A 57,130-nucleotide genomic window follows, 5' to 3' on the forward strand; every position below is an offset into this window, starting at 1 on the left:
TGACACCGTCAACATATCGGGCCGCGTGCTCGTCTCGGGCTCCGCTGAGGGCGAGGTGCTGTTCACCGATACGGCGCTCAGCTTCTGGGGTGGCGCCGATGCCTTGACCGGCGAGATCATCGACCGGCATCACCCGTTGAGCGGCGAGCGGCTGACGGGACGCGTGCTGGCCTTGCCGACCAGCCGTGGCTCCTGCACCGGCAGCGGTGTGATCCTCGAACTGATCCTCAACGGAAAGGGTCCCGCCGCAATCGTGCTCGAACATCCCGAGGCGATCATCACGCTCGGTGTTATCGTCGCCGAGGAGGTGTTCGGGCGGTCCATTCCGGTGATTGCGGTCGGCAGGCAAGCGTTTGCCGGGCTGAAGACAGCCAAGCGCGTCCGGATCAGCGATGCCATTGCAGGGATTGGCTCTGACATCGCGCTCACGGAGGCGGACAAGGCCATTCTCGCAGGCGAGCGGGGCGAAGCAGCCGCGGTCGCCATGCGGATCGTGCTCCGGATGGCAGCGCTCGAAGGCGCGACAGAGCTGATTGACATCACGCGCGCGCATATCGATGGCTGCATCTATACCGGTCCTGGCGGCCTCGCCTTTGCCGAAAAGCTGCGCGATCTCGGCGGCCGCGTCGTGGTGCCGACGACGCTGAATGCGATTTCGGTCGATCACCGCCGCTGGCAGGCGCAGGGTGTGTCTGAAGCGCTCGGGCGTCCGGCAGCGGCTGTGGCCGATGCCTATGTGGCGATGGGGGCACAACCGACCTTCACCTGCGCGCCCTATCTGCTCGATGACCGGCCCGCGCGCGACGAGCAGATCGTCTGGGCGGAATCGAATGCCGTCGTCTATGCCAATAGCGTGCTCGGCGCGCGGACGATGAAGTATCCGGATTATCTCGACATCGCGATCGCGCTGACGGGACGGGCTCCCAAGGCCGGCTGTCATCTGCCGGAGGAGCGTGCCCCGCAGGTCCGTGTTACCGTGCCGCCGCTTGAGGACGTCGATGACAGCCTCTGGCCACTGCTCGGTTATCTGATCGGGACCGTTTCGCCGGATGCCATTCCGCTGGTCGAAGGGGTGTCCGAGCATCGGCCCGACACAGACTCGCTGAAGGCCTTCGGGGCAGCGTTCGCCACCACCTCGGCGGCTCCGATGTTCCACATCGCTGATGTCACACCGGAGGCGCAGAGCCCCGATGCTTTCGCGGCGCTGGGCCTGCCGACGATTGCACTCACCTACGACGACCTGCTGCGGGCCTGGCGCGAGCTGAACGGCGCAGATGCCGGTCCTGTGCAGGTGGTCTCGCTCGGCAATCCGCATTTTTCGGCCACCGAACTGGCAGCGCTTGCCGCGCTCTGTCGCGGGAAGACGCGGCACGCGAACGTGCCCCTTGTCATCACATGCGGACGCGCCGAGATGGCAAAGGCGGAAGCGGCAGGCGATGTGGCTTTGCTCACCGACTTCGGCGTGACCCTCGTCAACGACACCTGCTGGTGCATGGTGACCGAACCGATCATTCCGGTCGATGCCCTGACCATCATGACCAATTCCGGCAAATATGCCCATTACGGCCCGGGCCTGACCGGGCGTACCATGCGTTTCGGCAGTCTGGCGGCCTGTGTGGAGGCAGCCGTCACGGGTGAAGATCGCGGCGATCTGCCCGCTTGGCTCGGCTAGCCTGTGGGTAACGGGTGGCGTCACTGAAACTTCACCCAACGGCAATCGGTGCGACATGAAGGCTCCTTAAGGACAGCGGCGTTTCCTCCCTTCCAACAAGGTGACGCCATGACCAAATCCCTTTTGACTTCTGCCGCGCTCTTCATCCTTTTCGTCTCTCAGGCCTCGGCCGAGGAGAAGACCTTCCCGGCGAAGCTCGTCAACCATGCCATCCTGCCGGCGAACACAATCATCGCAGCACCGGCCGATGCGCCCGATTATCTGAAGACCTCCGGCAAGTTCTCGACCGCAGACCGGAAGCGTGCGGACGCGCTCGGCAGCGTACCCGGCAAGGACGGTGTGCGCCTGACGGGCCTGTCGCTTCCTTTCGACGGCCAGCCGCTGCAGGGCTTCTCCGGCATCAAGGCCATGGCAGACGGCACCTTTTGGAGCCTGTCCGACAACGGCTTCGGCTCGAAGAGCAACTCGACAGATGCGATGCTGATGCTGCACCACCTGACCTTCGACTGGGATGCCGGCGCGGTTAAGGTCGAAAAGACCCTCTTCCTCACCGATCCCGACAAGAAGGCCCCCTTCCCGATCACCATGGAAGGCTCGGAGAAGCGTTACCTGACCGGTGCCGACTTCGACGTCGAATCCATCCAGCCGGTGGCGGATGGTTTCTGGGTCGGCGAGGAGCTTGGCCCTTACATCCTGAAGTTCTCGACCGAGGGCGTGCTGACCGACGTCATCGCGACGAAGGCCGGCGAGATCGACGTGAAGTCACCCGACAATCCGACCCTCGTCGTGCCGGCCAATCCAGCCGCCAAGATGCCGGTCTTCAACCTCAAGCGCTCCGGCGGATATGAAGGCCTTGCCATGTCGAAGGACGGCACGAAGCTCTATGGCATGCTCGAAGGCCCGCTTTATCTCGAAGACGGCTCCGTCGAGAAGGCCGATGGCCTCACGGCACTGCGCATCATCGAGCTCGATGCCGCCTCCAAGGCCTGGACCGGCAAGACCTGGCTCTATCCGCTGTCGGAAGGTGGCGAGGCGATCGGCGATTTCAACATGATCGACGAAACGACGGCCCTCGTCATCGAGCGTGACAATGGTGCGGGTGTGGTTGAAAAGGCCTGCGCCGATCCGAAGGCGCCGGCTGCCGACTGCTTCGCCGTTCCGGCCAAGCACAAGCGCATCTACAAGATCGAGATGACGGACGAGAATGCCGGCAAGGCCGTGCGCAAGATCGGCTATATCGATCTGATGAAGATCGAAGACCCCGACAACAAGAAGCGTCAGGGCGGCGGCGAAGGCTTCTACGACATGCCGTTCGTCACCATCGAGAATGTCGACGTGGTCGATCCGACCCATATCATCGTCGGCAATGACAACAACCTGCCATTCTCGGCCGGCCGTGCGCTCGACAAGGCCGACGACAACGAGTTCGTCCTGCTCGAAGTCGGCGCTTTCCTCGCGGCGAAATAAGCGACTTCAAGATCTCCCGGTCGGGCACCGAAAGGTGTTTGGCCGGGACCATCAAAGAGAAAGGCGCAGGGTCTCATGATCCTGCGCTTTCTTTTAACGAGGCTGGGTGCGCGTGATCGTCAGGTCGGCTTGGCGCAGGCCGCCTCGATCGGTCCCATGGCTTCAGCCGCCCCGGTCAGCGGATAGGCAAAGGTCTTCTCGCCAATTGTGAACTTCAGCTCTGATCCCTGCTTGAGCATCCGGGCGATGGCTGAATCGAAGGCCGGGCGCGCTTCGAGGAATGTCAGCTCCATCTCTTCCAGAAACTGGATCTCTGCATCGACGACCAATTGGTCGGTGGCAGGCGGCGCTGTCACCGTCAGCTTTAACGTGCCGCTCTTCGGTTCGAAATCCGGATCCAGCGAGAGCGTCATGATAAATGCGCGTGCCGGCAGTTCACAGCGGAAGCTCACCGGCACATCATCGGTCTGTGGCATGCCGTAGAGGAGCACGGCGCCACCCTCCTGCGTCTCCCCCATCCATACACGCGCCTCTTCGGCGTGGACGTTAGGCACAAGGAAGATCAACGGCGAGGTGGCCAGCGCCAAGGCCAGCATCGTTTTGCGGATCGCTGCGGGGAGCGGTCCTTGCTTGGGATTGCTGCTGACCGCCATGACGCCCTCTCCAATCAAGGCTGCAAATCTTGGAGATTTGTAGCCCGTCCCTCAGACGCGGGCAATCGCCATCGCGATCACAGCACTCAAGCGAGAGATGGGTGGATAGGAGTGCGCTTGCGCCCCTATTCGAAGACGAAGGCCAGCCTCTTGCCCGTCAGCTTCGACAGTTGCATCAGGCGCCCGTCGAGCCGCTCACCGGCAAAGTCCTGATAGGACTTCGGCACGACGAATTCGAGATCGAGTTCGGGATTATCCGAGCGGCGGAAACTCAGATTGTGTACCACGCCCGGCATTGAGGCCGAGAAGAGATAGACCACCCTGAGCATGCCACCGACGAGCTTGGCGCGGTCGAGCAGACGCTCGGTCGCGATGGCCGCAAGGGGCCCGGTCTGGCCGTCGTCATGCAGGCCTTCGAAGCGGTAGTAATTGGTGAGCGCAATGAAGGCGCGGCCCGGATGGGTGATGCCGACAAAGGAGGAGTGAGCGATGACGTTGAGCGCCTGCAGCCCGCGATAGTCGGGGTGAGCGCGCCAACTGATATCGGCGAGCAGGCAGGCGGCCTGGCGGTAGCGGCTTTCCTCTTCCGTTTCCTCGATGTCGAAGAAGGGCATCATCTGGCCCGTCCAGTCTGCGAGTTCGCGGGCATGTTCGGGCGAGCGGGCGCGGAGGATCGCCAGTTCGTCGGCTGCCTCGATCAGCGGATCGAGCGCCTGCTCTTCTTCCAGCAACAGCGAATAGAGATAGCCTTCGCGCACGCCTTGTGCCGAGAAGCAGACGCTCTTCGGCTGCATGGTCTCGATCACCTCGCGCATGGCGATCGCGCCGAAGGGGATCAGGTTGCGCCGGCTCTTGGAGATCGTCGACCAGGCCGGATCGCGGCTGTTGGCGCCCGAGATGATCTCCTCGAGGAAGAAGGCGATCTCATCATAGGGAAGCTCATAGCCCTGCATCATGTGCAGCGGATATTTGCGGATTTCCATGTGCAGCTTGGCGATGTTGCGCCAGGTGCCGCCGACTGCATAGAAGGTGCGGCCCTGCCCCTTCTTCAAAAGGCTTGCGTCGCCGATCAGCTTCTTGGCAAAGGTCCGCGCCTTGGGCAGAGAGCCCTCGACGGTTTCCGACAGGCGCAGGCCGCCGAGCGGCAAGGTAATGCCCTTGCCGAAACCCTTGCCCTTGATGTCGATGAGTTCAAGCGATCCGCCGCCGAGGTCACCGGCGATGCCGTCTGCATCGTGGAAGCCGCTGACAACGCCAAGCGCTGAGTATTTCGCCTCTTCCTCGCCTGTCAGGACCAGGATCTCCTGGCCGAGGATTTCCTCGGCGCGGGTAATGAAATCGGGGCCGTTCGACGCTTCGCGGGCGGCAGCGGTTGCCAGCACATACATGCGGGTCGCCTGGGCCTGGTTGGACAGCGCGCGGAAGCGGCAGAGTGCTGCGAGCGCCCGCTCGACACCATCCTCGTCCATGCGGCCGGTCGTCGCCACGCCCTTGCCGAGGCCACACAGGACCTTCTCGTTGAAGAGAACCGTCGGCGCGCGGGCAAGGCCCTCATAGATCACCAGACGGATCGAGTTTGAGCCAATGTCGACAACGGAGACAGGGGCGATACCGGGAAGACGCCCCTGCGCTTCAGATCTTACCATGAGGTACCAGTGTTATCTTTTCCTGCCGGAAATCAGGCCGGCAATCAGTTTCGGTGCGCTCGATTTCAGTGCTTCCCCGCGGCCTGACAGGCTCGGATTGGTCATGAAATACTGCTGCGCGTTGAAAGGTTCCTCACCCTGCCGCACTTCAATGCGGCGAGACGTGCCGTCGGCCAATATCTCGTAGCTCTGCTGGTTGTCAATCAGGTTGCCCAGCATGATCTGGGACAGCACCTGCTCATGCACCGTGGGGTTAATGAGTGGCACCAGAGTCTCGACGCGGCGGTCGAGATTGCGCGGCATCATGTCGGCCGATCCGATATAGACGAGCGCCTTTTCTGACGGCAGACGATGGCCGTTGCCGAAGCAGAAGATGCGGCTGTGCTCGAGGAAGCGCCCGACGATCGACTTGACGCGGATATTCTCGGAAAGGCCTGCCACGCGCGGGCGAAGGCAGCAGATGCCGCGGATGACAAGATCGATCTCGACACCTGCCTGGCTTGCGGCGTAGAGCGCATCGATGATCTCTGGGTCGACGAGCGAGTTCATCTTCATCCAGATCTGCGCCGGGCGACCGGCCTTGGCATGCGCGATCTCCTCGTGGATATGCTTGAGGATGCGCGGGCGCAGCGTGTAGGGCGAGACGGCGAGCTTCATGCCCTCTTCCGGTTCGCCATAACCGGTGATGAAGTTAAAGACATTCGCCATGTCATGGGCGATCTTCGGGTTGCAGGTGAAGAAGGACAGGTCCGTGTAGATCTTCGCAGTCACCGGATGGTAGTTGCCGGTGCCCAGATGGCAGTAGGTCCGGAGCTTGCCGTCTTCGCGGCGCACGACCATGGACATCTTGGCATGGGTCTTGAGCTCGATGAAGCCGAAGACCACCTGAACGCCTGCGCGCTCCAGATCGCGCGCCCAGCGGATGTTTGCCTCTTCGTCGAAGCGGGCCTTGAGTTCGACGAGCGCCGTCACCGATTTGCCGGCTTCGGCGGCATCGATCAGGGCGCGCACGATCGGGCTGTCGTTCGAGGTGCGGTAGAGGGTCTGCTTGATGGCCAGCACGTCCGGATCGCGGGCAGCCTGCAACAGGAACTGCACCACCACATCGAAGCTCTCATAGGGGTGGTGGACGATCATGTCCTTTTCGCGGATCGCGGCCAGGCAGTCGCCGGCATGTTCTCTAACACGCTCAGGAAAACGGGCGTTGTAGGGCTCGAAACGCAGGTCGTCGCGCGGTGCCTTGGTGATTTCGGAAATGGTGTTGAGCGCAAGCAGACCGGGAAGTACCGCAACACGATTGTCGGCGACGCCCAGTTCATGAACCACGAACTGACGTAGCGCGAGCGGCATCTCGCTGTCGACCTCGATGCGGATGACGGAGCCGCGGCGGCGACGCTTGAGTGCGGTCTCGAAGAAGCGAACGAGATCCTCGGCCTCTTCCTCGACCTCGATATCGCTATCGCGGATAATGCGGAAGGTGCCGAAGCCCTTCACCTCATAGCCGGGGTAGAGCCGGTTGATGAACAGGCCGACCATGTCCTCGAGCGTAATGTAGCGGATTGTCACGCCCTCGTCCGGCAGGCGCACGAAACGGTCGAGCGTCGGCGGCAGGCGCAGGAGCGCGGTCATCGGCTCGCCGGTGCGGCTGGAGCAGAGCTGCAGGCCCATGGAGAAGCCGAGGTTCGGAATGAAGGGGAACGGGTGGGCCGGATCAATCGAGAGCGGCGTCAGAACCGGGAAGATCGAATCCTCGAAGGTCGTTGCCAGCCAGTTCTTGTCCTCTTCGGAGAGCGCCGCGGGCCGTACGATCAGGATGTTTTCCTGCGAGAGATATTGCTGCAGGACTGCAAGCGAGGCCTGCTGTTCCATCTGCAGGTTGTCGATTTCCTTCAGGATGTCGTCGAGCTGTTCTGCAGGCGTCTTGCCATCGGGGCTCTTGATGGCGATGCCCTGGCGGACCTGCCCTTCCAGACCCGCGACGCGGACCATGAAGAATTCGTCGAGATTGGCGGCCGAGATCGACAGGAAGCGCACGCGCTCAAGAAGCGGATGGGCGGTGTTCAGCGTTTCCTCAAGGACGCGGCGGTTGAACTGCAGCCACGAAAATTCGCGGTTGATGAAGCGCAGAGGGCTGGTCAGCAGGTCTTCGGCGGGTGCCACCTCTGCACCGGTTTCGCCGTCCGTGCCGTGTACTGCGCTGTCCATGATTCGCCCCCTCGTTGTCGTTGCTGCCGATTATAACAGTTTAGCGACAGTTCTGTGACGACTACTCGCGCCCGCCTGCCGCCTCCAGCGTTTCAAGCACCTCTGCAGCCAGACTGCGGCTGATCTTGGAGCGGCGCGCCAGCGCCAGCTTGTCCATACGATCGACCACCACCTGGGCAGCCAGGAAGGAACGCTCCATGCGGCTCACGATATAGCCGACAATCTTGTCATCGATATAAAGCTGGCGATCGGCGAAAAGCTTGGTGATCAGTTGGCCGAGCAGTTCTTCATCGGGCGCACCGATCTCGACCACGGTCGCGGCCTTCAGGCGCGAATTGAGGTCGGCCAGTTTGACATTCCAGGACGGCGGAAAGCTGCGCGAGGTGATCAGCAGCGTCGTGCCGTGCTGGCGCACCGAATTGATGACATGGAAAAGCTCCACCTCGTCGAAACCGGCGCGATCGGCATCCTCATACAGGACGGGACCGGCAGCAGCGGCCTCGGAGGCACCCTTGCCCGCTTCAAGGACGATGTCCGATGCGCCGCTGATATCGCGGAAGATCTGCGCGAGATGCGATTTCCCCGAGCCTTCCGGGCCGGTCAGTATGACCACCGGTGACGGCCAGTTCGGCCAGGCGTCGACGATCGACACGGCGGCGGCCATGCGTTCGGAAACCAGCAGGTCATCGCGGCCTGTCGCCGAGCCGTGCTCGAAGGCGAGCGGCAGTTGTTCGGCGGCTCCGCGCTTTTCGGGAGCCATCTTGGCGTCAGTCATTCACTTCTCTGGGGCTTGGGATGTGATCTCACCGACGGAGGCTGAAGGCGGCTGCACAAGCACCACCGAGGTTCCGTAATAGAGATCGCTGTCAAGATAACGCGAGATGGCGAAGCGAACAAGGACGCCGACGGCGGCGGCTGCCGGCACCGCCACCAAAACGCCGACGAAGCCGAAGAGCGCGCCGAAGGCGAAGAGGGCGAACATCAGCCAGACCGGATGCAGACCGACACTTTTGCCGACCAGCTTGGGCTGCAGGATATTGCCCTCGATGAACTGGCCAAGGAAGAAGATGCCAGCGATCACGCCGACCCAGATGAAGTCCGGCCAGAACTGCACAAGTGCCACGCCAAGCGCCAGCAACAATCCGACGGTCGAGCCGACATAGGGAATGAAGCTGATCATGCCGGTGAAGAAGCCGATGAGCAGCCCGAAGTTAAGACCGGCAGCCGAGAGCGCAATCGCGTAGAAGATGCCGAGGATCAGGCACAGCGAACCCTGGCCGCGCACAAAGCCTGCAATCGTGTTGTCGAGTTCGGTCGCGAGCTGGCGCACCGTGCCGAGCTGGTTGCGCGGGACCCAGCTGTCGACCTTCTCGATCATGCGATCCCAGTCGAGCAGAAGATAGAAGGCGACAACAGGCGTGACGACGAGGAGCGAGGCGATGTCGAGAAGCGCCTTGCCGGAATTCCAGATCTGCTCGACCAGGGTGCCGAGAAAGCCGACCCCCTCGCTCAGATAACGGGAAAAGTTCTCCCGGATCGTGCCCATCTGGCCATCGACCCAATCCGGCAGCCACGAGGCATTCGAGGTCGAGACGAAGGTCTGCAGCTGCGTAATATAGCCCGGCACGCGCTGGATGAATTCATTGAGCTGGCTGGCGAGCACCGGGATGATGATCATGAGCGACAGCACGAAGATGACGACGAAGGAGACGAGGATCACAACCGTCGCCATCAGGCGGCTGAGGCCAATGCGCTCCAGCCGGTCGGCGACCGGGTCGAGAAAGTAGGCGAGCGCCATGCCGGCGATGAACGGCAGCAGGATCGACGAGAACAGCATGAGGAAGGCGATGAAGATCGCAAGCGCCACCAGCCAGAAGAAGACCTGGCGGCGAAGGCCGATTGCACTGATATTGCGAGCCATATCCGTCTCCGTTTTTGAACTTTACCGCCAAGTTCGGGCCTGCGCGGGCACTCTTCACCTGCTGCTGCGCTGCACTAGGAGATAGGTTACCGGCAAAGCCTTGGTCAAGAACTCGCACCCTCAAGACCACGACAAGTGATGATCGAGGCCGAGATTGGCCGGGAAATCGTGCACTTCCCCGGCTCGCTGCTTGCATCTGAGGGCTCTTCATGCCATGGCCAGCCCAAATTCTCGCAGGATCGGAGGCAGGCATGAGCCAGGCTGGCAAGAACGGGTTGACCTATAGCGATGCGGGCGTCGACATCGACGCGGGCAACCTGATGGTCGAGAAGATCAAGCCGGCTGTGAAGTCGACGCGTCGTCCCGGTGCGGATGGCGAAATCGGAGGCTTCGGCGGCTTGTTCGACCTCAAGGCCGCAGGCTTCAAGGATCCGATCCTGGTCGCCGCCAATGACGGCGTTGGCACCAAGCTGAAGATCGCCATCGACGCCAATATCCATGACACCGTCGGCATCGACCTCGTCGCCATGTGCGTCAACGACCTCGTGGTCCAGGGTGCCGAGCCCCTGCTCTTCCTCGACTATTTCGCCACTGGCAAGCTCGACCCAGACCAGGGTGCGGCGATCGTCCAGGGCATTGCGGCCGGCTGCCGCGAGGCGGGCTGTGCGCTGATCGGTGGCGAGACCGCCGAAATGCCGGGCATGTATTCCAAGGGCGATTATGACCTCGCGGGCTTTGCCGTGGGCGCCGCCGAGCGCGGCGAACTGCTGCCGGCTGGCGACATCGCCGAAGGTGACGTGATCCTCGGCCTCTCGTCCTCGGGCGTGCACTCCAACGGCTTCTCGCTGGTGCGCAAGATCGTCGAACTCTCGGGCCTTGCCTGGGATGCGCCCGCTCCCTTCGCGGAGGGCCAGTCGCTGGGTGCAGCGCTTCTGACGCCGACCCGCATCTATGTGAAGCCACTCCTGAAGGCGATCAAGGAAACCAAGGCGCTGAAGGCGCTCGCCCATATCACCGGCGGCGGCTTTCCTGAGAATATCCCGCGCGTGCTGCCGAAGCATCTCGCTGCCGAGATCGACCTTTCGTCCTTTAAGGTTCCGGCCGTCTTCTCCTGGCTCGCCAAGACCGGTGGCGTTGCCCAGAACGAAATGCTGCGCACCTTCAACTGCGGCATTGGCATGATCGTCGTCGTTTCCGCCGACAAGGTGGACGACGTGACCAAGGCACTGGAAGCCGAGGGTGAAACCGTCGCTCGCCTGGGTCGCATGATTGCCCGCGAAGAGGGTGCGCATGGCGTGACCTACAAGGGTACGCTCGCCCTATGAGCGCCCGGCGCCAACGCGTCGTCGCCTTCATTTCCGGCGGCGGATCGAACATGCTGGCGCTGGCCAGGGCTTGCGAGGCGGCGGACTATCCGGCCGAAATTGTCGCGGTTTTTTCCGACAAGCCTCAGGCCGGCGGTCTCGCCAAGGCGGAAGCGCTCGGCATTCCGACACACGTGTTCGAGCGCAAGGCCTATGGCTCCAAGGCCGAGCATGAGGCCGCAATCCTCGCCGCACTCGCCGAGATCGGCCCGGACCTGATTTGTCTCGCCGGTTACATGCGCCTCCTCTCCGGCGATTTCATCCGTCCGCATACCGGCCGGATCCTCAACATCCACCCGTCCCTGCTGCCGCTCTTCCCCGGCCTGCACACCCATCAGCGGGCAATCGAGGCAGGCATGAAGGTCGCGGGCTGCACGGTGCATTTCGTCACCGAAGGCATGGATGAAGGCCCTGTTATTGCGCAGTCGGTCGTGCCCGTACTGATCGAAGACACGGCAGAGACGCTGGCGGCACGCGTGTTGACCGTCGAGCACCAGACCTATGCGGCGGCACTGAAGCTGGTTGCCTCCGGCAGCGTCTCCATGCGTGCCGATGGCAGCGTCGAACGGCTGACATCAGGAACGGATGCGGAAGCCAGGTTGATCAGCGCCTGAGGCCTGGCGTGCGATCTGTTCAACCCCCCGTTTAAATCTAAGGGTTCCTCTCTCCGCCGGACTCAGCTCTATTCGTGTTCTCATTTTGATCACGCAATGCTGTTGCCAGGGACCTTTCATGACCTTGTCCGATCGGATTTTCACTCCCTTTGAAAGGCTGCTCCGACCGCTCGAAGTGCCGTATCGAAGGATTCCGAGTGATGGTCCCCTGCGGCTGGTCCTGCATTTCGTCGCATATGCACCGAAGTCGTTTTTGGTCGTGCTTGCCCTGTCGGCCAGCGTCGAGATCGTCAATCTGACTGTTCTCTGGGGTGTCTCGCATCTGATCGACGGCATCTCCAGCCAAGGTCTGCTTCCCTATCTCGATGCCCATCGCTGGCCGCTCGCTGGTTTCGTCGCGCTCTTTTTCCCGGTGCTGCCGCTGCTGATCTTTCTCTGCAATGCGTTGGGCGCCCATGTCCTCAGCGTCAGCCTTCCCACACTCATCCAGTGGCATGGCCACAAGGCGGTCGAAAGCCAGGATCTCGGCTTCTTCCATGACCAGTTTTCGGGCCAGGTGGCCAGCCGCATCGCGCAGGTGGCAGGGGCCGTCAAGCAACAGATGGCGGCGGCGGTCTGGACGCTGCCAATCTTCTTTGTGCAGATGGTCGGTTCGGTTGTGCTTTTAACCGCGCTTTCCTGGCCGTTGACGCTCCCGGTCCTCGTGTGGATCGCCATCAATGGCGTGATCGCAAAACAGGCCGTGCCGCAGTTTAGCGCAACGGCCAAGACGGCGGCGCGGGCGCGCAGCCGCGTGGTCGGGGAGATGACCGACCTCTACAGCAACATCCAGACGGTCAAGCTCTTTGCCGCCGAGGACAGCGAGGCCGGTGCGCTGCGGCGGGTGATGGAGCGATCGATGACCGCACAGTTTCGCGAGCGCCGCATCGGCCTTACCGCAGATCTCCTGGTCATCTCCTCCAACACGTTGCTGTTCATCGCCATCTTTGCAGTCAGCCTCTGGGGGATTGCCGATGGCTTCGTCACGCTCGGCGAATTCGTCGCCGCGATAACGATCACCCAGCGGCTAGCCTCCAATTCCCGCGGTTTCCTCAATCTTGGCCAACAGATTTCCGAAGCGATCGGCACAATTCGCGACGCCATGCCTGTCATGACCACGCCGCCGACGGTGGTTGATGTGCCGGAAGCGAAGGCGCTCATCGTCGAGCGCGGCGAGATCCGCTTCGACTGTGTAAGTTTCAAGTACCACGAGAGCCAGAAGGTCATTCACGACCTGTCGCTATCCGTTTCAGCGGGCGAGAAGGTTGGGCTCGTGGGCTTGTCCGGCGCGGGCAAGACCACGCTGGTGAGCCTGCTTCTGCGCCTCTATGACCTAGACGGCGGGCGCATTACCATCGACGGGCAGGATATCGCCGACGTGACCCAGGCGAGCCTCCGAGCGCAGATCGGTTTCATCGCTCAGGACGTATCATTGCTGCATCGCTCGGTCGGCGACAACATCCTGTATGGCCGGCCGGGTGCTGCGCAGGCAGAGCTGGAAGCTGCGGCACGCCTTGCTCAGGCCGATGCCTTCATCGCCGACCTGAGAGACAGCGAGGGACGTACCGGTTATGCGGCCTATGTCGGGGATCGTGGCGTCAAGCTCTCAGGCGGGCAACGACAGCGCGTCGCCATCGCCCGCGTGCTACTCAAGGATGCCTCGATCCTGGTGCTGGACGAGGCAACGTCGGCGCTGGATAGTGAAGCGGAGGCGACGATCCAGGAGAAGCTCGACTTGCTGATGGAAGGCAAGACAGTGATCGCCATCGCCCATCGGCTTTCCACGATCGCCCGCATGGACCGCATCGTCATGCTCGACAAAGGACGGATCATCGAGGAAGGAAGACCAGACGATCTTCTGTCCTCGGGTGGCCTCTATAGCCGCCTGTGGGCGCGTCAGACCGGCGGTTACATCGCGACGCTGGACGATTAAGCGCCCCCGGCACTCCGCCGCAACGCCGCCCATTGCAGCAGCATGATCGTCTTGGCGTCGATGATCTCGCCGGCCTCGACCATCTCCATGGCTTCAGTGAAGGGCAGTTCAACAACCTCAAGGTCTTCCTGCTCGTCGTCGAGCCCGCCACCGTCGGCAATATGGTCGGCATCGGTGACGGCGGCGTAGAAGCCGTGAAGCTTTTCGGTGACCGAACCGGGAGACATGTAGGCGGCGTAGGCAGGGGTGGCCTCGGCGATCCGGTAGCCGGTTTCTTCCAGCGCTTCGCGGAGCGCTGCCTGCAGCGCCGTCTCGCCGTCATCAATGAAGCCGGCTGGCGCCTCCAATAGATAAGGATATTCACCGCTCAGATGGGCTGCGATGCGCAGCTGTCGCACCAGGGTGACGGTGTCGCGCTCCACATTGTGCAGGAGAATGGCCGAGGCGTTGCGGCGATCGAAGACTTCCCAGGTAAGCCTGTGCGGCGCCCTGCCCTCGCGGAAGAAATCGAAGGTGATGCCGCGCAGGTGGCTCCAGCCCTTCCACAGCGTCTTGTCTTCCAGGATCGCGATCCGGGCCTTGTTGAAAATGCTCATGCTCAAGCTTTTCTCATCCAGACCTTGTTGTCATGGAAGGCGGCGCCGCCATGAGGGGCTGCCGGATCCGCACCGGTCAGGACATTGATGCCCTCGCCATCGAGATGGGACTTGTTCGGCCAGAGGCCCTCGGCGACCAGAACGCCTGCCTTCACCGCATCAGTGATCTTGGCGTGGATGCGCAGTTCGCCCCTGACATTGCCGAGTTGGACGATATCGCCATCGGCAAGGCCGAGGCTCAGGGCATCGCCGGGGTTCACCATGACCTCCGGGCGCCCTTCCTTGTCGCGCGAGGTTTTGGTCTCGGCGAAGGTGGAATTCAGGAAGTTGCGCGCCGGCGAGGTCGCGAGGCGGAAGGGATGTTCGGCATCTGCGGTCTCGATAAGGTCCACCTGGTCGGGGTAAATTGGGAGCGCCTTGACGGGCCCCAGCGAACCGAGCTTTGCCGGCGGCTTGTTGGGGGCGGGCGTGTTTTCCCAGTCCGGCTTGAAGCGGAACTTGCCGTCCGGATGGCCAAAGCCGTTCAAATAATGAGCGTCATCGAAAGCCGGCTGGCAGTCGAGCCATTTGTCCTCGATCAGCGTGTCGAAATCCGGCTTGCCGCTGATGTAGAGCATGCGCTCTATATGCTCGCGCTCGGTCTTGCCGAAGCCGGGGCGATCAGCCACTCCGAGGCGTTTTGCCAGTTCCTCGATGACGAAGAGATTGGTGCGCACCAAGGGCGGCGCATCGACGAGCTTCGGTCCGAGCAGGATATGGCTCTGGCCGCCACCGCGATAGATGTCGTCATGCTCGACGAACATGGTGGCCGGCAGCACGATATCGGCGAGTTCAGCTGTCTCGGTCATGAACTGCTCGTGCACGGCAACGAAAAGGTCGTTGCGCAGGAAACCCTGCTTCACCAGCCGCTGTTCAGGCGCGACATTGACAGGATTGGTGTTCTGGATGATCAGCGCGTCGACCGGACCGCGATGGCGCAGAGCTTCCGCGTCCCCGGTCAGCACTCGACCGATCTGCGACTGGTCGAGCATGCGGATATCAGGGTCGACCATGGCCGTGCCCATCAGCTCGGCCTTGTTCAGCTGGAAGATGTCGCTGTTCGAGTGGAAGGCGCCACCGCCCTCGTATTGCCAGGCGCCGAGCACGGTTGCGAGCGACAGGGCCGCGTGCATGGAGACGGCACCATTGCGGCTGCGGGTGAAGCCGTAGCCGAGGCGGAAATAGGTCTTTTTCGTCTGGCCGACGTGGCGGGCGAAGGCCTCGATCTCGTCGACGGAGAGGCCAGTGATCGCGGCCGCCCATTCCGGCGTCTTGTCCTTGAGATGGACTTCAAGCCCTGCCGGATCATCGGCGAATTTCGCCATGTATTCGCGGTCCGCATAACCATCGCGGAAGGCGACATGCATGGCAGCGCAGGCGAGCGCGGCATCGGTGCCGGGCTTCAAGATCAACGCCATGTCGGCTTGCTTCATCGTCGGATTGTCGTAGATGTCGACAACGACGATCTTGGCGCCACGATCCTTCCGCGCCTTGATCGCATGGGTCATCACGTTGACCTGGGTTGCGACCGCATTGGTGCCCCAGATCACCACGCAATCGGAGACGGCCATTTCGCGCGGGTCGGGGCCGCGCAGTGTGCCGGTGCCCATGACATAACCGGTCCAGGCCATGTTGGTGCAGATCGTGCCGAAGAAGCCGGAGTATTTCTTGGCGTGGCGCAGGCGCTCGATCGAATCGCGCTGCACGAGGCCCATGGTGCCGGCGTAAAAGTAAGGCCAGACGGCTTCCGAGCCGTGGCTTTGCTGGGCCTTGACGAAAGCGTCGGCGATCTCGTCAAGGGCGGCTTCCCAGGTGACATCCTGCCACTGCCCTGCCCCCTTGGCGCCAGCGCGACGCACGGGTTTCATCAACCGGTCGGGATGGTAGAGCCGCTCGGCATAACGCGCGACCTTGGCGCAGATGACGCCCGCCGTGTAGCTGTTCTCGGTTGCCCCGCGCATACGACCAATGCGACCGTCCTCGGTCAGTTCGACGTCGAGCGCGCAGGTGGATGGACAGTCATGCGGACAGGCCGTATGACCGACCGACCGGTTTCGGATGGGGCTCTGAATGTTCATGGGCCGGTTATAGGCCATGGCCGGAACGCTCAAAAGCCCCATTCGAACAAATCATCGACGCCATCGGAACCGCACATGAATTATCGCCATATCTATCACGCGGGCAATTTTGCCGATGTCTTGAAGCATCTCGTGCTGTCGCGGCTGATCATCTACCTGCAGCAGAAGGACAAGGCCTTCCGCGTACTCGATACCCATGCCGGGATCGGCCTCTACGACCTCTCGTCGGACGAAGCGCAGAAAACAGGCGAATGGCTTGAGGGCATCGGCAAGGTGATCGATGCGGAGCTGCCGGAAAAGGTGGTCGAGATCATGGCGCCCTATCTGGATGCGGTGAAGGCGCTCAACCCGGATCGCCAGGCAGGCGGACCGCTGACACGTTATCCCGGCTCGCCGAAACTCGCACGCGATCTCTTCCGCCCGCAGGATCGCCTCTCGGCGATGGAGCTGCATCCCGAGGATTCGCGCGCCCTCTCTCGTCTGTTCGAGGGCGATTTCCAGGTGCGCGTGACCGAGCTCGACGGCTGGCTGACGCTGAATGCGCATCTGCCGCCGAAGGAAAAGCGCGGCATCGTGCTGGTCGATCCGCCCTTCGAGAAAGAGGGTGAATACGAGCGACTGGTGGACGGTCTCGCCAAGGCGCATCGACGGTTTGCCAATGGGGTCTACTGCCTCTGGTATCCGATCAAGAAGGGCGCACCGATCAAGGAATTCCATGAGGCGCTGCAGGCGCTTGATATCCCCAAGATGCTGTGTGCCGAACTGCATGTGAAGAGCGACCGCGAGCAGACGGGCTTGTCCGGCACCGGCCTCATCGTCGTCAATCCGCCCTTCACGCTGAAGGACGAGATGCATCTTGCCCTTCCCGAGCTGAAGCGGTTGATGGCACAGGACCGCTACGCATCGCATCGCTGCTTCTGGCTGCGCGGCGAAGACTGAGCGGAGGCCGCAGTGGGACGCTATACCGGCTTCATCGCCTTCGGCCTCATGCTTGCGGCGGCTGCCGTCTACAGCTTCCTGCCTGACGATCCGCCTGGTGATCGCCCCGCATCCACGGCCTCCTCGCCGGGATCCTCCACGGAACCGAAAGCAGACCCGGCACAATCACCAACCCGGCCAGCCTCGGATATCCCGCAAGGTCGCGGCTTCGATTTCTATGTGCTCGCCCTCTCCTGGTCGCCGACCTTCTGCGACAGCGAGGCTGCAGGTCGCAATCGCGAGCAGTGCGGCGGGGACAAAGACTTCAGCTGGGTAGTCCACGGCCTCTGGCCACAGAACGACAAGGGCTGGCCGGAGAATTGTCCGACATCGGAGGGCACCCGTGTGCCCGAGCGGATCGGACGCACGGTCATGGACATCATGCCGAGCATGAGCCTCATCGGGCATCAGTGGCGCAAGCACGGCTCCTGCTCCGGGCTTTCCATGATCGACTACTTCAAGCTGGTCCGCCAAGCCCATGATAGCATTCAAATTCCGGCCGAACTCTCCGACGTCGAAAGCGAAAGCCGCACATCGCCGCAGGCGGTTGAAGCAGCCTTCATCCGCAGCAATCCGGGCCTTGCCCGCTCGGCAGTGGCGGTGACCTGTGATAGGGAGAGAGTCGATGAAGTCAGGATCTGTCTCGACAAGTCGCTGGGCTTCAGGAATTGCCCGGAGGTCGACAGCCGATCCTGCCGCCGGTCCGAAATCACCATTCCGCCCGTGCGCTGACCCCGCAAACAAGAGCCACAGGAAACCATCATGAAGCTGCTCTTCGCGCCCGCCTCACCCTATTCCTCCAAAGTCCGCATGGCGGCCCGCCATCTCGGCATCGAACTGGAAGAGATCCGGGTGAACACGGCGGCCCCCCCCCCGGAACTGCTGGATGCCAATCCGCTTGGCAAGATCCCGACGCTGGTGACTGACGACGGCACCACCATTTTCGACAGCCGCGCCATCATGCACTATCTGCACCGGATCGGCGACAGGCGCCTCTATCCGAAGAAGGACGAAAAGCGGACCGAGGCTGAGGTTCTGGAGGCGCTCGCCGACGGCATCAGCGACTGCCTGCTGGCCATCGTCTATGAAAAGCGCTTCCGTCCGCCGGAACTCGTTAGCCAGGACGCCATCGACCGGCAGTGGGCGAAGATAAACCGCAGCCTCGATTATCTCGACAAGAACCTGCCGAAGGTCGGCAAGAAGCTGCATGGCGGCCATTTCGCGCTTGCCGCAACGCTCGGCTATCTGATGCTGCGTTTCCCTGGCGACTGGGAGAACGGTCGCGCGGCACTCACCGAATGGCCGGCCAAGTTTGCGAAAGCCTTCGAGCCCTACCCTGCCCTTCGGCCCAAGGCCTGAGCCGCTTTCTCTTTCTTATCTCCAAACACAGAAAAGCCGGGACGATGCCCGGCTTTTCGTTATGCGGTTGATCGCGTGGATCAGAACTTCACGCCCATGCCGACCTTGACGGAGTGGTCGTCGAAGCCCTTGGAGATCGCACCAGTGCCGAGATCGAAGTCGCGCTTCTGGTAGTCGCTGTAGCGGTATTCGACGCGAGCGGTGATGTTGTCGGTGACGAAGGTTTCGACACCGGCGCCGACCGTGTAACCGGCAGCCAGCTTCTCGTCGTTCGTGCCATTGCCTTCCAGCTCGTGGTTGGCGACAGCCACACCGGCCGTACCGTAGACGAGGAAGGGGTTCAGGTCGTAACCGACGCGACCACGGATCGAGCCGTTGACGCCCTGGGTGCCCTTGAGGCCAGCGCCAGCAGAGCCGTCTTCGCCGTTGTAGCTGATGTCGGCTTCACCACCGTATACGATGGAGCCGCTCTGCATGTTGTAACCGCCGTAGACGGTGCCGCCTAGGTTGTCGGCATCGCGGCCATCGGTCGAGCCGGTGAACTTGCCCATGTCATAGGTGATACCACCGCCGACATATGCACCCGACCAGTTGCCGGCCGGTGCAGAGAAGGATTCGGCTGCAGCCGGGGCTTCCGGTGCCTGATAGATCGCGTCAGCAGCCTGGGCGGCAAAAGCGACGACGGTGGTGGCGGATGCCAGAAGCATGATCTTGAGGGTACGCATGTTAGTCTCCTTTCGGTTCCCGGCCGCGCTTCACTAAGAACCAACGGCGGCCTGAACGTTAGTGGGTATTACCTGTCCGTTCCGAATGTACATTTGGCGGGCAATTGAGGAAATGAAAGAGCCGAAATGTGAATTCATTGTGGCACAGCAGTGACCAAATCGGGACGTTGCTTAAAAGACACAAACGATTCGTTAACCATAACAAATAGTTTACGCGAAACGACGAGTTCCGCGTCAAGATATACTAAAATTATACATAATAGACACCAAGAAGAAGTCCGATAAGGATTCACTTTTTGCCTGTTTAAATATCGCGAGGGAGCCATATATGCAGCGCAACAGCACAGGCAGAACAAGGTAAGACCGATGCAAAACAGCATCCCGAAGGTGGCATTGGTCACCGGATCCGCAAAACGACTTGGCCGCGCCATCGCCGAAGACTTGGCCGCGCATGGATTTGCCGTCGCATTGCATGCGAACGCATCTCTCGAGGCGGCTGAAGCCGTGGCGGCGGGCTTGAGGTCAGAGGGAAAGAAGGCAATCGCGCTCAAGGCCGATCTTGGTAACATTTCCGAGACCGCATCCTTGATCTCGCGGACGGAAGCCGAATTCGGCACCGTCGGGCTGCTGGTCAACAATGCCTCCGTCTTCGAAGATGACACGGCTGTCGATTTCGATGCCGAAATCTTCGCGCGGCATTTCGATGTGCATGTCCGCGCACCCGCGATCCTGAGCGGCGCTCTCGTCAAGGCACTGCCGGAGGATCGCGCCGGCCTCATCGTCAACATCATCGACCAGCGGGTGCTGTCGCTGAAGCCCAGCTTCTTTTCCTACACGCTGTCGAAATCGACCATGTGGACGGCGACGAGAACACTCGCGCAGGCCTTTGCACCGCGTGTTCGGGTCAATGCAATCGGCCCCGGCCCCACCCTGATCTCGGAGCGGCAGCGGCCGGAGGACTTTCAGGCGCAGATCGAGAGCCTTCCGCTCAAGCGCGGCCCCTCGCTGGACGAATTCGGGCGCACGATCCGCTTTCTTTTTGACACGCCGTCGATCACCGGCCAAATGATCGCCTTGGATGGGGGGCAGCATCTGATTTGGAACGGCACGGAGATCAATGAATGAATGGAGGAAAGCTGCCCGATGGCGGCATTCTCTATGACGGCACGGAAGAGGATGACGACGAGAGCGTGGTCGAGGTGGAAGCCTCCCGTCCCGGCGTCGAGATCGACTGGCATGTCGACGGGCTCGATGAAACGGGCCTGACCGGCGCCGACCTGATTGCCGAATTCGTCAAGCGTCTGCCGAACGCGCCGGGTGTCTACCGGATGCTGAACAAGGACGGCGAGGTCATGTATGTCGGCAAGGCGCGCAGCCTGAAGAAGCGCGTCAGCAACTATGCGCAGGGCCGCGTACATTCGAACCGCCTTTCGCGCATGGTGCGCGACACCGTGCACATGGAATTCGTCACGACCCGCACCGAGGTCGAGGCGCTGCTGCTCGAAGCCAACCTGATCAAGCGCCTGCGTCCGCGCTTCAACGTGTTGTTGCGCGACGACAAGAGCTTTCCCTATATCCTGATCACCGGGGACAGCCGGTCTCCCGCGATCTACAAGCATCGTGGCGCGCGTGCCCGCAAGGGCGACTATTTCGGCCCCTTTGCCTCGGCGAGCGCCGTTGGCCGGACGATCAACTCGCTGCAGCGGGCTTTCCTGCTGCGCACCTGCACCGACAGCGTCTTCGAAAGCCGCACGCGGCCCTGTCTGCTCTATCAAATCAAGCGCTGTTCGGGTCCATGCACCCATGAGATCAGCGACGAGGGCTATTCCGGCCTTGTGCGCGAAGCCAAGGACTTCCTCTCCGGCAAGAGCCAGAACGTCAAGGAAGCCATGGCCCGCGCCATGAACGAGGCAGCCGAAGACCTCGACTTCGAGCGCGCCGCCGTGTTTCGCGATCGTCTTGCAGGGCTCAGCCACGTTCAGAGCCACCAGGGCATCAACCCGGCAGGTGTCGAGGAAGCCGACGTCTTCGCGATCCATCACGAGGGCGGACTTTCCTGCATCCAGGTCTTCTTCTTCCGCGCCAGCCAGAACTGGGGCAACCAGGCCTATTTCCCCAAGGCCGACCCGCAGCTCAGCGCAGCGGAGGTGCTCAACTCCTTCCTCGCCCAGTTTTATGACGACAAGCCCGTTCCGCGGCTGATCCTTCTGTCGGAAGAGGTCGAGGAGCAGGACCTGCTTGCCACGGCGCTTTCTGAAAAGGCCGGGCACAAGGTTGCAATCAGCGTGCCGCAGCGCGGGGAAAAGAAGGATCTCGTCGATCACGTGAATTCCAATGCGCGCGAAGCGCATGGCCGGAAGCTCGCCGAGACTGCCTCGCAATCGCGCCTGCTGGCAGGGCTCGCCGAGACCTTCCAGCTGCCTTATGTGCCGCGCCGCATCGAGATCTACGACAACTCGCACATCATGGGCACCAATGCCGTCGGCGGCATGGTGGTCGCGGGGCCGGAAGGCTTCGTGAAGGGCCAGTATCGCAAGTTCAACATCAAATCGACCGACATCACGCCGGGGGACGACTTCGGCATGATGCGCGAAGTGATGACGCGGCGGTTCTCACGCCTGCTGAAGGAAGAGGGAAAGCCGGATCGCAGTGCGCCTCCGGAGGACAACGCGGATGCCGGCTTCCCCGCCTGGCCGGACGTGATCCTCATCGACGGTGGCCAGGGCCAGATGACGGCGGTGCGCAAGATCCTCGACGAACTCGACATCACCGACAGCGTGATTGCGATCGGCGTCGCCAAGGGCGTCGACCGCGATGCAGGCCGCGAGCGCTTCTTCGTGCAGGGCAAGCCGGACTTCACGCTGCCGCCGCGCGATCCGGTGCTCTACTTCATCCAGCGAATGCGCGACGAGGCCCACCGGTTTGCGATCGGCTCCCATCGGGCGCGGCGCAAGAAGGAAATGGTCAAGAACCCGCTCGACGAGATCGCCGGTATCGGCCCGACGCGCAAGCGGGCGCTTCTCCAGCACTTCGGAACTGCGAAGGCCGTTTCACGCGCTGCGATCAGCGACCTGATGGCCGTCGAGGGCATTTCGGAGGCCGTGGCGCGGCTGATCTACAACCATTTCCACGAAAACAGTGGCGAGTGACGCGAAAAGACGAACCGATCGCCGCAAGCGTGATAAAATCCATTCAGAATTCTTGAGTTGACGGTTTCCGCCGAAAGACATCATCTACCGACGCATCCAGACACAAAGACAGGGCATCATGGCTTCGCGCGCATACAACATTCCCAATCTCCTGACCTACGCCCGCATCATCGCCGTGCCGCTCATCGTCGTGTGCTTCTTCATCGAGGGCAAACTGCAGAGTTCCGATTTCGCCCGCTGGACGGGTCTTGCGATCTTCATCGTCGCCTCGATCACCGACTATCTCGACGGCTACCTGGCCCGCATCTGGAACCAGACCTCGAATATCGGCAAGATGCTCGACCCGATTGCCGACAAGCTGCTGATTGCCTCCGTTCTTCTGCTGATGGCAGCCGATGGCACGATTGCCGGCTGGTCGATCTGGGCAGCCATCACCATTCTCTGCCGCGAAATCCTCGTTTCAGGCCTGCGCGAATATCTGGCGGCGCTGAAGGTTTCCGTGCCTGTGACCCAGATCGCCAAGTGGAAGACCACGGCGCAGATGTTCGCGCTCGCGTTCCTTCTGGCTGGTCCTGCCGGTGACAAGGTTCTGCCTTACACGACCGAGGCCGGCATCACGCTTCTCTGGATCGCCGCCATCCTGACCATTTATACCGGCTACGACTATTTCCGCGCCGGCGCGAAGCACATGGTGGACTGAGATGGCGAAGATCGTCTACTTCGCCTGGGTCCGCGAGCGGATCGGCAAGGGTGAAGAAGAACTGGACATTCCAGCCGAGGTGAAGACAGCAGGTGATCTCGTGACCTGGCTTGCCACCCTCGGCGAGGGATACGAGGAGGCGCTTCGTTTCCCGAAGGCGATCCGTGTCGCGGTCAATCAGGAGCATGTGGAGCACCACGAATCTATCGCTGGCGCTCGCGAGATCGGCATCTTTCCGCCGATGACCGGGGGCTGAGAGGCCCGCCGCCGGAGTTCAGACCATGACGGCCAAGCCCACACCCACCATCCGCGTTCAGCGGGATGATTTCGACGCGGCGGCTGAAGCGCAGGTTTTGACGCGTGGGCGGAAGGATGTCGGCGCGCTCGTCTCCTTCGTCGGCCTGTGCCGCGACGAGGCCGGCACGCTGGCGGCCCTCGAACTCGAGCACTATCCCGGCATGGCCGAGGCCGAGATGACGCGGATCTCCGACCTTGCGGTCGAGCGTTTCTCTTTGCTTGGCATCACCGCTATCCATCGCTTTGGACGGATCGAGGCGGGGGAACAGATCGTTCTCGTCATTGCCGCCGCACCCCATCGGCAGGCGGCTTTCGACGGGGCAAATTTCGTCATGGACTTCCTTAAGACCTCCGCCCCCTTCTGGAAGAAGGAGCACGGCCAGGATGGGTCGAGCGGTGGGTGGGTCGCGGCCAAGGACGCCGACGACAGTGCGCGGGATCGGTGGATCACGGAATGATGCGTTCGCGGCGGCTGAGCACCAGCAGCCAGACGAGCGCCGATATGATCACCGCATCACGCCAGACCATCGGACCGTAGGCGCCCCAGAACTGCTCGGCAAAGGCGACAGCCGCGGCACCGAGTGCCGAATGCAGCGGACGTGAATAGCCGCCAACGGCGGCGATCAGCACCACCTTGAGCCCGAACATCAGACCGGCACCAAAATCCATGGTGCCGTAGAGCGCGGTTGCGGAGAGACCGCCCAAGGAAGCGCAAACTGCCGCCGTCATCAGTAAAAGTACGAAGATCCGGTCCGCATCGACGCCGATGAGGCGCGCGGCCAGAGTGTCCTGGCAGACCGCCTGCCAGAGGCGCCCTGCCCGGCTCGCCGTGAGCAGCCAATGGCCGCCCACAACCAGCCCCGCCATCAGGGCGATATGCAGGACCTGCAGTCTGTTGAGGCCGATTGGCACTCCATCGACCATGAGCAATGTCACCATTTGCTGACCCATCGGCGGCAGCCAGAGGCTGCGGGTGTCGAGCGCCAGACGAGCGCCCTCCGACAGAAGCAGCACGACGCCGAGCGCAGCCACGATCACCGCGTTGGGCGAGCGGGTATGCAGCGGGAGCATCACATAACGCGCGTTCCAGACCCCTGTGAGCAGGGTGTAGGCGAGCCCGGAGACAAGGCCGAGGCCGAGCGCTGCCGGGAGGACGAGATAGAGGCGGTTCCAGCCATAATCGGTGAACAACAGGCAGATCTGCCCCGCAAAGGCGACTAGCGCACCGAAGGTGATGTCCGGCCGTTTCGTCACCCCGAAGGCGAGTGCGTAGCCGAATGCCAGGCAGGCGTAGAGGCTCGCCATCGGCAATGCGTTCAGGAGTTGTTGCAGCAGGTAGGCCATCGGTCCCTCTCTGCACATTTATAACTGTCAAAATTGCTTTTACCAGTTATATTGAATCCATGACCTTCTCCTGGACCCCTCACCGTTTCGCCGGTGGTGCGCTGGCGCTCGATGTCGCCAACAGCGTCATCCTTCGGCATGAACCAGATGGACGCTGCGACCGCTTCGCCGTGCCAGAGCAGTTGGCCGCTTTTCCCGAAGCAGCGTCGCGGCTCTCTGCGGAGCGGGAGAGATTTGGGGAGCTGCGACCGGTCGCTCCGGAAAACGAGGCGCTGTTCCTACATTTGCGCGAGGCAATCGACGGCTATTTCCGCCACCGTATTGTCGGGGATGACAGTCGCACACAACTTGCTGACCTCTTGGAGGCCTGTGCCACCGCCCTGCGGACCGCCATCAGCGATGACAGCCTGGAGGCCGCGACCGCCCATTCGGCGCTTGGGCTTATCTGTGAGCCACAACCCGAGCGCATGAAGATCTGCGGCAATTGCGGCTGGCTGTTCATGGACCGCAGCAAGAACCGCAGTCGAACCTGGTGCGACATGGCCGTCTGCGGCAACCGGGTGAAGGCCAATCGTCACTATCGGAAAAAGAAGGAGGTCTCGCCATGAAGGCGGTCTCGATCTGTGCTGCCCTGATCGTGGGGCTCGCGAGTTTGGCGGGCTGCCAGCGTGAAGACCTGGACGAGCCCCTCAAGCTCTCCGGCAAGGTGTTCATCTTCAACTACCGTGTGGCGCAGGCAAGCTATGTCGTGACGCTTGCCCGCAACGGGCCGCTGCCCGATCCGAGCTTTGTCGAGACCACATTCGAGAACCCTGCCGGCGGCGCGCCCCTCGTCACGCGCGCAAAGATATTCCCCTTCTGGGAGAAGGTGTCGCTGGAAAGCCCGCCCGTGCACTGCGTCGTCAAGGACCGACCCTATGCGGTCTCGATCCGCATCCTCGACGGATCGGACAAAGTGCTGCAGACCATCGAGACGACGCTGACATCAAGCCTCGACCAGACGATCATGCCCGGAAAGGCGCTGGTGGTTGGGCCGGTCTACACGCCCAATCCCGATGTCTATGGCGCCGATGGGACGGTGGATTATGCGCAGGAAGAGACATGTCCGGCCGCCTGAAGCGCCACCGCGACACGGGGCTTCACGCAACGAAAAACCGGAGCCTTTCGGCCCCGGTTCATCAATTCTTCCAATGTCTTGAGGCTTGAGCCTCAGGACTTGATTCAGCCGACGATTTCGGTGTCTGCGAACCAGTACTTGATTTCTTCGGCAGCGGTTTCCGGAGCGTCCGAACCGTGAACCGAGTTTTCGCCGATCGAGAGGGCGAACATCTTGCGGATCGTGCCTTCGTCGGCATTGGCCGGGTTGGTGGCGCCCATGATTTCGCGGTTCTTCAGGATGGCGTTTTCGCCTTCGAGAACCTGGACGACGGTCGGGCCAGAGGTCATGCCTTCAACCAGTTCGCCGAAGAAGGGGCGTTCCTTGTGAACGGCGTAGAAGCCTTCGGCTTCGCGCTGGCTCATCCATACGCGCTTGGAAGCGACGACGCGCAGGCCGTTGTCTTCGAAGACCTTGGTGATCGCACCGGTCAGGTTGCGCTTGGTGGCATCGGGCTTGATCATCGAGAAGGTGCGTTCAATCGCCATCTGTCTCATCCTTTTGTCTGTCAGGGAAAGTGGGCGGTATCTACCCGCCCCGAATCACGAAGACAAGAGGGGTCCACGAATTTCACGCCGACGTCATAATCGGGCTTTGGCGCAGCCTTACGCGACGGCCCGGGCAACGCCCTGGTGGAGCTCGAGGCAGCGATCGAACCAGCGGCTGACCGGATCCTCCTCCGGCAGGTGCAGCGCGCCCGTGGTGATCTTCAGCCACTGCAACGCACCGAACAGGATGTAATCGCCAAACAGCGGCTTTTCGCCACCGACAAAGGGCTGGAACGACAGCATGTGGCGCAGCGGCTGGAGGGCTGCCGGCAGCGCTGCGATCGCCGCCTCCCGTCCCGCCGCCATCTCTTCGAAGCTGCGTCCGAGCCGCTCTTCCCGGCTCTTGCGGAAATAGGCCTGGTCGGCGGGGGCCAGCATGTCGTGGATGTCGATCAGCGCAATACGAGTGATCGCGCCATGGACGACGTGCTGGGCATAGCCTTCCACCAGCCGCGCGGCCGCCTCGCCGCCCGGACCGCCGAAGAGGCTCGGCGCATCCGGATAGGCTTCTTCGAGATATTGCGCGATCCGGAAGCTGTCGGAGACTAGTTCCTGTCCATCCCGAAGGACCGGAACGGTCTTGGAAGCTCCATTCTCCACCGTCGGGATCGCCGTGAAAGCCAGCGGGCGTTCCTCGAAAACGAGGCCCTTGTGATGCAGCGCCATCACAACCTTCCAGCAATGCGGTGAAAAAGGGCGGGCCGCGTCGGTGCCGCAGAGGGAATAGAGGGTGATCGTCATTGGCGTCTCCTGATGTCTCGCCAGACAACCGCATCACGGAGCTTGATGCAAATCAGCAATTTTCATGGAACCCATCAGCCCCTTTGTTCTCAAATCTGTCTAGTCTGGGCGACGATCGCAATCAGGAGAACGAGATGCAGAACTACCAGATGCTCGCCGAGTACAATGCCTGGGCCAACCGGCTTCTCTACGCCGCCGTTGGAGAACTCTCTGCCGAAGAGCTGGAGCGGGACACCGGCGCCTTCTTCGGTTCGGTCTTCGCGACCCTCAGCCACATCCTCACCGCCGACCGCGTCTGGCTCAACCGTTTCACCGGTGAAGGCCCGAAACCAGTAGCGCTTAATGAGCGCCCCTATGAGCGGTTCGACGATCTGCGTGCCGCGCGGATGGAAGAGGACGACCGCCTCATCCGCTTTACCCGCAGCCTTACACCTGACGCGATCGAGCAGCCGTTCACCTATTCGCCGGTCAGCTCACCCGAGATCGTGACCCAGAAGCTCTGGCCTGCCCTCACGCATGTCTTCAATCACCAGACCCATCACCGCGGACAGGTGCATGCGGGGCTGACCGGAATGGGCAAACCAAGCCTCAGCCTCGACCTCATCTACTTCGTCCGCGGCGAAGGAAAGGCCTGGCTGTGAGTAGTGGCATTGCCCTTTCTTAAGCTGAGGGCTGATGGATCAAAAAAAGAGGCCGCGATCATCGCGGCCTCTTCTGTTTGGAGCTTGCCCTGGCGCTTGCCCGCTGTCAGGCGGCCCGTCGGGTCGCGTTGCCTGTCTTCGAACCGACCTGAAACTGGGCCATCAGCTGATCGAGTGTCGTTGCCTCCTGCACGAGTTGCTGAATGGCAGCGCTTGATTCTTCGACCATCGCCGCGTTCTGCTGGGTATCCCGATCGATCTGGCCAATGGCTGAATCGATTTCGGCAAGCCCCTGTGCCTGGCTCTTGGCACCATCGATGATCTTGCAGATCTCCCGGCTGATCGCCTGAACCTCGGTCGAAATCGTGCTCAGGGCCTCGCCTGCCTGGTCGACCAGCGAGACACCGTGGCGAACTTCTTCGCCTGAGGTGTTGATCAGGGCCTTGATCTCCTTCGCTGCATTGGCGGAGCGCTGCGCAAGTTCGCGGACTTCCTGGGCCACGACCGCGAAGCCCTTGCCGGCCTCACCGGCACGGGCAGCCTCGACGCCAGCGTTGAGCGCCAGCAGGTTTGTCTGGAAGGCAATCTCGTCGATGACCCCGATGATGTTGGAGATCGACTGTGACGACTGCTCGATGCGGCTCATGGCGGAGACGGCATCGGTGACGATGGTTCCGGAGCGCTCGGCACCGGTTCTCGCCTGATTGACCAGCTTGCCGACCGAGTCTGCGACGGAGGCCGTGTCCTTGACCGTCGACATGACACTGGACAAGGCACTGGCGGTTTCCTCGACCGAGACGGCCTGACGTTCGCTTCGGGCGGAGAGGTCGTTGTTGGCCTGACCGATCTGACCCGTGCCGTTCCGCAGGACCGAGGCAACCTGCCCCACCTGGGACACGACGACTTCGAGCTTCTGGACAGACGCGTTGAAGGAGGTCCGCAATTCATCGAGGGGGCCGGAGAAGGCAGTATCGATGCGGCAGGACAGGTCGCCATCTGCGAGCTTCTGCAAGGACTTTGCGAGTTCGGCCACGGCAAAATCAACGGCGTCGGCTTCCCGCGCCTTTTCTGCCTCCCGCTTACGACGTTCAGCATCGGCGGCAGCATCCGTGCGTCTGGCGTGATCGGCCATCTCAACGGCCTCACGCTCGGCGGCAACGGCTTCGGCCACGGACTTGTCTGAGACATCGAAAGCCTTGACGACCGCCGAGGTCAGGGCGATCAGGACGATGCTCTGCACGATCAGCACCACCGCATGCAGAACGACGCGCGAGAAGTCGGAATCCCCCGGGAAGACCGCAAGGGGCATCGCGACATAGAGCAGCAGATGGTGGACCGCGACGAGCGCGGCGTAACCGATGATGGCACGCCAGTCGATCCAGGCGGCGCAGATCGCAAGGCTTGCGAAGAAGTACATATGCAGGTCGATCTGCAGCGGCGAACCCTGGAATGCGAAGACCAGGATGGCCACGGTTGCCGCGTTGGCCATTGAGGTGACCATGCGGGTGGTCGCGCCGGTGCGATCCTGTGCCCATAGCAAGGTGGCCGGCACCAGCAGGACGAGGGTCGCCAGGATCATCATCCAGTCGGGCCCCTCCTCGCGCACGAGGTTGCGGATCAAGATCAAGGCAAAGTTGATCCAGAGCAGTCCGACGATGCCGTAGGAGACCCTGTCTCTGAGCTTCTTCAGTTCATTCATGTGTTCATTCCTTGCAGGCAACCAAGTGCCAGATCATGGTTGATGACGAGCAAAGCGCCCGCATCGAGTAGCCGCTCCGGAAAATCCGGAGCCTGCGAATAAGCGACCGACATCCAGGGGACGCTTCCAGCCCAGACGAAAGCGCCGTCTGCCCGGTCGATGACGGCCATCGAACCCGCCGCATGGGCAGCCGGTGAAGTTACGACGAGGACGAAGGGGCCGGACGGCCTTGCCGCTATGACAGCGACAACGGCGACCGCCAGCGAGAAGTAGACAGCGGGAATAAGGGACTTCATGGTGCCTACGGATGTTCGCCGGTCGAGTGCTCAAGACGCTTTTGACCGGCATGCTCTGAGAACATGATTTAAAACATATACATCTCTAAATAATAATTAACTGAAGGGCAGAAGCCCCTCATTCCTCAGGGGATTTCCGATTTGACAAAAGGCAAGGGAAAGCCCCTGAAGCGCGTCTCTGCCTTAACCGTTTCGTATGTGATGCTGTGTTACGAGACCTGAACTCCGCGGTAATAGTTCCGGCTTGCCGCAGATAAACGCAACTCATCGCATGATCAGGACGGTTTTGATGAGCGGACTTCCAGACGATCTCCAGAAGATCACAGTCTTCATGATGAAGCATCAGATCGCAGGGCTCCCCCGCAACTTCGAACTTGTCCACGAAGCCTTTACCGGCGGCAATTCCGATCTTGCGCGCGAGCTTGCAGCCCTTGGTTCCCGCCCGACGCAATCGGCGCTCGACCAGCTCGGCCTCAAGCACCGCCTTGCCGGCCATTGCGGAGTCTCGGCCGAGCGCCTGCAGGATGAAACGCTGAAGACGCTGACGCGGCTCAGCGACCAGCTGTCACTCGGATTGACACAAAAGCGGGCCTTCACGAACTCGGTGGAGGGCGTCATCCGCTCGATCCGCGAGGATGTCAGTGTCGGTATCGACCAGTTGCTCGGCGAACTGGATCTGCTCTCCTCGATTGCGAGAGACATGATCAAGGCGGAAACCGCGCTGTCCTCCGATGTGGCCGAGGGGCTGGACAGCCTGAATGCCGCAGACCGTGCAATCCGTGCGGCGCAGGCTGCTATGAAGCGCGATCATCTGACCGGGCTTGCGAACCGCATCAGCCTCTTCCAGACATTGGAGGAGGTCCATTCGGCCGCCTCGGCGGCCAAGCCGAGCGCGCTCGTACTGATCGAAATTCTCGACCTTCCCGGTCTGCAGCACCAGTATCGCGACGAGGCCGTGAGCAAACTCATCAAGGGACTGGCCGGCATCTTCCGCAAGGCGATCAAGAAGCACGACTTCATCGCCCGCATCGAGGCTGATACCTTCGCCTTCGTCTTCGATGGCATCAATGCCGACGAGGCACACATCATCGCCGAACGCCTTTTCACGACGGCGGAAAACAATCTCGTCTTCGCGTCCGAGACCTCGCCGGGTATCGGCGGACTGCCGCTCGCGATCGGTCACGCCATGGCGCACGAAGCTGCGGATCCGACGAGCTGGCTCGCCATTGCCAAGACCGCCACGATTTTGGCGCGGCAAAACCCGCGCCAGCCGATCATCGGCTACAAGCCTGGGCAGCGCCAGGTCGCCTGACAGACCCGACGGGGCACCCTCGCCCGCTTGCCTTTGGCCGTGACATCGGCCAAAAGCCAGAACCATGATCACGATCAACGATATCTCCGCCCGCATCGCAGGCCGCCTGCTCATCGACCACGCCAGCGTCGCGCTGCCGGCCGGCACCAAGGCTGGCCTTGTCGGCAAGAATGGCGCGGGCAAATCCACGCTGTTTCGCATCATCACCGGCGATCTGGCCTCCGAAAGCGGCAATATCTCGATCCCGAAGAATGCGCGCATCGGCCAGGTGGCGCAGGAAGCGCCGGGAACGGAAGACTCGCTGATCTCCATCGTGCTGGCCGCAGACAAGGAACGGGCAGCCCTGCTCGCAGAGGCAGAGACTGCAACCGATCCGCACCGGATTGCTGAGATCCAGACGCGGCTTGCCGATATCGGCGCGCATTCGGCGGAAGCACGTGCCGCGACGATCCTGTCGGGCCTCGGCTTCGACCACGAGGCGCAGCTGCGCCCCGCCTCCTCGTTTTCCGGCGGCTGGCGCATGCGCGTGGCGCTCGCCTCCGTGCTGTTTGCCGAACCGGACCTGCTGTTGCTCGACGAGCCGACCAACTATCTCGACCTTGAAGGCACGCTGTGGCTCGAGGACTATGTGCGGCGTTATCCGCATACGGTCATCATCATCAGCCACGACCGGGATCTTCTGAACACCGCCGTCAACTCGATCATTCATCTCGACCAGCAGAAGCTCACGCTCTATCGCGGCGGCTATGATAGCTTCGAGCGGCAGAAGGCCGAGAACGACGAATTGCAGATGAAGGCCAAGGCGAAGAACGACGCCGCCCGCAAGCATCTGCAAAGCTTCATCGATCGCTTCCGCGCCAAGGCAACCAAGGCCAAGCAGGCGCAGAGCCGCATCAAGGCGCTGGAGCGCATGGGCACGGTCGCCGCCGTCATCGAGGACCATGTTCATCCGATCACCTTCCCCAAGCCCGAAAAGCAGCCCGCCTCCCCGATCGTTGCGATCTCTAGCGGTGTCGTTGGCTACGAGCCAGGCAAGGCGATCCTGAAGAACCTCAACCTGCGCATCGACAATGACGACCGCATCGCGCTGCTCGGTTCGAACGGTAACGGCAAGTCGACCTTCGCCAAGTTCATCTCCGGCCGACTGGAAGCCCAGGGCGGCCAGCTCAAGACCGCGTCGAGCCTGAAGATCGGCTTCTTCGCCCAGCACCAGCTCGACGACCTGATCCCGAACGAGAGCCCGGTTGCGCATGTGCGCCGGCTGATGCCGCTGGAGCCGGAAGCCAAGGTGCGTGCCCGCGTCGCGCAGATGGGGCTTGCGACCGAAAAAATGGAGACGGCCGCCAAGGATCTCTCGGGTGGCGAAAAGGCGCGTCTGCTGATGGGGCTTGCGGCTTTTCACGCGCCGAACCTGCTGATCCTCGACGAACCGACGAACCACCTCGATATCGACAGCCGCAAGGCGCTGATCGAGGCGCTCAACGACTACGAAGGCGCCGTTATCCTGATCAGCCATGACCGCCACCTGATCGAGGCAACCGTTGACCGCTTGTGGCTCGTTAACAACGGCACCGTCACCAGCTTCGACGGCGATATGGAAGAGTATCGCTCGCTCATCATCGCCTCGGGCAAGAAGCCGGTCGAGAAAGACAAGGGCGACAACGGTGCCGATACGGTCAACAAGGCCGAACAGCGCAAGGCTGCGGCCGACAAGCGCGCAAGTCTTGCGCCACTCAAGAAAAAGATCAACGAAGTCGAGGCTTTGACGAAGAAGCTGGAGACTTTGATTCAGGCGCTCGACAAGGAGTTGGCCGATCCGGCTCTCTACGAAAAGGCGCCAGCCAAGGCGGCTGAAAAGGCCAAGCAGCGTGGCGAAGCCGCTGCGAAACTATCCGCTGCGGAAGAGCAGTGGCTGGAGCTTTCCGCCGAGTATGAAGAGGGCATGGCCGGCTGACCCGCCGGCCTTGCCCTTTCTACAACCTGAAGCAGTTTAATCCTCCACACGACGCAGCCACCTCGCAGTCGGCCAAATTTGGTTATCCTCCATAGCGATCCCATGGTTCTCGCTGATATTTTAAATCAGAAAATCGTGATATTGCGCAACTCGGGCGCGAATTTTAGTAAACTTTTAAATCCCTGACCACATCATTTCCGCGAGTTAGGTCAGCCTACTTCAATCCACAGTGCATTTCGTCCACATCGTTGCCCTTCCGGCGCGATGCCTGAGCGCAAGCCGCTTTTCTCAACCCCGACAGCATGCTGTTGCAGGGCACGGCGAAGCTTTGCGCGGATCGAGATGCATGCCTGATGAGCGCCTCGGTGATGCAACCGGGGCTTCCCCTCCCCGCGAGGCCTGCCATGACGGCACGGTCCCGGAGTGAACGGAAAGCTGCGGAATGTCGACGAAACCCTTGTCCATCAAAGCCTCGCTGCTCGGGGCCTTCATGCTTCTGCTTGCCCTTCTCGTCGTCCAGGGAGGCTTTGCCCTCTGGTCGATGAACGGTGTCTTTTCCAATGTCCAACGGCTGGCCCAAGGCTCGGTGCCGGTTGTCGACATCACCAATCGCCTGAATATTTCCATTGCCAATCTGCGGGCTCTGCAGACGCGGCACATTCTGAGCTCGACCCCGGAGACGCTTGCGTCCGCCGACGCGGCGGTGGCCAAAGAAGTCGACAAACTGAAGGACCGCATGGCGCGCTATGAAGCCATGATCACGCTTCCTGAGGAAAGGCCCGCTTTCGAAGGGTTCAAGGCCAGTGCCGAGCGCTATCTCGCGGCCGGCGAACGCATGATCGAGCTTTCGCGCCTCGGCGACAAGACCGCAGCCGCCGCATTGCTGACGGGAGAAATGGTCGTCGCCTATGACGAGATGGACGGTTATGCAGACACTTTCCGCGATGCCAATGTCGATGCGGCTGCCGCGATGTTCGAAGAAAGCGCCAGCAACTTCCGTCTGTCGCTTCTCAGCAATGCCGGTGTTCTGGTCGTTGGCGCATTGGCGGGCATTGCCGCCATGCTCTTCGTCGCCCGCGACGTGACGAAGCCGATCGAGCGCATGACCCGCGTCATGGGACGCCTCGCACGTGACGATTTCGATGTCGAGATCGCCTATCTCGCCCGCCAGAACGAAATCGGCGACATGGCCCGCGCCGTGGACGTCTTCAAGCAGAACGGTTTGCGGGTGCGGGAGATGAACGCCCAGGAACACCGGATGAAGCAGCGTTGCGACGAGTTGCAGGAAAGCATTGGCCAGGTCTGTGCTGCAGCTATCGCCGGCGACTTTACCCAGCGGATCGACCGGGACTTCGAGTTTCCCGATCTCAATGCCTTCGCGACCTCGATGAACGAACTCGTCCGGTCGATCGATGCGGGGCTTGCCGAGACGCGCCGGGTCATCGCCGGCCTTTCCGAAGGCGATCTGACCGATGCCATGCGCGGCGAGTTCAACGGCGCTTTTGCGGAACTCCAGGGCAATGTGAACGGCACCATGCAGGTGCTCAGGACCGTCGTGGCTGAGGTTCGCACGTCGATCGATCAGATCCGCTCGGGATCGGGCGAGCTTCGCTTCGCATCCGACGATCTCGCCAAACGGACCGAGCAACAGGCAGCAGCACTCGAAGAGACCTCGTCGGCGCTCGAAGAGATCACGGCTGCCGTCCGCCAGTCGACAGACACGGCCCTTCAGGCCACCCGCATGGTCGACGAAGCGCGCCGGAGCACGGAAGAATCGAGTTCCGTCGTGGGCGATGCCGTGGCTGCCATGGGCCGGATCGAGCAGGCATCCGGCGAGATCGGCCAGATCATCAATGTGATCGACGAAATCGCCTTCCAGACGAACCTTCTGGCGCTCAATGCGGGTGTCGAAGCAGCCCGCGCGGGTGAGGCCGGCAAGGGGTTTGCGGTCGTGGCGCAGGAAGTACGCGAGCTTGCACAGAGGTCAGCAGGAGCGGCGAAAGACATCAAGTCGCTGATTACCAAATCCGGAGAGGAAGTCGGCATTGGCGTGCGGCTGGTCACGGCAACCGGGGATGCGCTTTCGCGCATCCGTGATCACGTGGTGCATATCAACCAGTCCGTCCACCAGATCGCTTCCGCGGCCAAGGAGCAGTCGCACAAGCTGCAGGAGGTCAATACCGCCGTCGGCCAGATGGATCAGTTCACGCAGCGAAACGCCGCAATGGTGGAAGAGACGACGGCGAGCACCAACCGGTTGGCAGACGATGCAGTGAACCTTTCGCGCCTGATCGGGCACTTCAAGATCGATCCGGCCGCCAACAGAGGACGGACATCCATGGCCGTGGCGAATGATGGCGGGGTCCCCTCCAAACGCGCTGCAGCCGGACGCTGATCGACGTCACCATTCACGCGAAGGGCTGCCCATGGCGGCCCTTCGACCTGGTATCTTCAGACAGGTTTCAAACCTTGTTTTCCCAGCACTCCGCCGGTGTCAGCGGCCAGCGGCTCCAGCGCGTGTTCCTCACCTTTAAACCGCTTCCATTTCGACCTGCCGCCCGCTGTTCCGTGTCGTCAATGACGACGCGGGCCGTAGGGCAGGTCATCAGGCGGCTTTCCGCCATCGACGCCTCTTAGCGTTACGGCATGGCGCGCCATCCGGCCTGCCTCAATTTTGGCGACTGCTTTTCCTATGCATGCGCCAAGGCTTGAGGAGAGCCCCTCCACCATATGGGCGAGGACTTCGGTCGCACCGATCTCGCCTGAGCGAATGCAATGATGAAAATGCAAAGGAGCAGCGCCATGGATCTCTTTCTCGAAAAGGATGACGATCCGCAGACGCTGGCCTTCATTTCCGCACGGAACGCACGTTCTGACGCGGCACTGGCGACACCTGAAATGGAGGCCGACGCCGAGGCGCTGCGGTCCATGATGGAGCGCCAGGACAGGCTGATCGTGCCCACGCGGCGCGGCGAGTGGCTGTTCGATTTCAACCGGTCCCGAGACAATCCGCTCGGCGTGTTGCGCCGACTGCCGGCGACAGATGCGCCGCGCGCCGATGCCGCGTGGGATACGGTCTTCGATGTCGATGCTTTCTGTGCGCGCGAAGGAAAACGCTGGATCTTCGGCGGTTGTGTCACCTGCCCTTTCGAACCGACGCGCGTTCTGCTGCGGCTGTCTGACGGTGGCTCTGACCTCACGCGTTTTCTCGAGTTTGATCTTGAAACCAAACGCGTGGTGGACGGCGGCTTCGACACGCCGGCAGTCCGGGCGCAAGCGTCCTGGCTCAGCGCCGACGAGATCGCTTATTTCGGATCGATCGACGCCTTTTCCGCCACGCAGTCCGGCTGGCCAAGGGTTGGACGGCGATTGCGCCGGGGCGAAGCTCCGGCAGAGGCGGAGATCCTTTTCGAAGCCGCACCAACCGACGTGACCGGCTATGGCTTTATCATCGATCCCGAACTCGGCGGGCACACGGGGCCCGACACGCGACAGATCCGGGTGTTCATGGCGAACCACGAGATCGGCAAGCTCAGCCTTCACGTCGAGGACGCCGATGGCGTCGCCCGCCGGTTGCCGCTGCCGCGGGACATCGGCTTTGACATCAACCACAGCCACATCCTCTGGCTCGCCAAGAGCGACGAGCAGGTGGCATCCGGCAGTCTGGTGCTGCAAGCGCTGACACCGTTCGATGCTGAACCGCTGGCGCCTGAGCGGCGCATCCTGGTGGAGCCTCAGCCGGGCCGCGCGGTGCATCACTTCACCCTGCTCCGCCACTGGGCGATCTACACCGTCGATGATCGCCTCTCGCCCGAACTCTATGCACTCGATCTGACACAAGAGGACGCCGTGCCCCAGCGGATCGATTTGCCTGACGGCATCGAGGCGCTCTATTTCACTTCGCTTCATGCCGACCTGCATTTGGGAGACGACACGCTTCATGTCATCGGCTCCGGCTTCCTGGTGCCTCCGACCCGCTACACGCTCGCCCTCTCCGACCGGGACCGCAATCCGACCAGGGAACCGCTTGCCCTGGTGCCGCAGGAAACATCGCCCGCTTTTTTTGACGCTGAGGGAATGACCAGCGAACTTCTGGAAGCGACATCGGAGGATGGCACCAAGGTGCCTTACCATCTGGTGCTGCCGAAGGTGTGGAAGAACGGCGAGCTTCCGGTTCTGATCTACGGTTATGGCGGCTTTGCCGCACCTCTTGCGCCGCACTATTCCGGGACTACGGGCCGCTTTCTGGAACAGGGTGGTGCCTATGTGCAAGCCTACATCCGTGGCGGCTCAGAACTGGGGCCGGATTGGCACACACCGGTGAAGCGTGAAGGCCGCCACAAGGCATACGAAGACTTTGTCGCGATCGCCCGAGATCTGGTGAAGCGCGGCTATACGACTCCGTCGCGCATTGCCTGCACTGGCGCCAGCAATGGCGGCCTGCTCACCGGGGTCATGCTTACGCGTTATCCAGATGATTTCGGCGCCGTCTGGTGCCGGGTTCCGGTGCTCGACATGACCAGGTTCCATCTCTTCCCCGCCGGGCGGGCTTGGATCGACGAATACGGCAACCCGGACGACGAGAAAGACCGCGCGTTCCTCCTCAGCTACTCACCCTTGCATCAGGTGAAGCCGGCAGCGGACCAAGCCTATCCGTCCGTCTATATCGAGAGCTCCAGCAATGATGACCGGGTGCATCCTTCGCATGCGCGGCGCTTTGCGATGCGGTTGGAAGAGGCTGGACACCTTCCCCTCTTCCACGAATATGGCTCCGGCGGTCATGGCGGGGCCGGCAATTCGGCAGAAATGGCGCGGCGAACCGCCATGGGCTACAGTTTCTTGCGCGAGACGATCATGAAAGCCTGATATCGAAAAGGGGCGCCGCTGAACCGGCACCCCAATCAAGCCTTCTTCTCCCAGCGCCCCTCGGGGCTCTGTTGCCAATAGGTCAGGTTATGACCCTGCGCCTTCAGCCGTTTCCATTGCGAGCGGGCGCCCTCTAGCTGCTCCGTGTCGTAGCCATCGAAGACGAAGACGATGCGATCATAGGTCAGGTCCGCCGGCGGCTCGGCTCCATCCACCAGAAAGCGAACGCTCGCCGCATTACGATTCTCCTGTTCGATCGTCAGCAGCACCGGTTGCCGGTCCGGCGACGCCCCCTCATCCGTTCCATGCGGGAGAAAGCTCTCGTCGCGGTATGTCCAGAGATGGGCGTCGAGCGCGTCGCGCCGTTCGGCATCGCGGGTCTGCACCGCGACCTTCCAGCCGCGCTCGACACTCTTCTCCAGCAAAGGCGGCAGAGCGTCTTCCAGCTTCGATTCAGTCAGGTGGTAGAACAGGACTTCGGCCATCCGGCGCTCCGTCTCCAGGTTCACGATTCGTAATTGGCCCGCACCAACTCGTCGAGCAGGCGAACACCATAGCCGGAGCCCCAGGACTGGTTGATTTCGTCATTCGGTGAGCCCATGGCCGTGCCGGCGATGTCGAGATGCGCCCAGGGCGTATCCTTGACGAAGCGCTTGAGGAACTGGGCGGCCGTGATCGAACCAGCCAGGCGGCCACCGGTGTTCTTCATGTCGGCAAACTTGGAGTCGATCATCTTGTCGTATTCCTTGCCGAGCGGCATGCGCCACAGACGCTCATTGGTCACCTGACCTGCGGTGAGCAGCTTTTCAGAAAGCGTATCGTCATTGGAGAAGAGACCAGCATGCTGGTTGCCGAGGGCAACCGTGATCGCACCCGTGAGGGTTGCGAGATTGATCATGAAGGCCGGTTCGAAGCGATCATTGCAGTACCAGAGCGCGTCGCAGAGCACGAGGCGACCTTCTGCATCCGTGTTGATGACCTCGATGGTCTGGCCCGACATCGAGGTGACGATGTCACCCGGACGCTGGGCATTGCCGTCGGGCATGTTCTCGACGAGGCCGAGGATGCCGATGGCGTTCACCTTGGCCTTGCGGGCCGCAAGCACATGCATCAGGCCGGTGACGGCGGCAGCACCGCCCATGTCGCCCTTCATGTCCTCCATGCCGCCAGCCGGCTTGATCGAGATGCCGCCGGTATCGAAGACGACGCCCTTGCCGACGAAGGCGACCGGCTTGTCCTTGGCCTTGGCCCCCTTCCACTGCATCACCACGAGCCGTGGCGGGCGCACAGAACCCTGCGCCACGCCGAGCAGCGCGCCCATGCCGAGCTTCTTCATTTCCTTTTCGGTGAGGATCTCGATCTCGACACCGAGCTTCTCCAATTCCTTGGCCTTCGCAGCAAATTCCAGGGGCCCGAGGACATTGGCCGGCTCGTTGACAAGGTCGCGTGCCAGGACCACGCCCTCTGCGATGGCTTCGGCCTCGGCGAAGGCTTTCTTCGCACCGGAAGCCTCCGCTGTTACGATCGTGACCTTGACGGACTTCTCGGCCTTCTCTTCCTCGTCATCCGCCTTCTTCTTCGTCTTGTAGGTATCGAACTTGTAGCTGCGCAGCAGCATACCAAGGGCGAAATCGGCAGCCGCCTTGGGGGAAACGTCGATGCCCGGGGCGTCAAGATAGACGACAACGTTCTCCGCCCCCTTGAGCGCGGCGGTCGCCGAGCCGCCCGCCTTCAGCCAGTCGTGGGCAACGAGTCCATCCGGCTTGCCCATGCCGAGGACCACAAGACGATCCAGTGCAGACCCATGCGGTGCAACGATGTCGAGGGTCGAAAGCGCCTTGCCCTTGAACTTGCCGACTTTCGCGGCACGGGCATAGACGCCGGCCGGGTCTGCTTCCATCGCACCTGCCGGCTGCTCCGCCCCGGACGCCGCCAGCAGGATGGCAATGCCTCCGGTCGCAGGATGGGTCTTGGCGAAAGAGATGGCGAGTTTCAACGACATGAGGCACCTTGAATTGGCTTTGTGGGAGATCTTGAGGGATCATGGTCTTTTCCCGAACGATGGCAAGAGTTTGACCAGACATTCCTGCCCCAATCCCCCGATTGCGGCTGCCGTCGTTGAGCGTGTCAGATTTATCGCGGTGGGACAAAAAACGGCCTCAGGAAGCCGGGGAAAATACCATCCGCCGGTCGCCAAATCGCCGCAAGCGTCGTAGAGAAAGCCGATCCTCGGCGCGACGTCTGCGTGTCGCGCCTGCAAGGGAACCCTATGAAGATACTCGAACAATACATTCTGCGACGGGTCGTCCTGATGTTTTTGACAGCGCTGCTCCCGGTGCTGGCGATCATCTGGACCACGCAGGTATTGCAGCGTATTAACCTGGTGACCGATAGCGGACAATCCGTGGGCTCCTTCATGGTGCTCGCCACGATGATCCTGCCCACGATCGTTGCAACCGTGCTGCCCTTCGCACTGGTCATCGGCATTACGCATACGCTGACAACGATGAACAACGATTCGGAACTGGCCGTCATCGATGCGGCCGGGGCGCCGCGCTCCATCATCCAGCGACCGCTGATCCTGCTTGCGGTCGGCCTCAGCTTCTTCTCCTTCATCATGATGGGCTTCGTCGAACCGGCCATGCGCGTCAACGTGCGCACGATGATCGCCACCGCCTATGCCGACCTCCTGTCATCTGTCATCGAGGAGAAGACGTTCCGACAGATCGAGCCGGGCCTCTATGTCCAGATTTCCGAACGCCAGTCGGGCCGGACGATGAAGGGCCTGCTTGTTGCCGATTCCCGCGACCCGGCCTCTGAACTGATTTATTACGCCCGCGAAGGGGCAGTGGACGAGAGCGGCAAATCGCTCGTCATGCAGGACGGTGAGGTGCAGCGGAAGGCGCCCAATGGCGACGTCACCGTCATCCGCTTCGACCGCTACGCCTTCGACCTTTCCGATCTCTCTGAAGAACGCGGCCAGGCCCGCTTTGGCGCGAAGGACCGCGATCTCTTCTACCTGATGGATCCGGATCGGCTCGATGAGCGCTACATCAGCAAGCCGAGTGATTTCAGCGCCGAACTGCACCGCCGCGTGAGCACGTCGTTCTTCCCGCTCGTCTTTGCTTTGCTAAGCTTGATGATGTGCGGCGATGCCCGCTCCCATCGCGAGGCGCGACTGCACCCCATGGCGTCGGCGCTGATCATGGCCCTCACCTTGTTTTGGGCGTCCAACTATTTGACCTCGCTCGCCGAGGCATCGACCGCGTTCATCCCGCTCCTGTACCTTTTGCCTCTGGCAAGTGGGGGGGCTGCCGCCTTCATGCTGGCCACGAACCGTAGCCCGAAGCTGCCCAAGCCGATCTCAGCGCTTATCGACAGCGCCATGGCAATGACGCAGAAGCGGCTTGGTGCAGGCACCCGAGGTGCTGCATGATCTGGACGCTTGGCCTCTATTTCTTCAGACGCTACATGCTCACCTCGCTGTGGTTTCTCCTCGGCGTGATCTCGATCACCTATCTAATCGATTTCACCGAAACCTCGCGCCGGTTCGACAGCCTTCCGGGCTATTCGGTGACCGGCGTGCTTTACCTGACTGCGCTGCGCCTGCCGCTCATTCTGCAGCAGACCATACCCTTCATCGGCCTATTCGTCGGCATGGCGACGCTCATCTCGCTGAACAGAAAGTCCGAACTGGTCGTTGCACGCGCCGCCGGCATTTCCGTCTGGCAGTTCATGGCACCGTTCCTCATCGGCGCCACGCTGATCGGATTAGCCACGACCCTGTTTATCAATCCGCTGGCCGCCTGGGGCGAACGCCAGGGTGCGGAACTCGAGACCAAATGGCGCGGAACCGAAAACAGTACCAAGCCCACCCCTATCCCGTGGCTGCGGCAATCGAGCGGCGGCAACGACCTCGCTCTTGGCGCGCGTGCCGTTCTTGAGGACGGCAGCCTGCTGGTCGATGCCGTGCTGTTGCACTTCGATCAGGACGGTCGCATCGTCCTTCGGCAGGATGCACGCACAGCCAAATTGAAAGATGGTTACTGGATGCTTACCGACGTGCTGGAGACACGTCCCGGGGAGATCCAAACGCGCCTGGCGGAGACGCGCGTTGCCACCAACCTCAATGAGGAATTTGTCCAGCAGCGGCTCGCCAAACCGGAAAGCGTTGCTTTTTATGATCTATTTCAGAAAATTGAAGTTGCCCGGTCCTTCGGCATCTCTCCGCATGCTCTGGAGACACAATTTCATTCCCTGCTTTCGCTGCCGTTCCTGATGGTTGCAATGACGTTGATTGCGGCAACCGTTTCGCTGAAATTCAGCCGTATCAACCAATCGCGGACGGTGATTCTCGGTGGAATATTGTCAGGCTTCGTGCTTTATGTTGTCACAGTGCTCGTCAGGGCATTCGGAAGCAGCGGCGTCATGCCGCCATATGTTGCGGCCTGGGTCCCAGTTGTCGTAGCGATGGCATTGGGGGCAACGATTCTGCTTCACAAGGAGGATGGTTAGTGGCGGTAAAAGACCGCGGGAATATCAGGAGGCTCTCGGTAGCCCTGCTGACCAGTGTCGCTGTGTGCGCGTTGCCGCTCACCGCGCCTCTCGTGCATGCGCAGAGCCTGTCGGACTCAGCGTCCACGGCAGGTCAACTCCCTGATGACGCGAAGCTGCTTCTGGCAGCCAATGAACTTGTTTATGACCGTGATGCCGAGCGCGTTGTCGCGAACGGCGCGGTGCAGATCAATTATGCGGGCTACCAGATGGTGGCCCGGCAAGTCGTGTATGACCAGAAGACTGGTCGCGTGACCGCGGCCGGAAATATCGAACTGGTGGAACCGACCGGCAACCGCATCTATGCGGACTCGCTCGACGTCACGGACAACTTCTCCGATGGCTTCCTGAGGGCCCTGCGGGTCGAAACGACTGACAATACCCGCCTCGTCGCCGAGAGCGCCGAGCGCGTGGGCGGCACTCAGATGATCCTGCACAAGGGTGTCTATACCGCCTGCCTTCCTTGCGCCGAAAATCCGTCTCGCCCGCCGATTTGGCAGGTCAAGGCAGAGCGCGTGGTCCAGGACGGCCAGAAGAAGACCGTTCGCCTCGAAAAGGCGCGCTTCGAACTCTTCGGACGTTCGATTGCCACCCTCCCCTTCATCGAAGTCCCGGACAACACGGTGAAGCGGAAGTCCGGCTTCTTGTTCCCGGAATTCCGTTCCGGTGAGAATGTCGGCTTCGGGATTTCGGTTCCTTACTACATCGCCATTGCGCCGGATCGCGACGCGACGATCACGACAACCGGCTTCAGCGCACAGGGCGTTCTTCTGGAAGGGGAACTGCGTCAGCGCTTCGAAAAGGGTCAGGCAAGCCTGCGCCTCGCCGGCATCAGCCAGATGAACACCGACAGCTTCACTGCCGGCACCAGCGACGCCGAGCGCGATTTCCGAGGCCTCGTCGCGTCCAAGGGCGATTTCAAGATCAATCCGCGCTGGTCTTTCGGTTGGGACGTCATGTTCCAGACCGACAACAACTTTGCCCGTACCTACGGTGTCGAAGGATTGAACAATTCGACCAACACCAACACGGTTTACCTGACCGGCGTCGGCGAGCGCAATTTCTTCGACATGCGCAGCTACTATTTCGACGTTCAGGACGCCGATCTGAACGACACTGCCGAAAAGAAGCAGGCGACCGTTCTGCCTGTCATCGACTACAGCTATTACGCGCCTGAACTCGTGGCAGGCGGCCAGCTGTCAGGTACCCTGAACTTCACCTCACTGTCGCGCTTCTCTGGTGAAGCCGCCGATACAAATGGTGACGGCACCAACGACGTCTATCGTGGTCTCAAGGGTAACATGAACCGCCTTTCGGGCGAGCTCGCATGGGAACGCACGTTTGACGGCCCGGGTGGCATTCAGATCACCCCGCTGCTCGCGGCGCGCGGTGATGTCTTCGGCCTGGCGATGGATAGCCCGACGGATTACACGGGCGGATACACGTCCAACGACGCACCGGCACGCGGCCTGCTGACGGCCGGTGTTGAGGTCCGCTATCCCTGGCTGATCACCACCGACAATAGTTCGCATATCATCGAACCGATCGCGCAGATCTATGCGCGCAACGACGAGAACTATGCTGGGCAGTTGCCGAACGAGGATTCGCAGAGCCTGGTCTTCGACGCCAGCAACCTCTTCTCGCGCAACAAGTTCTCTGGCTTCGACCGTGTCGAGGGTGGAACGCGTGCAAATGTCGGCATGCGTTATACCGGAAGCTTCGACAATGGCGTCGGTGTGCGCGCGGTCATCGGTCAGTCTTATCATCTGGCTGGCCTGAACTCATATGCAACCGACGACCTGCTTGCTGTCGGTACCGATTCCGGTCTGGAAACGGACGTGTCGGACTTCGTGGCATCTGCTGGTTTCGAACTGCCAATCGGTCTGTCGCTGAGCGCTGGCGTACGGCTCGACGAAAAGTCGCTTGAAGTGCGCCGGACCGACCTCAACGCGACCTATGCACAGGAGCGCTTCGAGACGAGCCTGACCTTCACGCAGGTGGACGCCCGTCCGGAATACTCGTTTGACAACGACAATCAGACGGTCACGAGCTCGTCGACGGTCAAGGTCAATCAGAACTGGTCGGTGTTCGGTTCGGTCAACTACGATATCGACGCCAATGTCTTCAACCGCCGCAGCGTCGGGATCTCGTATGCCGACGAATGCACGGTCTTCTCGATCGCCTATTCGGACAAATACGATCCGAATGCGGAGACCGCGAACGACTGGACAATTGGCGGCAAGTTGGTCTTCCGCACGCTTGGCGAGATCAATCTCAGCGACACGTCGTTTTGAGTGATGCAGCACCACTTCGGTGGAGGTCATTGTTTCGCCGCACGGATTGTGCAATCCGTGCGGTAGTTCTAAAATCCATGGCAAAGACATAGATCCGGGCGGAGACTTATCCTCCGGAGAAAGGATGACAGATGGCCAATGCGAAAAAGGGCACCAGTCTGCTGCTTGCCGGCGTTATCGCGCTGTCTCTCAGCGTGGGCCCCACTCCGATGGTCGCGCCTGTACAGGCTGCGACATCCGTGGTTGCCGTCGTCAACAAGACCGCGATCACGAGCGGCGATGTTTCCCGCCGCGCCGCCTTCCTTAGACTGCAGCGCCGCAGCGGCAACCTGCAGAAGATTGCCAAGGACGAACTGGTCAACGAAGCGCTGAAGCGCGAGGAAATCGCCCGCGTCGGTATGTCGGTCAGCACGTCTGACGTCGACGCCTCCTTCGAACGGTTCGCGACATCGAACAAGATGTCGGTCTCCCAGCTGAATTCCGTGCTTGATCAGGCCGGTGTGGGCGCTGCCCATTTCAAATCCTTCATCGCGGTTTCGATGAGCTGGCCGCGCCTCGTGAACGCTCGTTATGGCGCCGGCTCCCGCGGTCGCCTTTCGAACCAGGACCTCGTGACACGCCTGCTTGAGAACAAGCAGAAGCCCGTGACGACCGAATACTTCCTGAAGCAGGTTGTCTTCGTGGTCCCGGCTTCGAAGAAGGGCATCGTTGGCAAGCGCAAGGCTGAGGCCGAGAAGTCGCGCGCCTCGTTCCCGGGCTGCGATCAGGCCATGGAATTCGCCAAGAACTATCTTGACGTTTCGATCCGCAATCTCGGCCGCGTTCTGGAACCGGAACTGCCGCCGGAATGGAAGCCGCTCATCGAGAAGGCCAATGGCGGCACGACGGGTACGCGCGTCACGGAACGTGGCGTGGAGTATCTCGCCATCTGCAATCAGCGCCAGGTATCGGACGACGTCGCCGCTGAAGTCGTGTTCCGCGCCGAAGATCTCGGCAAGGAACAGCAGGACGAAAATCCGAATTCAGACAAATATCTCGAAGAGCTGCGCTCCAAGGCCCAGATCGTCCTGCAATAAGCGGCGAAAGGCCGATCCATGACCGATGGCGTGCTACCGCTCGCGCTTACCCAGGGCGACCCGGCCGGCATAGGGCCTGATATCGCCCTGCAAGCCTGGCTCAAGCGGGGCGAGATCAGCTTGCCGCCCTTCCTCTACATTGGCGATCCCGCGGTACTTGAGGTGCGCGCTCGCTTGCTTGAGCTGGATGTCAGGATCGAGGAAACGGATGCTGCGCATGCCTGCGAGGTGTTCGACAGGGCTGTGCCGGTGCTCGCCATCAAGACCGGGGTCGATGTTCTCGCGGGCAAGCCGCATGTCGCAAATGCCCGCGGAACGATTAGCGCCATAGAGACCGCCGTCTCCCTCTGCCTTGCCGCGGAGGTGCGTGCCGTCGTCACCAATCCAATCGCAAAATCTGTTCTCTACGAGGCGGGCTTCGGCTTTCCTGGCCATACCGAATTTCTGGCTGACCTCGCAGCTAAAGCCACAGGCGAAAGCGTTCTGCCGGTGATGATGCTTGCAGGCCCCAAGCTGAAGGCCGTGCCGGTCACGATCCACATTCCGATCAAGGATGTGCCGGACGCCCTGAACGAAGAACTCATCGTCGATACCTGCCGCATCGTCGCCCGGGATCTCACCGACCGCTTCGGCTTGACCGCGCCGCGGCTCGCGGTTGCCGGGCTCAACCCGCATGCGGGTGAAGGCGGGGCAATCGGACATGAGGATGACGACATCATTCATCCGGCTATCCGACGCCTTCGCGAAGAAGGGATCGATGCCTTTGGGCCCCTGCCCGCCGACACGATGTTCCATGACGATGCCCGCAGCCGTTATGACGTGGCGATCTGCATGTATCATGATCAGGCGCTGATCCCGGCCAAGGCGCTCGGCTTCGACGACAGCGTCAACGTCACGCTCGGCCTGCCGTTCATTCGCACGTCCCCTGATCACGGCACCGCCTTCGGTCTTGCCGGTACTGGATTTGCCAAGGAAAAAAGCCTCATTGCCGGGCTTGAACTGGCGGACCGTATGAGCATCGCCAAGGACGCATCCCGCTAATGGCTGCACTCGACGGACTGCCACCGCTACGCGATGTCATCGCGCGCCATGGGCTCGATGCCAAGAAGGCACTCGGCCAGAACTTTATCCTGGACCTGAACCTGACGCAGAAGGTAGCCCGCACCGCCGGCTCTCTCGAAGGGGCCACGGTTATCGAAGTCGGCCCCGGGCCGGGCGGATTGACCAGGGCGATCCTGGCACTCGGCGCCAAGAAGGTGGTCGCCATCGAGCGCGACCCGCGCTGCCTGCCGGCGCTCCAGGAAATTAGTGACCACTACCCGGGACGCCTCGAGGTGATCGAGGGGGACGCGCTGAAGATCGATTTCCGGGACCTCGCCAACGGCGAACCGGTCAAGATCATCGCCAACCTGCCCTACAATGTCGGGACGCAGCTGCTCGTCAACTGGCTACTGCCGGCGCAGTGGCCGCCCTTCTGGCAGTCACTGACCCTGATGTTCCAGAAGGAAGTCGGCCAGCGGATCGTGGCGCGTGAGGACGACAATCACTACGGCCGGCTCGGTGTGCTTTGCGGCTGGCGGACTGAGGCCCACATGGCCTTCGACATTCCCCCGCAGGCCTTCACACCGCCACCCAAGGTGACCTCGACCGTCGTGCATCTCGAGCCAATCGAGAAACCCCTGCCCTGCGATGCCGACAAGCTCGAGAAGGTGACGCTCGCGGCCTTCGGACAGCGCCGCAAGATGCTGAGGCAAAGCCTCAAGCCGATCGGTGGGGAAGCGCTGCTCGCGCGTGCAGAGATAGATCCTCAACGCCGAGCCGAAACGCTCAGCGTCGAGGAATTCTGCCGGCTCGCCAATCTGGTCTGATTCGGTGGCGAGCGTTATCTCAGGCGGCCTGGCGGCCGCGCTGACGGTTTTCGTTTCCAGGCAGTTTGAAGAGCGCGATCTGCGCATTCAGACGGTCAGCTTCAGCCGCCACGCTTGACGTGGCTGCACTCGCCTCTTCCACCATGGCTGCGTTCTGCTGCGTTACCTGGTCCATCTGGCTCACGGCCTGGCTGATCTCGTTCAGCGCTCCGGATTGCTCCTGCGCTGCCGAAACGATCGCTGTCACGCGTTCATTGATCTTCATGACATGCTCTTCGATGCCCTTCAGCGTTTCGCCAGTTTCGTTGACCAGGCGAACGCCCGCTTCGACCTCCTGGGCCGAACGATTGATCAGGGACTTGATCTCCCGGGCGGCGTTGGCGGAGCGTTGAGCAAGTTCACGCACTTCCTGAGCCACGACGGCGAAGCCCCTGCCGGCTTCTCCTGCGCGGGCTGCCTCGACCCCGGCGTTCAGGGCCAGCAGGTTGGTCTGGAAGGCGATCTCGTCGATCACGCTGATGATCTGGCCGATCTGGCCGGACGACTGCTCGATGTGATGCATCGCCTTGACCGTATCGGAGACGACGGAGCCGGACTTCTGAGCGGTGATGGTTGCCTCGCGCACCAGTTGACCGGCCTCCTGGGCCTGTTGGGTCGAGCTCGACATAGCCGTGGTGATCTGGCTGATCGAGGCCGATGCTTCCTCGAGCGCTGCGGCCTGTCGCTCCGTGCGGCGGGCAAGATCGTCTGCCGCGAGCTGCAGTTCCTGCGAGCCTCCGTGCAATTGGCCTGTGCTCTGGCGGATCGTAGACATGACGCCGCAGAGGCGCTCCATGGAGCCATTGAAGCTGGTGCGAAGAGGATCGAGGGATTCGGCAAAGGGCTCCGAAAGACGATAACCGATCTCGCCTGAAGACAGGGCATCGAGACCGCTGGCCAGTTGGTCGACAGCGAAAGCAATCTCGGCGGCCCGCTCGGCGCGTTCGCGCACAGCCTCCAACTCGGCGGCACGCTTGATGCGCTCGGCCGCTTCCTGCTCCTCCCGCTCCTTCATCATGCGGGCCTTGGCCAGCGCGATGTATTCGGTGACGGCGCGGCCCATTTGGCCGATTTCGTCCTTGCTGTCCGACTGGATCGTATCGACCTCGACCTGCCCCTTCGCGAGATCGTTCATCGTCCGCGTCAAGCGGCGCAGTGGTCGAACGACGGTCAGCGACAGCGACATGGCGAAGAAGCAGGCGAAGGTCAGAACCGAACCGGTGATCCCAGCGACGCGAAGCAGATGGTGATACTCCTCGTCCGCCATACCCTTGGCCTGGACCACGATCGTGCCCAGCGTCTCGTTTTCCAACTCCTTCAACCGCTCGATCCGGTGAGCCGAGCGCTCGAGCCATTCACCGCTGTCGAGGGTGCTGAGGTCAGCCGTGAGACCACCCAACATCATCTGGGCGCGAATTGCCTCCACGGCATCGGCGTCTGGTGTGTGCAAGGACTGTTTGTAGCGCTCGCGCTCCTCGTCGGGCAGCAATTCAAGATACTGGCCGATCAGCGATGTCTGCGAGCCAAACATTCCAATGAAGTCGAAGTAGTGGGCCTCGTCGAACTTGCCCTGCGAAATGAAGGTGTGGCCGAGATTCTGCTCCTGGCCCGCCACTTCCTTGGCGTTCATCAGAAGGTTGTAGGCCATCATCTTGCCGACAACGCCCCTGGCGCCTGCCACCAACGAGAATTCGCGCGAGACATTCATCAGGCGATGCACGAGGTCCGTATAATAGACGAACACCTCGGTTGGCGGGATGGTGAGAGCATCGGTTGCAGACCGGATCTGTGGCAGCTTGGCCAGTACGACCGCCAGTTCTTCCTCGTGGCGGATCAGGGTTGGATCCCCTTCAGCCTTCATGTCTTCGAGGACATGATCCATCTCACTCAATGCGGGAGCGGCCTTTGCGCGCATCGCTTCGAGCTCGGGACCATGTTGCTTGCCCTTGGAAGCGAGGAGGCCAACCGCCTCTGCGCGCTCACCCTGCAGCGCATGTACGAGATCGCCGATCACGCCGAGGTCGGCGCTGACGACGCCCAGATGGCGTGCGTGCTGATAGGCGGAAAAGGTGGTGTTGACTTCGACATAGGCCAGCCCCGCCAGCGCCACCAGCGGGATGGCAAGTGCCACCGCCAGGCGCCAGGTAACAGAAACATCCGTCAATCGCATTTCGATCCCCAGCATTCGATGTGCGGCCCCACACGGTTCCGCAACTATAGCGTCAGGACGATGATGCAATACAATGGTTAAACATTAGTCATACTTGAATTACGCAAGTTGAGCGATCACGAAATTTCTTCCCCGTGGTCAGTCAGCGAGCCGATCACCGCCGGTGATTGCCGCCTCCTGAACCAGCCAGCTCGCAAGGTGCGAAACCGCATCGTTCTTGCTGCCAGATACCAGCCAATATCCACGTCCGGGCACAGAGGCTATTTCGCCTGCCACCACGAGCAGGTTGGCGTCCAGCAGATCATCGACGAGACCGAGCCATCCGAGCGCCACGCCTTGGCCTGCCATGGCTGCCTGAATGACAAGAGCGTAAGTATTGAAGCGCAGGTCACCCGGCCGCTCCTGGTCGTTCTCGGCCAGCCCCTGCCGTGCGAGATAAGCGGGCCAGTCGAGCCAGGGGGAAATGTTTTCTGCCTCCAGATGGATCAGCGGTCCCTGTTCGACAGAAGAAATATCAGGCAGACGCCCGGACTGGCTTGGAGTGCAAACGGGTACCACCCGCTCGGGCATCAGCAAGGTGGCACCAGGGCCGAACTCGCTCCCCGTGCCAAAGGCAACCGCCAGATCGGCATCCTCGCGCCAATGGTGCCCGAGGCGCTGGGTGGCCACGATCTGCAGGTCGATATCGGGATATCTCTGCCGGAAGGCGTGCATGCGCGGGATGAGCCACAGGCTTGAGAAAGCGTAGTCCGTGGCCAAACGCACGGTCGGGCGGCGACGCGCGGCCCGCAAGCTTCTCTGAAGGCTGTCCACTTCCGACACGGTGCGCTCGGCGATGGCCAGCAGGCGCTGCCCCTCCTCGGTAAAGCGCACACCCCGATGCAGCCGCTGCAGGAGCGGCAGACCGAACCGCTGCTCCAACAACCGGATCTGATAGCTGACAGCCGGTTGAGACAGACCGAGCGCCTCGGCGGCAGCAGATAGCGAGCCCTTCCGGCCGACTTCCACGAGCAGGCGCATCCAGGCGAGATCGACCAGAGGCTCAGACATCAATCTTACTTATGCCAGACATCAAAAATCTCCTGCTTCACAGGCAAGTGCCGCGCCTCTTCAATAACGACAGACAATACCACAAAAAGAGGGAACCACTATGCGCACGACATTGAACCATCGCACGGGTCTTAGCGGCCTTGCCGGCCTGGCCCTGATGCTCCTCGCCACGACCGCAGCAGCTGCAGATGCGGAAAGCTGCAAGACCGTCCGCCTCTCGGATCCGGGCTGGACCGACATCACCGCGACGAACGGCGTTGCCTCCGTTGTGCTGGAAGCGCTCGGCTACCAGCCTGATGTCAAGACGCTCTCCGTGCCGATCGGCTACCAGTCGATGAAGAACGGCGAGATCGACGTTTTCCTCGGCAACTGGATGCCGGCGCAGCAGGCCTTCATCGACGACCTGAATGCGGCCAAGGCCGTCGAAATCCTGGCGAAGAACCTCGAGGGCGCGAAGTTCACGCTCGCCGTGCCAACCGCGACGGCCGAAAAGGGCATCAAGGATTTCGCCGACCTCGGCAAGAACCCGGATGAATTCGAGAGCAAGATCTACGGCATCGAGCCAGGCGCGCCGGCAAACGCCAATATCCAGAAGATGATCGACGCCGGCGAATTCGGTCTCAAGGGCTGGGAACTGGTCGAATCGGGTGAGCAGGCCATGCTGGCCCAGGTCGAGCGCGCGACAAAGGAAGGCAAAGGCGTCGTCTTCCTCGCCTGGGCGCCACATCCGATGAACGAGCGCTTCCCGCTTACCTATCTCTCTGGCGGCGACGCCTATTTCGGTCCGAATTTCGGCGGTGCCGAAGTCTACACTCTGGGGCGGACCGGCTGGAGCGAAACCTGCCCGAATACTGCGACGCTCTTCAAGCAGATGACCTTCGACGTCTCCATGGAGAACGTGCTGATGGGCGAAATCCTCGGCGGCAAGGACTCCAAGGAGGCCGCTTCGGCATGGCTGAAGGCCAATCCGGGCGTGCTCGACAGCTGGCTGAAGGGCGTGACCACGCTGGATGGCCAGCCGGGCGATGCGGCGGTCAAGTCGGCTCTCGGTCTCTGAGGTCTGACACTCGTGACCTCACGCCCCAACATTCTGATCCTGATGGTGGATCAGTTCAACGGGACCTTCTTTCCGGATGGTCCCGCTGATTTCCTGCATGCCCCCAATCTGGCAAATCTGGCGAAGCGCTCCGTGCGCTTCGCCAACACTTACACCGCAAGCCCGCTCTGTGCGCCGGCTCGTGCCTCTTTCATGTCGGGGCAATTGCCGAGCCGGACGCGCGTCTATGACAATGCGGCAGAGTTCGCTTCCGACATTCCGACCTTCGCCCACCACCTGCGGGCGGCCGGTTACCAGACCAGCCTTTCCGGCAAGATGCATTTCGTCGGACCGGACCAGTTGCATGGCTTCGAAGAGCGGCTGACGACGGACATATACCCCGCCGATTTCGGCTGGACGCCCGACTATCGCAAGCCGGGTGAGCGCATCGACTGGTGGTATCACAATCTCGGCTCCGTCACGGGCGCCGGCGTTGCCGAGATTACCAACCAGATGGAGTATGACGACGAGGTCGCCTACAACGCCACGCGCCGGCTCTACGACCTGTCACGCGGCCATGACGAACGCCCCTGGTGCCTGACGGTGAGCTTCACCCATCCGCATGACCCTTACGTTGCGCGGCGGAAATACTGGGATCTCTACGAGGGCTGCGAGGCCCTTCAGCCGAGCGTTCCCGCCATCCCCTATGACGAACAGGATCCGCATTCGCAGCGCCTCCTGGATGCCTGCGACCACCTTGCCTTTGACATCACAGACGAGAACGTTGCGCGGGCCCGCCAGGGCTACTTCGCCAACATCTCTTATGTCGACGACAAGATCGGCGAAATCCTCGACGTGCTCGAACGCACGCGGATGGCGGACAATACCGTCATCCTCTTCGTCTCCGACCATGGCGACATGCTCGGTGAGCGAGGTCTCTGGTTTAAGATGAACTTCTTCGAGGGCTCGGCGCGGGTTCCGATGATGATGGCGGTCCCGGGTGTCGAGGGACGGCTGGTGACGACGCCCGTTTCGACGCTCGACGTCACGCCGACGCTGGCCGGCCTTGCCGGCATCGATATATCCACAATTCTCGACTGGACCGATGGCGAAGATCTGATGCCACTCGCAACGGGAACCGGTGGGCGGGGCATGGTGCCCATGGAGTATGCTGCCGAGGGGACGGTCAGTCCGATGATCGGGTTGCGGAACGAACGCTACAAGCTGACGCTCTGCGAGGCGGATCCACCGATCCTGGCGGACCTTGAGGCCGATCCCTATGAGTTGACCAATCTCGCAGAGGATCCCGCTGCGGCCGAGATCTTCGAAGCACTGAGCGATGAAGCCTCAAGGCGTTGGGATCTGTCGCGCTTCGATGCGGCGGTGCGCGAAAGCCAGGCGCGTCGGCACATCGTCTACGCGGCGCTGCGCAACGGGGCCTATTTCCCCTGGGACTACCAGCCGCTGCAAAAGGCGTCCGAGCGCTACATGCGCAACCACATGGACCTGAACATTCTCGAAGAAAGTCAGCGCTTCCCGCGAGGCGAATGAAAAAGAAAAAGGGCGGCCGAGTAATCAGGCCGCCCTTTGCAATTCAGAGATCGCAGGTCTCAGGCGATCAGGCCCTCGACGAAATCGAACAGGCCATGGCGGCGGTCGCGGCGCAGGCGCTCGGCCTTGACGATCGACTGGACGGCATCGAAGGCCGAATTCAGGTCGTCGTTGACGATGACATAGTCATATTCGCGCCAATGGGCGATCTCGGCGCGGGAATTGTTGAGACGGGTCTGGATGACCTCTTCCGTATCCTCCGCACGACGATGCAGACGCGACTGCAGTTCGGCCATGGTCGGCGGCAGGATGAAGATGGAGACGACATCGGCCGACATCTTGTCCTGCAGCTGCTGGGCACCCTGCCAGTCGATGTCGAAGAGCATGTCGCGGCCCTCACCCATCGCGGTCTCCACGGCTTCACGGGGCGTGCCGTAGTAGTTGCCATGGACCTCAGCCCATTCGAGCAGCGAGTCACTGTCGCGCAGGCGCTCAAACTCCCGCTGGGAAACGAAGTGGTAGTGAACACCCTCGATCTCGCTCTGGCGACGCTGACGGGTCGTCACGCTGACGGAAAGGCTGATCTGCTGGTCGCGGTCCATCAGGGTGCGGGCAATGGTCGACTTTCCTGCACCCGAGGGCGAGGAAATCACGAGCATCAGGCCGCGCCTTGCGATCTTGACGGATTGAGGGGCGGCAGCGGCCATGGACTACTCCAGATTCTGAACCTGTTCGCGGAATTGGTCGATGACGACCTTCAATTCGATGCCGGCGGCGGTGACCGCGACGGCATTGGATTTGGAACAGATAGTATTTGATTCTCGGTTAAATTCCTGCGCCAGGAAATCGAGTTTGCGACCCACCGGACCGCCAGCTGCCAGCAGTTCCCGGGCGGCTGTCACATGCGCCTTCAGGCGGTCGATTTCTTCGCGCAGATCCGCCTTGGTGGCGATCAGAGCGATTTCCTGATGGAGGCGGTCGCGGTCGAGGCCTGACGTCGTGTCCATCAGCGCCGCGAGCTGCGTTTCGAGCCTGCGGGCGATCTCATCCGGTGTCCGGGAGGGATCTGCCTCAATCTGAAGTGCCAAGTCCTCGATCTTGGTGACCTGCTCTTCGAGGATACGGCGGAGTGCTGCCCCTTCGGTCGTGCGCATGTCGGCGAGCGCCGTGATTGCACGATCGAGGCCGGCCAGAATATCGGCCTCGCGGACAGCAATCGCCTCGGCATCATCGGTTGCCTCACGCATATCGACGAGGCCACGAATGGAGAGGAGCGTGTCGAGCCGCAGAGGTGCCGGGTCGAGGACATCGGGGCCGAGCTGGTCACGCAGTGCGAGAACTGCGGCAAGCGCATCCCGATTCAACACGGCCTCGACACGGTTTTCGCTCACCGTGACGCTGAGGCCGATCTGCAGGTTGCCGCGGGTCAGCCGCTCGCCGGCCAACCGGCGAACATCGGTTTCGAGCGCCTCATGGCCCTGCGGCAGGCGCGCGCGCAGGTCCAGGCCCTTGCCGTTGACGGAACGGAGTTCCCAGGCCCAGCGGTAACGCCCCGACGAGCCCTCGACACGGGCAAAGCCCGTCATGGATTGCAGTGTCATGCCCCGCCCCTTAACGCCGGTCTCAATTGTTCGCCGTCGGATCGACTTCCGGGTCGACATCCAGCGTCGCCGGCGGCGTCTGGGCGCGTTCGGCCTCGATCTTGCGCCAGCGGCGCACATTCGCGTTGTGCTCCTGCAGCGTCGGCGCAAAGGCGTGCCCGCCGGAGCCGTCAGCCACGAAGTAAAGGTCTTCCGTCTTCCACGGGTGAGCGACAGCTTCGAGAGCGGCGCGACCGGGATTTGCAATCGGACCCGGCGGCAGGCCCTTGATCACATAGGTGTTGTAGGGCGTTTCCTTGCGGATATCAGACTGGAAGATCGGACGGTCAGCCGGTTTGCCATCGCCGCCGAAGAGACCGTAGATGATTGTCGGGTCGGACTGCAGGCGCATGCCCTTGTTCAGACGGTTGATGAAGACCGAGGCCACATGGGCGCGCTCGTCGTCCTTGCCCGTTTCCTTCTCGACGATGGAGGCGAGCGTGACGAACTCTTCCTTGGTCTCCACCGGCAGGTCCGGATCCCGCTTTTCCCAGATCTGATCGATCAGGCGTTCCTGGGCCGCGCGCATCTGGGTGACGATCTCGGCGCGGTTCGTGCCGCGAGTGAACTTGTAGGTATCCGGGCGCAGGCTGCCTTCCGGCGGAAGCTCAGCCGGCAGGTCGCCCTCAAGCACCGTATCGGCGGCAAGGCGCTGGAACATCTGCTTGACGGTCAGGCCTTCCGGGAAGGACACCGAATAGAGGATCGACTTGCCGGATTCGAGCAGCGCCGTGATCTCCTTCATCGAGGAGCCGGCCTTGATCTCATACTCACCCGCCTTCAGCGTCTGGCCATCCTGAAGATAGGTGGTCGTGACGTAACGGTAGATGCGCGCATCCGAGACGATGCCGTTGCGCTCCAGGTTGTTGGCGATCTCGGCAAGGCCCGCCCCACTGCGCACCACGAAATTGGAGTTTGCGGCAAGCGGTCCCGGCTTCTGATAACTGTCCATCACGTAGAAGAAGCCGGCTACGGCCACCACGCAGACGAAGACCGCCATGGTCATCAGGAAGTTGAAGAAGATCACCACTTGGCTGCGCGCCTTGCGCGACCGGCGCGGCGGCTGCGGCACGCGCTCGGGACGCAGCGCCTCATTGGGCGACTTCGGAATAAAGGGTCCCTTGCCCGGCTGGGTATCGGCATCGCGGCCGAAGGAGACACCGTTGTTCTGGCTACCGCCGTTCTGGCTGTTGTCGGTCACCGGCAATCCTTCTTTGTTTCGCATTCGCGGCTGTTTCGTCCAGCAATGCGGCAAAATCCGGGTCGTCGTCCGGCGCGGGCGCGCCGGGCGTTGGGATGATTTCTATCCACAGACAGTGGCGGCGGGCAAGAGCATGCCGCCGTCATCCAGAGCAATCACGGGCGGTTGATTGGATCGACCGCCCGTTGCCCAATCAACTCTCGTAGCGCTTCAGCACCAGCGAAGCATTGGTGCCGCCGAAACCGAAGGAGTTGGAGAGCGCGACATTGATGTCCCGCTTCCTTGCCTTGTGCGGCACCAGGTCGATCTTGGTTTCGACCTGGGGATTGTCGAGATTGAGCGTCGGCGGAGCGACGTTGTCGCGAATGGCGAGCGCCGAGAAGATTGCCTCGACGGCACCAGCGGCACCCAGGAGGTGGCCGATCGCAGACTTGGTGGAGGACATCGAGATCTTCGGCGCGTGTTCGCCAACGAGACGCTCGACAGCGCCGAGCTCGATCGTGTCCGCCATGGTCGATGTGCCATGGGCATTGATGTAGTCGATATCGCCGGCGGTCAGACCGGCACGCTTCAGCGCCATGGTCATGCAGCGGAAGGCACCATCGCCATCTTCCGACGGGGCGGTGATGTGGAAAGCATCACCCGAGAGACCGTAGCCG

The 57,130-nt window shown here is 61.7% G+C and carries 49 protein-coding genes (2 of these 49 running past the window's edge); 28 read left to right on the top strand and 21 right to left on the bottom strand.

Going from position 1 to position 57,130, the window contains the following annotated elements; translation table 11 throughout:
• Both lhpI and AC02Y0_RS10960 read left to right on the top strand, forming a co-directional pair.
• Positions 1–1,672: the 3' portion of a cis-3-hydroxy-L-proline dehydratase gene (gene lhpI / locus AC02Y0_RS10955; protein ID WP_476384011.1), read on the top strand. The gene continues 14 nt to the left of window position 1, outside the view; only the last 1,672 of its 1,686 coding nucleotides appear in the window; its start codon lies beyond the left edge, outside the window; its stop codon occupies positions 1,670–1,672.
• 108 nt (positions 1,673–1,780) lie between these two features.
• Positions 1,781–3,139, top strand: a complete 1,359-nt coding sequence (locus AC02Y0_RS10960) for an esterase-like activity of phytase family protein (RefSeq protein ID WP_476383863.1) — start codon at positions 1,781–1,783, stop codon at positions 3,137–3,139.
• A 119-nt stretch (positions 3,140–3,258) separates the two neighbouring features.
• Here the strand turns inward: AC02Y0_RS10960 and AC02Y0_RS10965 are convergent, their stop codons facing one another.
• The 5 genes from AC02Y0_RS10965 to AC02Y0_RS10985 all read right to left on the bottom strand — a co-directional run bounded on the left by AC02Y0_RS10965 (position 3,259) and on the right by AC02Y0_RS10985 (position 9,564).
• Entirely contained in the window at positions 3,259–3,792 is a 534-nt protein-coding gene (locus AC02Y0_RS10965; protein ID WP_476383865.1) for a hypothetical protein, read from the bottom strand.
• Between the two features lie 125 nt (positions 3,793–3,917).
• Positions 3,918–5,438, bottom strand: coding sequence for an exopolyphosphatase (ppx, locus tag AC02Y0_RS10970; protein WP_476383867.1), 1,521 nt, complete (start codon positions 5,436–5,438; stop codon positions 3,918–3,920).
• 12 nt (positions 5,439–5,450) lie between these two features.
• Positions 5,451–7,643, bottom strand: coding sequence for an RNA degradosome polyphosphate kinase (locus AC02Y0_RS10975; RefSeq protein WP_476383869.1), 2,193 nt, complete (start codon positions 7,641–7,643; stop codon positions 5,451–5,453).
• A 61-nt stretch (positions 7,644–7,704) separates the two neighbouring features.
• A complete protein-coding gene (gene hdaA / locus AC02Y0_RS10980; RefSeq protein WP_476383871.1) occupies positions 7,705–8,418 on the bottom strand; it encodes a DnaA regulatory inactivator HdaA in 714 nt (237 codons plus the stop codon).
• Complete coding sequence (locus AC02Y0_RS10985) at positions 8,419–9,564, bottom strand: AI-2E family transporter (RefSeq protein WP_476383873.1); 1,146 nt, start codon at positions 9,562–9,564, stop codon at positions 8,419–8,421.
• A 251-nt stretch (positions 9,565–9,815) separates the two neighbouring features.
• Between AC02Y0_RS10985 and purM the strand changes: the two genes are divergently transcribed.
• The 3 genes from purM to AC02Y0_RS11000 all read left to right on the top strand — a co-directional run bounded on the left by purM (position 9,816) and on the right by AC02Y0_RS11000 (position 13,514).
• On the top strand, positions 9,816–10,889 hold the full coding sequence (gene purM, locus AC02Y0_RS10990; RefSeq protein WP_307373665.1) for a phosphoribosylformylglycinamidine cyclo-ligase: 1,074 nt from the start codon (positions 9,816–9,818) through the stop codon (positions 10,887–10,889).
• Positions 10,886–11,542, top strand: coding sequence for a phosphoribosylglycinamide formyltransferase (purN, locus tag AC02Y0_RS10995; RefSeq protein WP_476383875.1), 657 nt, complete (start codon positions 10,886–10,888; stop codon positions 11,540–11,542). Before purM ends, purN begins: the two co-directional genes overlap by 4 nt.
• A gap of 118 nt (positions 11,543–11,660) precedes the next feature.
• On the top strand, positions 11,661–13,514 hold the full coding sequence (locus AC02Y0_RS11000) for an ABC transporter ATP-binding protein (protein ID WP_476383877.1): 1,854 nt from the start codon (positions 11,661–11,663) through the stop codon (positions 13,512–13,514).
• Here AC02Y0_RS11000 and AC02Y0_RS11005 read toward each other — a convergent pair.
• Positions 13,511–14,110, bottom strand: coding sequence for an NUDIX domain-containing protein (locus AC02Y0_RS11005; protein WP_476383879.1), 600 nt, complete (start codon positions 14,108–14,110; stop codon positions 13,511–13,513). The genes AC02Y0_RS11000 and AC02Y0_RS11005 overlap by 4 nt on opposite strands.
• Before the next feature lie 2 nt (positions 14,111–14,112).
• Positions 14,113–16,227, bottom strand: a complete 2,115-nt coding sequence (locus AC02Y0_RS11010; RefSeq protein WP_476383881.1) for a molybdopterin-containing oxidoreductase family protein — start codon at positions 16,225–16,227, stop codon at positions 14,113–14,115.
• Positions 16,228–16,302: 75 nt separating this feature from the next.
• On the opposite strand from AC02Y0_RS11010, the gene AC02Y0_RS11015 reads away from it, so the two are divergent.
• Genes AC02Y0_RS11015 through AC02Y0_RS11025 form a run of 3 tightly spaced genes read left to right on the top strand, consistent with a single transcriptional unit; the run spans position 16,303 to position 18,564 of the window.
• Positions 16,303–17,166 (top strand): 23S rRNA (adenine(2030)-N(6))-methyltransferase RlmJ, encoded by an 864-nt coding sequence (locus AC02Y0_RS11015; RefSeq protein ID WP_476383883.1) that lies wholly within the window; start codon positions 16,303–16,305, stop codon positions 17,164–17,166.
• 12 nt (positions 17,167–17,178) lie between these two features.
• Positions 17,179–17,937, top strand: coding sequence for a ribonuclease T2 family protein (locus tag AC02Y0_RS11020; protein ID WP_476383885.1), 759 nt, complete (start codon positions 17,179–17,181; stop codon positions 17,935–17,937).
• 30 nt (positions 17,938–17,967) lie between these two features.
• Positions 17,968–18,564 carry a glutathione S-transferase family protein gene (locus AC02Y0_RS11025; protein ID WP_476383887.1) on the top strand — a complete coding sequence of 199 codons (597 nt, stop codon included), beginning with the start codon at positions 17,968–17,970 and terminating at the stop codon, positions 18,562–18,564.
• An 80-nt stretch (positions 18,565–18,644) separates the two neighbouring features.
• Here AC02Y0_RS11025 and AC02Y0_RS11030 read toward each other — a convergent pair whose 3' ends face one another.
• On the bottom strand, positions 18,645–19,289 hold the full coding sequence (locus AC02Y0_RS11030) for an outer membrane protein (RefSeq protein ID WP_476383889.1): 645 nt from the start codon (positions 19,287–19,289) through the stop codon (positions 18,645–18,647).
• A 366-nt stretch (positions 19,290–19,655) separates the two neighbouring features.
• On the opposite strand from AC02Y0_RS11030, the gene AC02Y0_RS11035 reads away from it, so the two are divergent.
• From AC02Y0_RS11035 to AC02Y0_RS11055, 5 genes are all read left to right on the top strand, one after another.
• The gene (locus AC02Y0_RS11035) at positions 19,656–20,414 is read left to right on the top strand and encodes an SDR family oxidoreductase (RefSeq protein ID WP_476383891.1); all 759 of its coding nucleotides are present in this window, start codon (positions 19,656–19,658) and stop codon (positions 20,412–20,414) included.
• The gene (uvrC, locus tag AC02Y0_RS11040; RefSeq protein ID WP_476383893.1) at positions 20,411–22,438 is read left to right on the top strand and encodes an excinuclease ABC subunit UvrC; all 2,028 of its coding nucleotides are present in this window, start codon (positions 20,411–20,413) and stop codon (positions 22,436–22,438) included. The genes AC02Y0_RS11035 and uvrC overlap by 4 nt, the downstream gene beginning before the upstream one ends.
• A gap of 118 nt (positions 22,439–22,556) precedes the next feature.
• Entirely contained in the window at positions 22,557–23,138 is a 582-nt protein-coding gene (gene pgsA, locus AC02Y0_RS11045; RefSeq protein ID WP_476383895.1) for a CDP-diacylglycerol--glycerol-3-phosphate 3-phosphatidyltransferase, read from the top strand.
• A 1-nt stretch (position 23,139) separates the two neighbouring features.
• Positions 23,140–23,394: a molybdopterin converting factor subunit 1 gene (moaD, locus tag AC02Y0_RS11050; protein WP_476383897.1), complete on the top strand. Its 255-nt coding sequence runs from the start codon at positions 23,140–23,142 to the stop codon at positions 23,392–23,394.
• A gap of 25 nt (positions 23,395–23,419) precedes the next feature.
• The gene (locus AC02Y0_RS11055) at positions 23,420–23,893 is read left to right on the top strand and encodes a molybdenum cofactor biosynthesis protein MoaE (RefSeq protein WP_476383899.1); all 474 of its coding nucleotides are present in this window, start codon (positions 23,420–23,422) and stop codon (positions 23,891–23,893) included.
• Here the strand turns inward: AC02Y0_RS11055 and AC02Y0_RS11060 are convergent.
• Positions 23,883–24,779, bottom strand: a complete 897-nt coding sequence (locus tag AC02Y0_RS11060; protein WP_476383901.1) for a branched-chain amino acid ABC transporter permease — start codon at positions 24,777–24,779, stop codon at positions 23,883–23,885. The genes AC02Y0_RS11055 and AC02Y0_RS11060 overlap by 11 nt on opposite strands.
• A 59-nt stretch (positions 24,780–24,838) precedes the next feature.
• On the opposite strand from AC02Y0_RS11060, the gene AC02Y0_RS11065 reads away from it, so the two are divergent.
• Together AC02Y0_RS11065 and AC02Y0_RS11070 are read left to right on the top strand one after the other, a co-directional pair.
• Entirely contained in the window at positions 24,839–25,387 is a 549-nt protein-coding gene (locus AC02Y0_RS11065; protein ID WP_476383903.1) for a CGNR zinc finger domain-containing protein, read from the top strand.
• Positions 25,384–25,896, top strand: coding sequence for a hypothetical protein (locus AC02Y0_RS11070; RefSeq protein WP_476383905.1), 513 nt, complete (start codon positions 25,384–25,386; stop codon positions 25,894–25,896). Before AC02Y0_RS11065 ends, AC02Y0_RS11070 begins: the two co-directional genes overlap by 4 nt.
• Before the next feature lie 104 nt (positions 25,897–26,000).
• On the opposite strand, the gene ndk is transcribed toward AC02Y0_RS11070, so the two are convergent.
• Both ndk and AC02Y0_RS11080 read right to left on the bottom strand, forming a co-directional pair.
• A complete protein-coding gene (ndk, locus tag AC02Y0_RS11075; protein WP_102021392.1) occupies positions 26,001–26,423 on the bottom strand; it encodes a nucleoside-diphosphate kinase in 423 nt (140 codons plus the stop codon).
• 117 nt (positions 26,424–26,540) lie between these two features.
• Positions 26,541–27,224, bottom strand: coding sequence for a glutathione S-transferase family protein (locus tag AC02Y0_RS11080; RefSeq protein WP_476383907.1), 684 nt, complete (start codon positions 27,222–27,224; stop codon positions 26,541–26,543).
• A 134-nt stretch (positions 27,225–27,358) separates the two neighbouring features.
• On the opposite strand from AC02Y0_RS11080, the gene AC02Y0_RS11085 reads away from it, so the two are divergent.
• Positions 27,359–27,865, top strand: a complete 507-nt coding sequence (locus AC02Y0_RS11085) for a DinB family protein (RefSeq protein ID WP_476383909.1) — start codon at positions 27,359–27,361, stop codon at positions 27,863–27,865.
• Between the two features lie 106 nt (positions 27,866–27,971).
• Here the strand turns inward: AC02Y0_RS11085 and AC02Y0_RS11090 are convergent, their stop codons facing one another.
• A complete protein-coding gene (locus tag AC02Y0_RS11090) occupies positions 27,972–29,564 on the bottom strand; it encodes a methyl-accepting chemotaxis protein (RefSeq protein ID WP_476383911.1) in 1,593 nt (530 codons plus the stop codon).
• Positions 29,561–29,860 carry a hypothetical protein gene (locus tag AC02Y0_RS11095; RefSeq protein ID WP_054150523.1) on the bottom strand — a complete coding sequence of 100 codons (300 nt, stop codon included), beginning with the start codon at positions 29,858–29,860 and terminating at the stop codon, positions 29,561–29,563. Before AC02Y0_RS11095 ends, AC02Y0_RS11090 begins: the two co-directional genes overlap by 4 nt.
• A gap of 289 nt (positions 29,861–30,149) precedes the next feature.
• Here AC02Y0_RS11095 and AC02Y0_RS11100 point away from each other — a divergent pair, with 289 nt between their 5' ends.
• The 4 genes from AC02Y0_RS11100 to AC02Y0_RS11115 all read left to right on the top strand — a co-directional run bounded on the left by AC02Y0_RS11100 (position 30,150) and on the right by AC02Y0_RS11115 (position 37,992).
• The gene (locus AC02Y0_RS11100; RefSeq protein ID WP_476383913.1) at positions 30,150–31,172 is read left to right on the top strand and encodes a diguanylate cyclase domain-containing protein; all 1,023 of its coding nucleotides are present in this window, start codon (positions 30,150–30,152) and stop codon (positions 31,170–31,172) included.
• 64 nt (positions 31,173–31,236) lie between these two features.
• Positions 31,237–33,126 (top strand): ribosomal protection-like ABC-F family protein, encoded by a 1,890-nt coding sequence (gene abc-f / locus AC02Y0_RS11105; protein WP_476378902.1) that lies wholly within the window; start codon positions 31,237–31,239, stop codon positions 33,124–33,126.
• Between the two features lie 442 nt (positions 33,127–33,568).
• Positions 33,569–35,521 (top strand): HAMP domain-containing methyl-accepting chemotaxis protein, encoded by a 1,953-nt coding sequence (locus tag AC02Y0_RS11110; protein ID WP_476378904.1) that lies wholly within the window; start codon positions 33,569–33,571, stop codon positions 35,519–35,521.
• A 407-nt stretch (positions 35,522–35,928) separates the two neighbouring features.
• Complete coding sequence (locus AC02Y0_RS11115) at positions 35,929–37,992, top strand: prolyl oligopeptidase family serine peptidase (protein WP_476378906.1); 2,064 nt, start codon at positions 35,929–35,931, stop codon at positions 37,990–37,992.
• A 35-nt stretch (positions 37,993–38,027) separates the two neighbouring features.
• On the opposite strand, the gene AC02Y0_RS11120 is transcribed toward AC02Y0_RS11115, so the two are convergent.
• A complete protein-coding gene (locus tag AC02Y0_RS11120) occupies positions 38,028–38,477 on the bottom strand; it encodes a DNA polymerase III subunit chi (RefSeq protein ID WP_476378908.1) in 450 nt (149 codons plus the stop codon).
• Between the two features lie 20 nt (positions 38,478–38,497).
• Positions 38,498–39,994 (bottom strand): leucyl aminopeptidase, encoded by a 1,497-nt coding sequence (locus AC02Y0_RS11125; protein WP_476378909.1) that lies wholly within the window; start codon positions 39,992–39,994, stop codon positions 38,498–38,500.
• Between the two features lie 267 nt (positions 39,995–40,261).
• Between AC02Y0_RS11125 and AC02Y0_RS11130 the strand changes: the two genes are divergently transcribed.
• From AC02Y0_RS11130 to rsmA, 6 genes are all read left to right on the top strand, one after another.
• On the top strand, positions 40,262–41,428 hold the full coding sequence (locus AC02Y0_RS11130) for an LptF/LptG family permease (RefSeq protein WP_476378911.1): 1,167 nt from the start codon (positions 40,262–40,264) through the stop codon (positions 41,426–41,428).
• Entirely contained in the window at positions 41,425–42,507 is a 1,083-nt protein-coding gene (gene lptG, locus AC02Y0_RS11135; RefSeq protein WP_476378913.1) for an LPS export ABC transporter permease LptG, read from the top strand. The genes AC02Y0_RS11130 and lptG overlap by 4 nt, the downstream gene beginning before the upstream one ends.
• Positions 42,507–44,840, top strand: a complete 2,334-nt coding sequence (locus tag AC02Y0_RS11140) for an LPS-assembly protein LptD (protein WP_476378915.1) — start codon at positions 42,507–42,509, stop codon at positions 44,838–44,840. The genes lptG and AC02Y0_RS11140 overlap by 1 nt, the downstream gene beginning before the upstream one ends.
• A 131-nt stretch (positions 44,841–44,971) precedes the next feature.
• Positions 44,972–45,916: a SurA N-terminal domain-containing protein gene (locus tag AC02Y0_RS11145; RefSeq protein WP_476378917.1), complete on the top strand. Its 945-nt coding sequence runs from the start codon at positions 44,972–44,974 to the stop codon at positions 45,914–45,916.
• Between the two features lie 18 nt (positions 45,917–45,934).
• Positions 45,935–46,957 carry a 4-hydroxythreonine-4-phosphate dehydrogenase PdxA gene (gene pdxA / locus AC02Y0_RS11150; RefSeq protein ID WP_476378919.1) on the top strand — a complete coding sequence of 341 codons (1,023 nt, stop codon included), beginning with the start codon at positions 45,935–45,937 and terminating at the stop codon, positions 46,955–46,957.
• The gene (gene rsmA, locus AC02Y0_RS11155) at positions 46,957–47,784 is read left to right on the top strand and encodes a 16S rRNA (adenine(1518)-N(6)/adenine(1519)-N(6))-dimethyltransferase RsmA (RefSeq protein ID WP_476378921.1); all 828 of its coding nucleotides are present in this window, start codon (positions 46,957–46,959) and stop codon (positions 47,782–47,784) included. Before pdxA ends, rsmA begins: the two co-directional genes overlap by 1 nt.
• A 19-nt stretch (positions 47,785–47,803) precedes the next feature.
• Here rsmA and AC02Y0_RS11160 read toward each other — a convergent pair whose 3' ends face one another.
• Positions 47,804–49,993 carry a methyl-accepting chemotaxis protein gene (locus AC02Y0_RS11160; protein ID WP_476378923.1) on the bottom strand — a complete coding sequence of 730 codons (2,190 nt, stop codon included), beginning with the start codon at positions 49,991–49,993 and terminating at the stop codon, positions 47,804–47,806.
• Positions 49,994–50,131: 138 nt separating this feature from the next.
• On the bottom strand, positions 50,132–51,043 hold the full coding sequence (locus AC02Y0_RS11165) for a choline sulfate utilization transcriptional regulator (RefSeq protein WP_476378925.1): 912 nt from the start codon (positions 51,041–51,043) through the stop codon (positions 50,132–50,134).
• Between the two features lie 157 nt (positions 51,044–51,200).
• Between AC02Y0_RS11165 and choX the strand changes: the two genes are divergently transcribed.
• Complete coding sequence (gene choX / locus AC02Y0_RS11170) at positions 51,201–52,100, top strand: choline ABC transporter substrate-binding protein (protein ID WP_476384012.1); 900 nt, start codon at positions 51,201–51,203, stop codon at positions 52,098–52,100.
• A 42-nt stretch (positions 52,101–52,142) separates the two neighbouring features.
• Positions 52,143–53,630: a choline-sulfatase gene (gene betC, locus AC02Y0_RS11175; RefSeq protein ID WP_476384013.1), complete on the top strand. Its 1,488-nt coding sequence runs from the start codon at positions 52,143–52,145 to the stop codon at positions 53,628–53,630.
• A 59-nt stretch (positions 53,631–53,689) separates the two neighbouring features.
• On the opposite strand, the gene gmk is transcribed toward betC, so the two are convergent.
• From gmk to fabF, 4 genes are all read right to left on the bottom strand, one after another.
• On the bottom strand, positions 53,690–54,337 hold the full coding sequence (gmk, locus tag AC02Y0_RS11180; protein ID WP_102021411.1) for a guanylate kinase: 648 nt from the start codon (positions 54,335–54,337) through the stop codon (positions 53,690–53,692).
• A gap of 3 nt (positions 54,338–54,340) precedes the next feature.
• Positions 54,341–55,231, bottom strand: a complete 891-nt coding sequence (locus AC02Y0_RS11185) for a YicC/YloC family endoribonuclease (RefSeq protein ID WP_476378927.1) — start codon at positions 55,229–55,231, stop codon at positions 54,341–54,343.
• Positions 55,232–55,253: 22 nt separating this feature from the next.
• Positions 55,254–56,495: an endolytic transglycosylase MltG gene (gene mltG / locus AC02Y0_RS11190; protein WP_476378929.1), complete on the bottom strand. Its 1,242-nt coding sequence runs from the start codon at positions 56,493–56,495 to the stop codon at positions 55,254–55,256.
• 169 nt (positions 56,496–56,664) lie between these two features.
• Positions 56,665–57,130: the 3' portion of a beta-ketoacyl-ACP synthase II gene (fabF, locus tag AC02Y0_RS11195; RefSeq protein WP_476378931.1), read on the bottom strand. 791 nt of this gene lie beyond the right edge of the window; only the last 466 of its 1,257 coding nucleotides appear in the window; its start codon lies off the right edge, out of view — the gene reads right to left on this strand; the stop codon is at positions 56,665–56,667.

The organism is Allorhizobium sp. nf9_anc, from assembly GCF_056323085.1.

What these genes read in the sequence shown, in the direction of transcription:
- AC02Y0_RS10960 (WP_476383863.1), top strand. Translation starts at nt 1,781, where the DNA reads ATGACCAAATCCCTTTTGACTTCTGCCGCGCTCTTCATCCTTTTCGTC.
- AC02Y0_RS10965 (WP_476383865.1), bottom strand. Translation starts at nt 3,792, where the DNA reads ATGGCGGTCAGCAGCAATCCCAAGCAAGGACCGCTCCCCGCAGCGATC.
- ppx (WP_476383867.1), bottom strand. Translation starts at nt 5,438, where the DNA reads ATGGTAAGATCTGAAGCGCAGGGGCGTCTTCCCGGTATCGCCCCTGTC.
- AC02Y0_RS10975 (WP_476383869.1), bottom strand. Translation starts at nt 7,643, where the DNA reads ATGGACAGCGCAGTACACGGCACGGACGGCGAAACCGGTGCAGAGGTG.
- hdaA (WP_476383871.1), bottom strand. Translation starts at nt 8,418, where the DNA reads ATGACTGACGCCAAGATGGCTCCCGAAAAGCGCGGAGCCGCCGAACAA.
- AC02Y0_RS10985 (WP_476383873.1), bottom strand. Translation starts at nt 9,564, where the DNA reads ATGGCTCGCAATATCAGTGCAATCGGCCTTCGCCGCCAGGTCTTCTTC.
- purM (WP_307373665.1), top strand. Translation starts at nt 9,816, where the DNA reads ATGAGCCAGGCTGGCAAGAACGGGTTGACCTATAGCGATGCGGGCGTC.
- purN (WP_476383875.1), top strand. Translation starts at nt 10,886, where the DNA reads ATGAGCGCCCGGCGCCAACGCGTCGTCGCCTTCATTTCCGGCGGCGGA.
- AC02Y0_RS11000 (WP_476383877.1), top strand. Translation starts at nt 11,661, where the DNA reads ATGACCTTGTCCGATCGGATTTTCACTCCCTTTGAAAGGCTGCTCCGA.
- AC02Y0_RS11005 (WP_476383879.1), bottom strand. Translation starts at nt 14,110, where the DNA reads ATGAGCATTTTCAACAAGGCCCGGATCGCGATCCTGGAAGACAAGACG.
- AC02Y0_RS11010 (WP_476383881.1), bottom strand. Translation starts at nt 16,227, where the DNA reads ATGAACATTCAGAGCCCCATCCGAAACCGGTCGGTCGGTCATACGGCC.
- AC02Y0_RS11015 (WP_476383883.1), top strand. Translation starts at nt 16,303, where the DNA reads ATGAATTATCGCCATATCTATCACGCGGGCAATTTTGCCGATGTCTTG.
- AC02Y0_RS11025 (WP_476383887.1), top strand. Translation starts at nt 17,968, where the DNA reads ATGAAGCTGCTCTTCGCGCCCGCCTCACCCTATTCCTCCAAAGTCCGC.
- AC02Y0_RS11030 (WP_476383889.1), bottom strand. Translation starts at nt 19,289, where the DNA reads ATGCGTACCCTCAAGATCATGCTTCTGGCATCCGCCACCACCGTCGTC.
- AC02Y0_RS11035 (WP_476383891.1), top strand. Translation starts at nt 19,656, where the DNA reads ATGCAAAACAGCATCCCGAAGGTGGCATTGGTCACCGGATCCGCAAAA.
- uvrC (WP_476383893.1), top strand. Translation starts at nt 20,411, where the DNA reads ATGAATGGAGGAAAGCTGCCCGATGGCGGCATTCTCTATGACGGCACG.
- pgsA (WP_476383895.1), top strand. Translation starts at nt 22,557, where the DNA reads ATGGCTTCGCGCGCATACAACATTCCCAATCTCCTGACCTACGCCCGC.
- moaD (WP_476383897.1), top strand. Translation starts at nt 23,140, where the DNA reads ATGGCGAAGATCGTCTACTTCGCCTGGGTCCGCGAGCGGATCGGCAAG.
- AC02Y0_RS11055 (WP_476383899.1), top strand. Translation starts at nt 23,420, where the DNA reads ATGACGGCCAAGCCCACACCCACCATCCGCGTTCAGCGGGATGATTTC.
- AC02Y0_RS11060 (WP_476383901.1), bottom strand. Translation starts at nt 24,779, where the DNA reads ATGGCCTACCTGCTGCAACAACTCCTGAACGCATTGCCGATGGCGAGC.
- AC02Y0_RS11065 (WP_476383903.1), top strand. Translation starts at nt 24,839, where the DNA reads ATGACCTTCTCCTGGACCCCTCACCGTTTCGCCGGTGGTGCGCTGGCG.
- AC02Y0_RS11070 (WP_476383905.1), top strand. Translation starts at nt 25,384, where the DNA reads ATGAAGGCGGTCTCGATCTGTGCTGCCCTGATCGTGGGGCTCGCGAGT.
- ndk (WP_102021392.1), bottom strand. Translation starts at nt 26,423, where the DNA reads ATGGCGATTGAACGCACCTTCTCGATGATCAAGCCCGATGCCACCAAG.
- AC02Y0_RS11080 (WP_476383907.1), bottom strand. Translation starts at nt 27,224, where the DNA reads ATGACGATCACCCTCTATTCCCTCTGCGGCACCGACGCGGCCCGCCCT.
- AC02Y0_RS11085 (WP_476383909.1), top strand. Translation starts at nt 27,359, where the DNA reads ATGCAGAACTACCAGATGCTCGCCGAGTACAATGCCTGGGCCAACCGG.
- AC02Y0_RS11090 (WP_476383911.1), bottom strand. Translation starts at nt 29,564, where the DNA reads ATGAATGAACTGAAGAAGCTCAGAGACAGGGTCTCCTACGGCATCGTC.
- AC02Y0_RS11095 (WP_054150523.1), bottom strand. Translation starts at nt 29,860, where the DNA reads ATGAAGTCCCTTATTCCCGCTGTCTACTTCTCGCTGGCGGTCGCCGTT.
- AC02Y0_RS11100 (WP_476383913.1), top strand. Translation starts at nt 30,150, where the DNA reads ATGAGCGGACTTCCAGACGATCTCCAGAAGATCACAGTCTTCATGATG.
- abc-f (WP_476378902.1), top strand. Translation starts at nt 31,237, where the DNA reads ATGATCACGATCAACGATATCTCCGCCCGCATCGCAGGCCGCCTGCTC.
- AC02Y0_RS11110 (WP_476378904.1), top strand. Translation starts at nt 33,569, where the DNA reads ATGTCGACGAAACCCTTGTCCATCAAAGCCTCGCTGCTCGGGGCCTTC.
- AC02Y0_RS11115 (WP_476378906.1), top strand. Translation starts at nt 35,929, where the DNA reads ATGGATCTCTTTCTCGAAAAGGATGACGATCCGCAGACGCTGGCCTTC.
- AC02Y0_RS11120 (WP_476378908.1), bottom strand. Translation starts at nt 38,477, where the DNA reads ATGGCCGAAGTCCTGTTCTACCACCTGACTGAATCGAAGCTGGAAGAC.
- AC02Y0_RS11125 (WP_476378909.1), bottom strand. Translation starts at nt 39,994, where the DNA reads ATGTCGTTGAAACTCGCCATCTCTTTCGCCAAGACCCATCCTGCGACC.
- AC02Y0_RS11130 (WP_476378911.1), top strand. Translation starts at nt 40,262, where the DNA reads ATGAAGATACTCGAACAATACATTCTGCGACGGGTCGTCCTGATGTTT.
- lptG (WP_476378913.1), top strand. Translation starts at nt 41,425, where the DNA reads ATGATCTGGACGCTTGGCCTCTATTTCTTCAGACGCTACATGCTCACC.
- AC02Y0_RS11145 (WP_476378917.1), top strand. Translation starts at nt 44,972, where the DNA reads ATGGCCAATGCGAAAAAGGGCACCAGTCTGCTGCTTGCCGGCGTTATC.
- pdxA (WP_476378919.1), top strand. Translation starts at nt 45,935, where the DNA reads ATGACCGATGGCGTGCTACCGCTCGCGCTTACCCAGGGCGACCCGGCC.
- rsmA (WP_476378921.1), top strand. Translation starts at nt 46,957, where the DNA reads ATGGCTGCACTCGACGGACTGCCACCGCTACGCGATGTCATCGCGCGC.
- AC02Y0_RS11160 (WP_476378923.1), bottom strand. Translation starts at nt 49,993, where the DNA reads ATGCGATTGACGGATGTTTCTGTTACCTGGCGCCTGGCGGTGGCACTT.
- AC02Y0_RS11165 (WP_476378925.1), bottom strand. Translation starts at nt 51,043, where the DNA reads ATGTCTGAGCCTCTGGTCGATCTCGCCTGGATGCGCCTGCTCGTGGAA.
- choX (WP_476384012.1), top strand. Translation starts at nt 51,201, where the DNA reads ATGCTCCTCGCCACGACCGCAGCAGCTGCAGATGCGGAAAGCTGCAAG.
- betC (WP_476384013.1), top strand. Translation starts at nt 52,143, where the DNA reads ATGGTGGATCAGTTCAACGGGACCTTCTTTCCGGATGGTCCCGCTGAT.
- gmk (WP_102021411.1), bottom strand. Translation starts at nt 54,337, where the DNA reads ATGGCCGCTGCCGCCCCTCAATCCGTCAAGATCGCAAGGCGCGGCCTG.
- AC02Y0_RS11185 (WP_476378927.1), bottom strand. Translation starts at nt 55,231, where the DNA reads ATGACACTGCAATCCATGACGGGCTTTGCCCGTGTCGAGGGCTCGTCG.
- mltG (WP_476378929.1), bottom strand. Translation starts at nt 56,495, where the DNA reads ATGCGAAACAAAGAAGGATTGCCGGTGACCGACAACAGCCAGAACGGC.